Genomic DNA, 56753 nt, shown 5'->3' with positions numbered 1-56753 from the left:
TGCTGACGCTGCACCCGCGCGTCGGCCGCTGGCTGCAGCTCGGCGGGCACTGCGAACCGTCGGACCCTTCGCTGGCGGCCGCGGCCCTGCGGGAGGCGACGGAGGAGTCGGGCATTCCGGACCTGACGATCGGTTCCGCGCCCGTCCACCTGGACGTCCACCCGATCACGTGCTCGCTGGGCGTGCCCACCCGCCACTTCGACGTGCGCTACGCGGTCTCCGCACCGGCCGGCGCCACCCCCGTCCGCAGCGCGGAGTCCGACGACCTGCGCTGGTGGCCGATCGACGCCCTCCCCGCCGGCTCCGAAGATCTGGCCGATCTGATCACGGCGGCCACTTCATCCCGTTAGGGTGGCGGGCGTGTTCCCCCAACGCCCGCACCTGCACCTCGGCGACGGCGGCTTCGTGAGCGGCTGGGTCGTCGCCGCCGGATTCGCGCTCGCGTTCGCGCTGGTCGTCGTGGGCGTGGTGGTGAGCCTGCGCCGGAAGCGCCGCCGCAAGTGACCTCTGGAGGTTCCCGGTGACCGTCAGCTACGACAGCGCCTCCCCCGTGCCCCCGTACGAACAGGTCCGCTCGTCCATCGCGGCGCAGATCAACGACGGCACGCTCGCGGTCGGGGCGAAGCTCCCGACGGTCCGCGCGCTCGCCGCCGAACTGGGCGTCGCGCCGAACACCGTCGCGCGCGCCTACCGCGAACTCGAGGAGGCGGGGCTGCTCGAAACCCGCGGCCGGGCGGGCAGTTTCGTGGGCGCTTCGGGCGATGAGTCCCGTTCCCGCGCCCGCCGCGCCGCCGCCGACTACGCCTCCGTGACTCGGCAACTCGGGTTGCCCGCGGAGGAAGCGCTGGCCATCGTCGAGGCCGCCCTCCGCTGACGCCGGGCGCGCTCCGCTCCGTCCCCCTACGATGACTGACAGTCCGGGGAGGGAGCTTCGCTGTGAACGCCTTCCAGCCTTGGCACGTGCTCGTCCTGCTGCTCCTGGCGGGCCTCGTGGTGGCGTTCGTGGTGGCGGTGCAGGCGTCGAACAAGCGGACGCAACCGCCGGTTCCACCACCGTGGCAAGGGATGCAGCCGCCGGGGTATCCGCCTGGGTATGCGCACCAAGGGTTTCCGCCGGGTCAGCAACCGCCGGGGTATCCGCAGCAGCCTGGGTATCCGCCGCAGGGATTTCCGCCGGGCCAGCCCTACGGCGCCGGGCAGCAGATGGCGAAAGGTCCGTACCCGTCGCACCAGTACGGGCAGTACTCGCCACCACAACAGCCGCAGCCTGGTGAGCAACAGCCGATGTAGCCGGGTCAGGATCCGCCGCAACCGCCGGCGCGGGGCTGACCGCGGAGGACGCCGAGAGGAACAATCGTGAGCTTTACCAACCTGATCATCCCGATCTTGCTGATCGTCGTGCTGGTGGTGATCCTCGTGCTGAAGTTCACCGTGGGACGGAAGCCGAAGGAGCCACAGCAGCAATTCCCGGCGCAGCAGCAGTTTCCGCCGCAGCAGCAGTACCCGGGGATGCAGCAGCCTGGGCAATACCCGCAGCAGCAGGCGGCGCAGGGGTGGCAGCCGCACCCGCCACAGCAGCCGCAGGTGGGGCAGCAGTACCCGTCGCAGTGGGAACAGCCCGGCCAGCAGTTCTCACAACAAGAGCAGGTGGGGCAAAGTCCGGAGCAGCCGCAGGGCCATCAATACCCGCCAGGGCAGCAGCAGTGGGGAACGCAGCAACCCGGCCAGAACCCGCAGCAGCAGCCGATGCCGTCCGGGCAGAACCCGCAACAGCCGCAGGCACAGAATCCACAACAACAGAACCCGCAGCAGCAGCCGGGCCAGGATCTGCCGCAGCCGCCGGCGCAGAGCCAGCAGCAATCGCAGCCGGGGCAGCAGTACCCGCAAACGCCGCAGCAACAAGGGCAGCTGCAGCCGCGCCAAGATACGCAACAGCAGCAGCCGCAGTACCCGCAGCAGCCGGGCCAGGAGCCGCAGCCGCCGGCGCCGGGGCAGCAGCCGCCGAAGTAGGGGTTACATCGCGCGGTAGTCGCGGAGTTCGATGCGGGGCCCGAATCGAGGCGCCCGTGCGCCGCACGATGCGAGGTAGCGCACGGCGCGTTGGCGTTGCGGCGCGTAGGGCGCGAGCAGCTCCGCCATCTGCTCGTCGTCGATGCGGCGGCCCAGGAGGGTGTGGCCGACCATGTTCGGGATGTTGTAGTCGCCGAAGCTGACGGCGTCCGGGTCGCCCCAGGCGCGCTGGGCGATTTCCGCCGCGGTCCAGACGCCGATGCCCGAGACCTTGCGCAGCTGCGCGCGTCCGGCAGCGCCCCGCAGGGCCACGGCTTCCTCGAGCCGGGGCGCGACGCGGGCGGCGTTGATCAGGGCCGTCCGGCGTTTGAGGTCGACGCCGATGCGGTGCCAGTTCCAGTCCACAATGGAGCGAATCGCCGTGGGTGACGGTGGCACGCGCAGGGAAGCCGGCCCCGGGCCGGGCGCCGGAGTGCCGAACCACCGGCACAGCTCCGCCCACGAGCGGATCGCCTCCTTGCCGGACACCTTTTGCTCCAGCACGGCCAGCACGAGCGAGTCCCACACGCGCCGCGTCGAGCCGAGGCGCAGGCCGGGGGCCGAGCGGCGCGCCGTGGCGACCGCGGAGTGGTGGGCGACAAAACCGGCGTCGTCGTCTTCGGCGCCCAGCAGCGCGGGCACGCCGTCGAGCAGGAACTCGGCGCCGGCGCCCCACGCGTCCGCCTCGACGACCCCGTCGGGACGGCGCAGTAGCGCCAAGGTCCCGGTCCCGGAAGGGGTGTTGGCGGCCAGCCACCAGACGCCGCGCTCGCCGCGGAAGTTCAGCGAGCCGCGGCCACGGCTGAGCGGACTCAGCACGGCGGCCAAGTCCAGCGCGAAGGGCGGGCGCCACTCGATCATGCGTCGCTCGAGTACCGGATGGCGCCGTCGGCCAGGGTGACGCCGGGCCAGACGCGGGCGCCGTCGAGGAGTTCGCAGCCGGCGCCGACGGACGCGCCGTCGCCGATCACCACGCCGCGCAGCACCGCGCCGGCGCCGACGCGCGCGCCGCGGCCCAGCACCGAACGCTCCACAATGGCCCCGGCGTCGACCACGGCTTCGTCGAACACGACCGAGCCGTCGACCGTTGCGCCCTCGCCGATCACGGCCTTCGCGCCGACCGTCGTACCACCCGACAACACCGCCGAGGACGCGACGGAAGCACCGTCCAGCACCAGGGACGAGCCGGTCGGGCCCGCCAGCGCGGACGTCGGCGCGATCCCGCGCACCAGGTCCGCGCTCCCCCGCACGAACGCTTCGGGCGTGCCGACGTCGAGCCAGTACGAGGAGTCCACGAACCCGTGCAGGTGCGCGCCGTCGGCGAGGAGCCCGGGAAACGTCTCGCGCTCGACCGACACGCGCCGGCCCGTCGGAATGGTCTCGACCACCGAGCGGCGGAAGACGTAGCAGCCGGCGTTGATCTGGTCGGTCGGCGGGTTCGGCGTCTTCTCCAGGAACGCCTGCACGCGCCCGTTCTCGTCAGTGGGCACGGATCCGAAGCGGCTCGGGTCGGCCACGCGCTGCAGGTGCAGGGTGACGTCGGCGCCGGAGTCCACATGGGTCCGCAGCTGTTCGCGCAGGTCAGCGCCGGAGAGGATGTCGCCGTTGAAGACGATCACGTGCTCGGCGCGCAGCTTGTCGTAGACGTTGCGGATCGCTCCACCCGTGTCGAGCGGTTCGTCCTCCACCACGTACTCGAGTTCGAGCCCGTGGGCCGAACCGTCGCCGAAGTACTCCTCGAACACCTCCGCGCGGTACGACGTACCGAGCACCACGTGGCGGATCCCGGCCGCGCGGATCCGCGAGAACAGGTGGCTCAAGTACGGCGTGCCGGCCGTCGGCAGCATCGGCTTCGGCGCGGACAGGGTGAGCGGCCGCAGCCGGGTGCCCTTGCCCCCGACCAGCACGACGGCGTCAACCTCGAGCTCGGACGTCACGGAAACTCCTCAAAATTCTGTTGTATCACGCACCGCTGGGCGACAAGCCGCGGGAAACGTGGGCGGCGAAGCCCCCGAGGGCCTACCCTAGACACGAAACAGGCGGGCCTTTCCCCAGAGGCCCCGGGTCAGTCGGGAGGCCGAGGGGAAATGGACCCCCGCGATCGCGCGGACGCTTTGCTCGCACGCGCTCGTTCCCGCGGCGCCTTCGTGGTGACGCCGGACAACATGACGTCGCCGATGGACGCCTCCAACACGCAGCAGATCCCGAGAGCCGTGGTCAAGGAGCTCGACCAGCAAGATCCCGACACGACCACGCAGCTGCCGGCGTCGCTGATCGAGGAGAACGACGAGCACCCGCTGGCGAAGCAGACGTCGACGCAGCCGCTCGAGGTTCCCGCTCCGCAGGTGACCACGCCGCTCGTGCCGCGTCCGAAGGCGGCTCCGGTGGCGAGCCCGCTCAAGGATCCGGCCGAGGAGGAGCTGACCGGGTTGGTCCCGACGATCAAGCAGACCAGCGGCCGGTCGAACCTCTCCCGCCGGCTCGACGGGCTGTGATCAAGCGCCTTCGAGCTTGACGCGCACGGCAAGACCGAGCTTCACCGCCGCGAGCACGGGCTTCCACAGCAAGCCCGGGTGCCGATCGGCGAGGTAGCGGTAGGCACTGGCGTGGTGCGCGCGCAGCATCTTCTTCGACACGCGCGCCGTCGACACGCCGCCGATGTGCATGACGCTCGACGAGGGCGCGTAGACGTTGAGCCAGCCGGCCTTGCCCAGGCGGTCGCCGAGGTCGACGTCTTCGAAATACATGAAGTAGCGCGTGTCGAAGCCGCCGACCGAGTCGAACGCCTCGCGGCGGAACAGCTGGCACGAGCCGGACAGCCACTCCGACGTGCGCTCGACCGGCGTCGCGTTCTCCTGGCGGTACTGGCGCGTCCACGGGTTTCCCGGCCAGACCTTCGCGAACACGGCGTGGCCGATCCCGCGCCCGAACGACGGCAGCAGCCGCGCGGACGGGTAGACGGTGCCGTCGAGGTCGTGGATCAGCGGCCCGAACGCGCCCCCGCGCGGCCACCGCTTCGCGACCTCCAGCAGCGCGTCGAGCGACCCCGGCTCCCACTCGAGATCGGGGTTGACCACCACGACCCAGCCGTAGCTGTCGTCGAGCGCCGCGACGCCCCGGTTGGCGGCCGTCCCGTACCCCACGTTTTCGCCGATGCTGACCAGCTGCACGTTCTCCCGCCCGGCCGCCTTCTCCGGCGCGCCGTCCGTGGACGCGTTGTCGGCGACCACCACGCGGACGTCCCGGTCGGTCGCCTTGTCGAGCGTGTCGAGGAACTTCTCGAGCGTCTCGCCGGCGAAGTACGTCACGGTCACGACGGCCAGGTTGTCGCCGTAGCTGCGGGGCTCAGTCACCGCGCCATTGTCCCCCGCTCACCCACGGCAACGGAGACCGATCGACCCTGTCACCGAGGGTGACGCACGTGCCGCGAGAATGATCAGATGTCAGTGCACGCCTTCGTCGACGAATCGGGCCGCAACCGATGCCTGCGCCGCGTTTGCCGAGGACTTGCCCGATGTCGGCGCGCACCGGCTGGTGCTGGACAGTCGTGATCATCGAGGTGGACACGATCACCGAAGGGCTCTGGCAAACCTTGGGATCCCGGCCGTCGGAAACCGAACTGACCTACGAGCACCTCGACTCGACGATGGAACCCATCCTTGTGGATCTCCGACGCCGTGGCCTGGTGCTTCGGAGCGGGCTGCTGGACACAAGCGCCGCGCGGCTGGCGGAAGCACATATCAAGCTCTTACAGGCGAAGAGCCTGCGAGACGACCGTCCGGACGCATCACAGGCTCTCATACTCAGTCCTACGGGACCTCGCATGATCATTTTAGCACGAGGTGTTAACAAACCGGGCCCGTCAGCGGGTGTGGCGGTGGCGGTCCCAGGCTTTCGCGTACGCCTCGCGGTGGCGTTCCGCCGTGGTGGCCCACGAGAACTCCTTCGCGCGCTCCTGGGCGGCCGCCGAGAGGAACGCGCGGCGGGTGGGGTCGGCGAGGAGTTCGGTGATCGCGGCGGCCACGTCGCCGGCGCCGACGCCGCAGTAGGCGACGGCGTCGCCGCCGACTTCGGGCAGGGAGAGGCGGCGGGTGGTCAGCACGGCGGCGCCGCAGGCCATGGCCTCGAGCACGGGCAGGCCGAAGCCCTCGCCCAGGGACGGGTAGGCCACCAGCTCGGCCCCGCCCAGGAAACCCGCCAGGGTGCCGAAGGGCAGGTAACCCGCGCGGATCACGCGCAGCCGGTGCGGCACCGCGTCCAGGGCGCGCTCCACCTGCGTGTCCCAGCCCGGTTGGCCGGCCAGCACCAGCGCCGGCGCTTCACGCCAGCCGGCGACGGCCCGGGCGAAGCCGCGGATCAGCGCCGGCACGTTCTTGCGCGGCTCGAGCGCGCCGAGGAACGCGAGGTACGGCGTCCCCCCGATGCCGACGGCCGCGCGGGCCGCGGCGATCTCCTCCGGGGACGGCGGGTGAAAACGTTCCGTGTCGACGCCGTGGTGGATGATTTCCAGATCCGCGTGCCGCAGCGGGCTCACGCGGGCCAGCTCCTCGGCCGTCGCCTGGCTCGGGACGACGCAGAGCGTCGCGCGGCGCAGCGCGGCCACCGTCCACGCGCGGAAGAAGCGGGCCTTCACCGACGAGTGCAGCACAGGGTCGGTGAAGAACGTCGCGTCGTGCAGCGTCACGACCGAAGCGGCGCCGCTCGCGAGCGGCATCGTGTAGTGCGGCGAGTGCACGACGTCGGCGGCGAGCTTGCGCACCAGGCGCGGCAGCGTCGCTTGTTCCCAGGTCAGGCGGGCTGTCCGCGTCGACGTCGCGGGCGACGCGGGCACCACCCGGGCCCCCGGCGCGAGCCGGTCGTAGAGCGACAGGTCCCGCGGCTGGCACACCACCGTCAGCCGCGCACCGTCCTGGTCGAGCGCCGCAACGAGCGAATCCACGTACCGGCCGACGCCACCCCGGTCCGCGGGCACCGCGGTCGCGTCGATCAGCACACGGGGATCACCGGTCACGTGAGCAGAGTACGGCGATCACCCAGAGCGCAGGTGAGGAACTCTCCAATTTCTGCCTCGGGTTGGTATTTCTGGCTGTGTCATCTGCCCTCGCTCTGTGTTATGAGCCTCGGCTCTGTTGTCTGCCTCGGCTCTGTGTTGTCTGCCTCGGCTCCGCCGAGGCGGCGAGATCGCTTCGACCCGGCTTCTTCCCTCCCGATTCCCTCGGCCCCGGGGGCCGAGGGAATCGCTCAGTCCAGAAGCCGGCGCGATCTCGCAGGTGGCGCAGGTTCGCCGGCCCCGCTCAGGCGATTTTGGGAGGCAGAGTCACCTTCAGGTCCGCCGACGGTGGGCGGCCGACACGGCCTCCGTCGAGGAGACGCGAGCGCTTCGAGCCGGCGAGTTGGCGGCGCGCCCCAACGGCGAAGCCGGCGCCCGGGCCGAGCCCTCGAGCGCGCAGCTCGCATCGGGCCGTTGCCGGCACCAGGCCCGCCGACGGAGGCGGGCCACACGGCCTCCGCCGAGGAGGCGAGATCACCGCAAGCCAGGGCAAGAGCGGCGCCCCGGCCGAGCACTCCAACCCACGGCTCGCGCCGTGCCGTCGCCAGCATCAGGTCTGCCGCGGGACGCCGGCCACACGGCCTCCGCCGAGGAGGTGAGATCGCCGCAAACCGGCGAGATCACGGCACGCAAGGGCGCGGGCGCCGCCAGGGCCGAGCACTCGAACGCGCAGCTCACATCGGGCCGTTGCCGGCACCAGGTCCACCGACGGAAGCGAGCCACACGGCCTCCGCCGAGGAGGCGAGATCACCGCAAGCCAGCGAGATCACGGCACGCACGGGCGGCGGCGCCCGGGCCGCGCATCTAACGCGCAGCTCACATCGGGCCGTTGCCGGCACCAGGTCCACCGACGGAAGCGAGCCACACGGCGTCCGCCGAGGAGGCGAGATCACCGCAAGCCAGCGAGATCACGGCACGCACGGGCAAGAGCGGTGCCCCGGCCGAGCACTCCAAACCCACGCCGTCGCCGACATCAGGAGCGACCGGACGCGGGCCGCGAGGCCGAGGGCGGCGCCCCCGAGCACCCCAGCTCTCGGCTCGCACGAGGCCGTCGCGGGGGTCAGGTGCGCCGGCGGTGGGCGGACCACACGGCGTCCGCGGCGGCGCGCCAGGTGAAGTCGCGCGCTCGGTCGCGGCCCAGGCGGATGAGCTCCGCCGAGCGGGCAGGCGAAGCGAGCACCTCGCGCAGCCCGGCCGCCAGCGCGGTCGCGTCGCCGCGGGGGACGACGACGCCCGCGCCGCCGGCGACTTCGATGAGGGCGGGGACGTCGGTGTGCACCACCGGCACGCCCGAGGCCATCGCCTCCAGCAGGGGCAGCCCGAAGCCCTCCGCGAGGCTCGGCACGGCCAGCACGCTCGCGCCCCGCAGTGCGGTCGCCAGCTCGGCGTCCGTGACCTTGCCCAGCACGTGCACGTCGGTCAGTCCGCGCGACGCGGCGAGCCGCACCGGGTCGATGCCGCCCCAGCCGGGCTGGCCGGCCAGGACGAGCGCCACGTCGCCGACCTCGGCGACGGCGTCGATCAGCACGTCGATGCCCTTGCGGGGCTCGATGGTCCCCACCGCGAGCACGTACTTCGACGGCAGGTCCAGCGGCGCGTCGCCCGTCGGCACGGTCACGCCGTGGGGCACGACGCGCACCGGCACCGTCACGTCCACCAGCACGGCCAGCTCGTCGGCCACTGCGCGCGTGGGCACGACCAGCCCGGACGCCCGGCGCGCGGCGCGCGCGATCATCGACCGGTGCCAGCTGACGCCGCGGGCCGTGAGGGTCTCCGGGTGGGTCCACGGCACGGTGTCGTGCACGGTCACGGTCAGCGTCTTGCCCGCGGGCGGGCGCGGCGGCGCGAACGGCGTGGGCGCGTGCACGGCGTCACCACCCGGCCACCACGGCAGGCCGAGCTGCCACAACCCCACGAGAACACGCGGCGGAAAGGGCAGCACGTGCGGCCCTTCGACGCCCTCCAGCTGCGCAGCGGACACGTCGCGGTGGCGCGCGACGGCGCTCGACACGGTCCACCCGGGCGGCGCGGTGCGCGCCAGCGCGGGCAGCAGCTCGGCGGTGTAGCGGCCCGTCCCACCGGGGACGGGGGCGAGCAGCTGCTCTGCGAGCACGACCAGTTGGGGCACGCCGCTATTCTCACCCAGGTGACCAGCGCGGAATCCGGCACCACCGTCGTCGTGGTCACCTGGCGTGGGGCAGCTCACGTCACGGCCTGCCTCGACGCCCTCGCCGCCCAGACCCGTCCACATCGGACGCTCGTCGTCGACAACGCCTCCGACGACGGCACAGCCGCCCTCCTCACCGCCCACCCGTCGCGGCCCGAAGTCGTGCGGCTGAGGCGGAACAAGGGTTACGCGGGCGCGATGGCCGAAGCCCTCCGCCGCGTCGAGACCCCGCTGATGGCCTGGCTCAACGACGACGCCGCCCCCGAACCGATGTGGCTCGCCGAGCTCGAGGACACGCTCGCCGAGCAGCCGCTCGCCGCCGCCGTGACCTCGCGCCTGGAGCTGGCCGACGGCACCACGCAGTCCACGGGCGTGCGCCTCACCGGCGACGGGCACGGCGCCGACCTCACCGAACCGGCCGACGAGGTGTTCGGCTTCTGCGGCGGTGCCGCCCTGCTGCGGACCGAGGCCGTGCGCGCCGTCGGCGGGGTGCCCGCGAGCTTCTTCTGCTACTACGAGGACACCGACACCGCGTGGCGGCTGCGGCTGGCCGGCTGGCACGTCGTGGCGGCGCCGAAGGCCCGCGTCCACCACCTCCACGGCGCCAGCACGAAGCCCGGCTCGCCGCTGTTCCACCGCTGGAACGAGCGCAACCGCCTCCTCATGCTCCTGCGGTGCGCGCCGGCCGTCGTCGCCGCGCGCGAGGTCCTGCGCTTCGCCGCGATCACGGCCCTGCTGCCGCTGCGCCCCCGCAAGCCCGCTGCCGCCAATTTCCGGGTCGGCCTCCGCGTCCGAGTGCTGGCCGAGGTGCTCACGCGGCTGCCGGCCACGCTGCGCGAGCGCAAGATCATCGACGAGGTCACAGCCCTGGGCCGAGGGGCGATCTGGGACGCGTGGGCGGGCCTTTAAGCTGGGCGAGGCCCGACATCACGGACAGGAGCTCGTCTTGGCTCAGGGGGAACCGCTGCCGCTCGTCTCGGTGATCGTCGTGAACTACCGCGGCGCCGAAGACACGATCACCTGCCTGCGGGCGCTGTCCTCCGACCTGGACTACGAGCACGTCGAGCTGATCTGCGTCGACAACGCGTCCGGCGGTGACGACGCGGAGCGCATCCGCGCCGCCGTGCCGGGCGCGACCGTGCTCGAGTCGCCGGTCAACAGCGGCTTCGCGGGCGGGTGCAACTTCGGCGCGCGGCACGCGAACGGCACAGTGCTCGCCTTCCTCAACAACGACGCCCGCCCGGCGCCCGCGTGGATCTCCGCGGCCGTCGCCGAGCTGCGGGCGCAGCCGACCGTCGCCGCGGTGGCGAGCAAGGTCGTCGACTGGGAGGGCACCGGCACCGACTTCGTCGACGCCGGCCTGACCTGGTTCGGCATGGGCTACAAGCGCCACGCGGGCAGTCCGCTGGCCGACGTGCCCGAGGCCGAGCGCGACGTGGCCAAGGACGTGCTCTTCGGCACCGGCTCGGCGATGTTCGTGCGCGCGTCGGTGTTCGCCGAGCTCGGCGGGTTCGACGAGCGCTTCTTCATGTTCTACGAGGACGTCGACCTCGGCTGGCGGCTGAACCTGCGCGGCTGGCGCGTGCGGTACGTGCCCGAGTCGCTCGCCTACCACCGCCACCACGGCACGATGTCGGCCGTCGACGCCCCGGAGACCGGCCGCGAGACCTTCCTGCTCGAACGCAACGCGCTGGCCGCGTTGTACAAGAACCTCTCCGACGAATCGCTCGCCAAAGCGCTGCCCGCGGCGCTCGCGCTGGCCGTCCGGCGGGCCACCGCGCGCGGCGGGCTGGACCCCGAGCGGCTCAACCTCGAAAAGGGCGTCGGGCCGGTGGAGACGGACGACGTCGCGGTGCCGCGCACGACGCTCGCGGGCGTGCTGGCGATCGACCGGTTCGTGGAGCTGATGCCGTCGCTGGCCGAGTCGCGCGCCGTCGAACAGGCGGCGCGCACCCGATCGGACGCCGACCTGCTTCCGTTGCTGCGCAAGGCTTTGGAGCCCGCATACCCGCTGCCGGACTACCTGCGGGCCCACGAGATCCTCGTCGAGGCGTTCGGCATCGAGGAGGTGTTCGGCCAGCGGCGCCGGATCCTCGTGCTCACCGGCGACTCGATCACCGAGCGCATGGCCGGCCCGGCGATCCGCGCGTGGAACATCGCCGCGACGCTCGCCGCCGAGCACGACGTGCACCTGATCACCACGAACCCGCTGCTGTCGGCGCCGCCCGCGGCGTTCAAGGTCAGCTCGGGCAAGTTCCGCGACCTCGAAGGGCCCGTCGAGTGGGCCGACGTCGTGATCCTGCAGGGCCACGTGCTGGAGCTCGCGCCGACGCTGAAGCGCCAGCACGCGAACAAGATCGTGGTCGCCGACGTCTACGACCCCATGCACCTGGAGCTGCTCGAACAGGGCAAGGGCGTGGCCGACGACCAGCGCGCGCTCGACCTCGCGGGCGTCACGAAGGTGCTCGACGCGCAGCTGGAGCGCGCCGACTTCTTCCTCTGCGCGTCGGAGCGGCAGCGCCACTTCTGGCTCGGGCACCTCGCGGCGCTGGGCCGGCTGTCGCCTCGCCTGTACGACGCGGACCCGACCACGCAGTCGCTGCTCGCGGTGGTGCCGTTCGGGTTGTCGCCGCAGGCGCCCGTCCGCACCGGTCCCGGTCTGCGGTCCTCGCTGGGTCTCGGCGAGTCGGACAAGGTCGTGCTGTGGGCCGGCGGCGTGTACAGCTGGTTCGATCCGCTGACCCTGATCCGCGCCATGGATCTCGTGCGCCGGAACCGCGACGACGCGCGGCTCGTGTTCCTGGGCATGAAGCACCCGAACCCCGAGGTCGCCGAGATGGACATCGGCGCCCGCACCATCCGGCTGGCGGATTCCCTCGGGCTCACCGACAAGCACGTGTTCTTCAACGAGCAGTGGGTGCCCTACGGCGAGCGCCAGAACTGGCTGCTCGACGCCGACTGCGGCGTGACCACGCACTACGAGCACGTCGAGACCACGTTCGCGTTCCGCACGCGCGTGCTCGACTACCTGTGGGCGGGCCTGCCGATCGTCACCACGGACGGCGACGCGTTCGCCGACCTCGTGCGCACGGAGCGGCTCGGGGTCGTCGTGCCGGCCGAGAACGCCGAGGCGCTGGCGGCCGCGCTGGAGAAGGCGCTCTACGACGAGGAGTTCGCGGCGGGCTGCGTCGAGCGGATCGCGGAGGTCGCGCGCCGGTTCGCGTGGCCGGAGGCGCTGAAGCCGCTGGTGGAGTTCTGCCGCAACCCGCGCCCGGCCGCCGACCGGCTGCCCGGCGGCGCGGACCTCACCACCACGGCCCCGGTGCGCGGCGGCGCGCTCGTGCGCCGCGACCTGGACCTCGTGCGCGAGTACCTCGCGCAGGGCGGTCCGGGCGAGCTCGCGCGGCGCGTCGGCGGGCGGGTCGTCAAGGTCGCGCGGAACCGGCTGAACCGTGGCTGACCGACCGCTTCGCGTGCTGCTCGACGGCACCCCGCTCCTCGGCTCCCGCACGGGCATCGGCCGCTACACGGCCGCGCTGAGCGAAGAGCTCGCGTCGATGTCCGAAGTGGACCCCCGCGCGGTCGCGTTCACCTTGCGCGGCTGGCGAAAGCTGCGGGGCGTGCTCCCGCACGGCGCGCGGGCCCGCGGCATGCCCGTGCCCGCGCGGCTGCTGCGCCGGGCGTGGCTGCGTTCGCAGCTGCCGCCGGTCGAGCTGTTCGCCGGCCCCACCGACGTCGTCCACGGCACCAACTTCGTGCTGCCCGGCCGGTTCCGCGCCGCCGGCGTGCTGACGATCCACGACCTGGCCTTCCTGGACGCACCCGAGGAACTCGCGCCGTCCGACCGCTCCCTGCCGGACCTGGTCCGCCGCGGCGCCCACCGCGCCGACGTCATCTGCACCCCGACGGCCGCCGTCGCCGACTCCGTGGCCGGCCGCCTCGACGTCCCCCGCGACAAGATCGTGGTGACCCCCCTGGGCGTCAACCCGGCGTGGTTCACCGCCCGCCCCCCGGACGACGGCCAGCGCGCCAAGCTCCGCCTGCCCGGCAAGTACCTGCTCTTCGCCGGCGCCGCCGGCCCGCGCAAGGGCCTCGACTGGCTCGCCCGCACCCACGCCTCCGCGCCCGACCTGCCGCCCCTGGTCTTCGCCGGCCCCGGCCCGTTCCCCCGCCTGCCCCGCTCGGGCCAGACCGGTTATCTGTCCGATGTGGACCTCCGCACGGTCGTCGCCGGCGCCGCCGCCCTGGTCCTGCCCTCCCGCGACGAAGGCTTCGGCCTGCCCGTCCTCGAAGCCATGGCCTCCGACGTCCCCGTGGTGTGCACCGACATCCCCGCCCTGCGCGAAGTCGCCGGCCCCTGCGCCACCCTCGTCCCCTACGACGACGTCGACGCCCTCGCCGCCGCCCTCCGCCAGGCCGTCGAAGACCCCCACGCCACCGCCACCTCGACCGCCCGCCGCACCCACGCTTCGGGCTTCACCTGGCGCCGCTGCGCCACCCTGACCGTCGAGGCCTACCACCGCGCCGCCAACCGCTAACCGCACTTCACTGCACTGCACTGCACTGCACAACACGGCTACCGCACCACCCCACCACGGCTACCGCAGCACTCTCCCCGGCGAGGGAACCACCCAGCCCCCTCCCTGCACCTCGATCCCCGCCCTCCACACGGCACGGAACCCCTTGTCAAGGTACGCTTTCCCGCCTTGACAAGGGGTTCCGTGCCGTAGTGACAATCAAAGATCGGGGTGTGTTCCCCAGCCCCCAGCGCAACGTCGCGCGCCAGCGCGACGAGCCGCCCGCGACCACCAAAATCGCCCGCGACCACGTAAATACGCCTACGCCCGAAAGTACTCCGCCAACGCCTCCCGCCAATTCCTCAACGGCGTCAACCCAGCCTCTCGCCAAGAAGCATTCGACAGCACCGAATACCCCGGCCTGGGCGCCGGGCGAGGAAACTCGTCCGTCGTACAAGCCCGAACCCGCTCCGGATCCGCCCCGATCTCCTCGAAAATCGCCCGGGCAAACCCCCACCACGAAGTCTCCCCACCCCCAGTGCAGTGCAACACCCGAGACTCCGGCCCCTCCCCGGCAGCGATCCGCCGGGACAGCTCCACCAACCCACCGGCCAAATCAGCAGCCCACGTAGGCGACCCCACCTGATCGTCCACAACGGTCAGCTGCTCCCGCTCACCCTCCAGCCGCTGAATCGTCTTGACGAAATTCGCCCTGTGCTTCCCGTAAACCCAACTGGTCCGCACCACCCACGCCGACGCCCCCGACCCCAGCACCGCGTCTTCCCCGGCCGCCTTGGTCCGCCCGTAGGCACCCAACGGCTTCAGCGCGTCCGTGACCTCGTACGGCGAAGAACCATCCCCGGGAAACACGTAATCCGTCGACACGTGCACCAACGGCACCCGCCGCGACGAACACACCGCGGCCAGCACCCGCGGCCCGTCCGCGTTCACCGCGAACGCACGCACCTCATCCGCCTCAGCAGCATCAACCGAGGTGTACGCCGACGCGTTCACCACGACCGGCACAGCGCCGGAGTCAGCCGCGCGCGAAACCAGCGCGTCCACCCCGGCCACGACGGACCCGGCCGACCGCACATCCAGCTCCGCCGAGCCCGGCGCGACCACCTCCAGCTCGGGACCCGCGAGCGCTGCCAGGTCCCGGCCGAGCTGGCCGGAACCCCCGGGTACGAGCAGAGCCAGCCGCACCGCCGTCACCTCCACGTGAAAAGACTTCAGGACGTCCCGAGCGAGGCGCGGCCCTTCAGCGGCTCCCACCACGCGCGGTTGTCCGCGTACCAGCGCACCGTACCCGCCAGACCGTCCTCGAAGGACACCCGCGGAGCGTAACCGAGTTCGCCGCTGATCTTGGTGATGTCGACGGAGTAGCGCCGGTCGTGGCCCTTGCGGTCGGTCACGGGCTCCACGCGCTCCCAGCCGACCCCGACGGCCTCCAGCAGCCGGCCGGTCAGCTCGCGGTTGGTGAGCTCCGTGCCGCCGCCGATGTTGTAGATCTCGCCGGGCCTGCCGCCGTCGGCGACGAGCTGGATGCCGTGGCAGTGGTCGTCGACGTGGAGCCAGTCGCGCACGTTCAGGCCGTCGCCGTAGAGCGGCACCTTCAGGCCGTCGAGGAGGTTGCTGACGAACAGCGGGATCACCTTCTCCGGGAACTGGTACGGCCCGTAGTTGTTCGAGCACCGCGTGACGCACACGGGCATCCCGTGCGTGCGGAAGTACGAGCGCGCGATCAGGTCGGACGACGCCTTCGACGCCGAGTACGGCGAGTTCGGCTCCAGCACGTGGTCCTCCGACCACGAACCGTCCTCGATGGACCCGTAGACCTCGTCGGTGGACACGTGCACGAACTTGCCGACGCCCGCCTCCAGCGCGGCCTGCAGCAGCGTCTGGGTGCCCAGCACGTTGGTGAGCACGAAATCGGCCGACCCGAGGATCGAACGGTCCACATGCGACTCGGCGGCGAAGTGCACGACCAGGTCCACCCCGCGCACGAGGTCGGTGACCAGCGGGGCGTCGCAGACGTCGCCGCGCACGAAGCGCAGGCGGGGGCTGCCGGCGACCGGCGCGAGGTTGGCCTCGTTGCCCGCGTACGTGAGCTTGTCGAGCACCACCACCTCGGCGTCACCCAGCGTCGGGAACGCACCCGAAAGCACCTGCCGGACGTAGTGCGATCCGATGAACCCCGCACCGCCCGTGACCAGGACCCGCATCCTCTTCCACCTTCCTGCCCGTCTCCCGTGCCCGACCGGGCAATCAGACCACCAGCCTACGGATGGCTCACACGAGAGTCGGTAGAGTCTCCAGCAGGCACGCTGGTGCCCAGCGGGCATGGTTGGGGAGGAACGCGTGACCGAGTGGCCCGGGTCACCGATACCTGCTTCCCGCCGCCGCGTCGCGGTCGTCGCGCTGCGCCGCGGTGGCAAGGTCTTCCTGTCCCTGGTGTCGATCGTCGTCCTCGCGCTCACGTGGTACGGCTGGCAGTTCATCGGCGACCCGCAGCACGGGTTCTCGACCACCGAGATCTTCGACCAGCCGCAGCTGCACGCGAAGCCGCTCGACGGGGCCGTCGACATCCTCCTGGTCGGCCAGGACAGCCGCACCGACGCGCAGGGCAACCCGCTGCCGCGCGAGGTGCTCGACATGCTCCACGCCGGCATCGCCGACGGGGAGAAGCAGACGGACACGATGATCCTGGTGCACATCCCGCAGAACGGGGAGCACGCGATCGCGATCTCGTTCCCGCGCGACTCCTACGTCGAGATCACCGGCGGGTTCGGCAAGCACAAGCTCAACAGCGCGTACGTGTACGCGTACAACGACACGTCCAAGACGCTGCAGAACCGCGGCGACACCGATCTCAAGGACGTCGACGAGAAGTCGAAGGTGGCCGGTCGCAAGAACCTCGTGGCCACGCTCGAGAAGTTCATCGGCAAGCCGGGCATGATCGACCGCTACGCGGAGGTGAACCTCGCGAGCTTCTACGAGATCACCAAGGCCATCGGCGGCGTCGACGTGTGCCTCAAGGCGCCGGTGCAGGAGAAGAAGTCCGGCGTGAACCTGCCGGCGGGCCGGCAGACGATCCAGGGTGTGCAGGCGCTCGCGTTCGTGCGCCAGCGCTACGGCCTGCAGGGCGGCGACCTCGACCGCATCGCGCGCCAGCAGGCGTTCCTGTCGGGCCTGGCCCGCAAGGTGCTCTCGAGCGACGTGCTGGCCGACCCGGTCAAGATCGCGCAACTGGTCGCCGCCGTGAAGAAGTCCGTGGTGCTGTCGGCGGGCTGGGACCTCACCGAGTTCGCGGAGCAGATGCGCGGGCTCACGGGCGGCAACGTCGAGTTCCACACCATCCCCACGCAAGGCGACGCGGTGATCGGGGGCGCGGACGTGCTGCGCGTCGACCCGGCGCAGGTGCAGGCCGAGGTGGGCCGGCTGACCTCCGACGGCGGGGCGCCCGCCGCGTCCGCCACGCCCACCGCCTCGACGCTGCCGGGCGCGAACGCCGTGACGGTGGAACTGTTCGACGGCAGCGGCACGGGTGCCGCGGCGCAGATGCGCACCCTGTTGCAGGGCAAGGGTTTCACGCTCACGAACGACACGCGGCTGTCCACGCGCTCGGCCACGGTGCTGCGATACAACCCGGCCGACGAAAGCGCGCTCGCGCTCGTGCGCCAGGCCCTCGGCGGCGACCCGCAGGCCGAGCCGGACTCCGACGTCGCGGCCGGGCACGTGCGGGTGCTGCTGGGCAAGGACCGCGCCGGGACGAACGCCGGCGCGGGCTCGGCGGTCACGACGACGCCGAGCGCGCCGGTTTCCCAGCCGGTCTCGCCGCCGCCGTCGACGGCTCCGCCGATCACGGCCGGCGGAGTGCCCTGCGTCAACTAGAGTCGGGCACTCAGCGTGGTGGCCGGGGGCGGCCTCTAGGCTGGGCATGGGGAGGTACGTGGGGTGGCAGAGCACAGCGACGAGCACGAGGACCAGCCGGAATCGGAAGCCGGGAGCCCGGAGCCGACGGCGGAACCCGAGGTCGGCGAGGCGGCCGGCGAGGCCGAGCCGGTCGACCGCGAACCGGCCGACGACGAAGGTCCGGCCGACGACGAGTCCACCCCGGAACCGGACACAGACGGTGACGAAACGGGCGGGTGGAAGCCGTCGCCCTACCCCCGGATGGACCTGCCGCAGCCGACTCCGCGCACCACGGGTGCGCACCGCCGCCCCGGCCGCGCCGGGCGCATCACCCGCCGGATCGCCGTCGGGCTCGTTTCGGTGCTCGCGCTGGGCGTCACCGGCTACGCGTGGGCGACGAAGGACCAGCTGCAGAGCAAGGTCCCGACGACGGACGTCCTGGTCCCTCGCGCGGGTGAACCACCCGCACCGCCCGCCGACGACGGCGCCACCGACATCCTGCTCGTCGGCAGCGACGCGCGCACCGACGCGCAGGGCAACCCGCTGCCGACGAGCGTGCTGAAGTCGCTGCGCACCGAGGAGAAGGCGGGCATCAACACCGACACGATCATCCTGCTGCGCTTCCCGAAGGACGGCGGCAAACCGTCGGGCGTCTCGATCCCTCGCGACAGCTGGGTCACCATTCCCGGCCGCGGCCAGGCGAAGATCAACTCGGCGTACGGCGTGGCGAAGGCCCAGTTCGCGGACGCCGAACGCGCCAAGGGCGAGCACGATCAGGCCAAGATCGAGCGCGACTCCGACGCCGAGGGCCGGCGCGTACTGGTCCAGACCGTGCAGGACCTCACGCAGGTCCGCGTGGACCACTACGCCGAGATCAACCTGCTGGGCTTCTACCTGCTCACGGAAGCGCTCGGCGGCGTTCAGGTGTGCCTGAACCACGCGACGTCGGACAAGGACTCGGGCGCCGACTTCCGCCGTGGCGTGCAGAAGGTGTCAGGCGGGGAGGCGCTGTCGTTCGTGCGCCAGCGCAAGAACCTGCCGCACGGCGACCTGGACCGGATCGTGCGGCAGCAGGCTTTCCTGTCCTCGGCGCTGCACCAGGTGCTCTCGGCGGGCACCCTGACCAGCCCGGGGACCGTGGGCAACCTGATGGACGCGGTGCACCGCTCGATCGTGCTCGACGACGGGCTCGACGTGCTCGACTTCGCGCAGCAGGTGAAGGGCGTCGCGTCGGGCGACCTGACCTTCTCGACGGTCCCGGTGATCACCGCGAACGGCCGCAGCGCCGACGGGCAGAGCATCGTCGAGCTCGACCCCGCCGCGGTGCGCAAGTTCGTGGCCGGCCTGGCCGGGCGCGCGCCGGCGGGTGGCGGTGGGGCCGCCGCGGGGGCGCCGGTGCTGCAGCTGCAGTCGGGCATCCCCGGTGTGCCGTGCGTCAACTGAACTAGCCTGGGCGCCATGAGGGAGCTTGCGACCGAATCATCCAACACAGCGTCCTCGGCGCACGGCGCACCGAGCGTCAGCGAGGTGGGCGCATGAGCTTGGCCGAAGAGCTGGTGCGGCCGCTGCTGGCTTCACCCGCGAAACCGCTGATCACGCACTACGACGACCGGGTCGGCAGCCGGGTCGAACTGTCGGTGGCGACCACGCTGAACTGGGCCGCGAAAACGGCCAACTGGCTCGTCGACGAGTTCGACGTCGAGCCGGGAGACGACGTCGCCGTGCGGCTGCCCGCGCACTGGCAGACCGCCGGCGTCCTGCTCGGCGCCTGGTGGGCCGGCGCGCGCGTGGTCCCGGACCACGGCGGCGCCCGCGTGGTCTTCATCGGCCCGGACGATTCGGTCGACGCGCCCGCCGTCGCCGTCGTCTCGCTCGACCCCATGGGCCGCGGTCTCTCGACGCCGCCACCCGGCGGCGCACTGGACTACCTCACCGAGGCCCGCACGTCGGGCGACCAGTTCACGCCCCTGTCCCCCATCCCCGGCGACACCCCTGCACTGGGTTCGTCCACAGTGGACGAGGTGCTGGCCGAAGCGCGGTCGCGCGCCGAGAAGCTCGGCCTGACCGCCGCGGACCGCGTGCTGTCCACCCTGGACTGGAGCGTGCCGGACGGGGTGCTCGACGGGCTGTTGGTGCCGCTCGCCGCGAGCGCCCACCTGGTGCAGGTCACGCACGCGGACCCGGAGAAGCTCGCCCGCAAGCGCGAAGCCGAACGCACCACCGCCGACCTGGCGTAGCCGCGCGCGGCGGGCTCGCCCCGAGCCCGCCGCCGCGCCGTGCTCAGACCGTTTCCAGGTCCCCCACCTGCGCCTGCCGGTGCTCGCGCTTGCGCCAGAACAACACGTGGTCGAGCGAGAGGCGGCCGCCGTTGAAGCCGAGGGCGAGGGCGGCGAGGCCGAGCACCAGGACGAGTTCGTACCCGCCCGTGCCGGTGAGGCCGTGCGGCGCGTGGACCGAGATCAGGGCGCCCGCCATGTCCACGACGTAGCCGAGCGCGACGAGCGGCAGCAGGAAGCCGGCGACGAACGCGACGGAGCCGAGCACCTCCAGCACGATCACGAAGACCGCCGCGACGCTGGGCAGCGGCACGCCCACCTGGCTGAAGAAGTCCGCGGTGGCGCCGACGCCGCTGTTCCACTTCTGCACGCCGTGGGCGAAGAACACCACGGCCACGCCGAGGCGGCCCAGCAGCAGCGCGACGTCCTTGGTTCGAGCGAACATACAGGTCAGAGCTCCCAGTAGGGGAAAGATCAACTGTCTCGGCCCAAGGTAGGGCAGGCAGCAGCCGCGACGCCCGCTCCGGCGGGTGATCGACAGGAAGCCGACAGGAACCCGGAAATACTCGCTGTACGCGTCCGGTCCCGATGGGTATGGTCCCGAAAACCACGACGGTGAGGAGACCCCGATGCGCCGACAGACCGATCGACCCCAGTTCGGCCTGTCCCCCGCACCGATGAGGACCTCACCCGCGCATGCACACCCTGACCATCGGCATCCTCGCTCACGTCGACGCCGGTAAGACCAGCCTGACCGAGCGCCTGCTCTTCGAGACCGGCGTGATCGGTCACCTCGGCAGCGTCGACGGCGGCGACACGCAGACCGATTCGCTGGACCTCGAACGCCGCCGCGGCATCACCATCAAGTCCGCCGTGGTCGCCGTGACCACGGGCGAGCACCGCCTCACGCTCGTGGACACCCCCGGCCACGACGACTTCATCGCCGAGGTCGAACGCGCCCTCGGCGTGCTCGACGGCGCCGTGCTCGTCGTGTCCGCAGTGGACGGTGTCCAGGCGCAGACGCGCGTGCTGATGCGCACGCTCAGGCGGCTGGACATTCCCGTGCTCGTGTTCGTGAACAAGATCGACCGCGTCGGCGCCCAAGAGGTGACGCTGCTCGACGCGTTGCGCACCCGGCTCTCACCGCGCTGCGTCGCGCTCGACACGGTGACCGGACTCGGCACGCCGCAGGCAAAACCCGTGCCCCTGCCACCCGGCCCGGCGCTCGCCGACGCGCTGGCGGACGACGACGAGTTCCTGACTTCCTATGTGGACGGTGGTGAGCCCGACCACCACGCCGCCCTGGTTCGGCAAGTCGCGCGCGGCGCCGTGCACCCGGTGGTCTTCGGCTCCGCGATCACGGGCGCCGGCGTCGCTTCGCTGGTTTCCCGCGTGCGGGAGCTGTTCCCCGCGCGGGAACGAACCGGCGCCGGTCCCTTGTCCTCCACCGTGTTCAAGATCGAACGCGGCCGCGCGGGCGAGAAGATCGCGTACGTCCGGGTGCGGTCGGGCTCGCTGGCCGCGCGGCGACCACTCCCGGTCCACCGCCGCACGGTCGACGGGACGGTCGAGCTGACCGGCCGCGCGTCGGCCGTGCGCGTTTACGAACACGGCGCGCAGCCGGTGGACGGCGTCGCGTGCGCGGGCGACGTCGCGCGCGTGTGGGGGCTGAAGGACGTCCGCATCGGCGATCACCTCGGTGCGCCGCCGGACTCGGCGGGTCCGGGGTTCTTCGCGCCGCCCAGCCTGGAAACCCTGGTGCGCCCGGAACACCCGGACGACGGTGGCGCCCTGTACGCGGCGCTGGAACGACTGTCCGAACAGGACCCGCTGATCAGCGTCCGCCGGCACGAACACGACGTGTCCGTGCAGCTCTACGGCGAAGTGCAGAAGGAGGTCCTGCGCTCGACGCTCGACGAGGAGTTCGGACTGCGGGCGGTGTTCGAGGAATCCCGCATCCTGCTGGCCGATCGCCTGCGCGGCTCCGGCCACGCCGTGCGCCACCCGGCGCCGGACGAACGCGTGTTCTTCTGGGCGACGGTCGGCCTGCGCGTCGAGCCCGGCCCGCCCGGCTCCGGCGTCGGCTACCGCCTGGAGGTCGAACTGGGTTCGCTGCCGCTGGCGTTCCACAAGGCCATCGAGGACACCGTCCGCGAGGTGCTGCGCGACGGTCCCGGCGGCCGCCCGGTGATCGACTGCGTGGTCACCCTCACCGACGCCGCGTTCTACCCGCCCCTGTCCACCGCGGCCGACTTCCGCGGCATGACCCCGCTCGTGCTGCGCGCCGCTCTGCGCCGCGCCGGCACCCGCGTGCACGAACCCGTGCACCGCTTCGAGGTCGACGCCCCGGCCGGCGCGCTGAGCGGCCTGCTCCGCAAACTCGCCGACCTGCGCGCCATCCCCGACGAGCCCACGGTGACGCCCGCGTCCTGCACCCTCACGGGCACGATCCCCGCCGCCTCCGTGCCCGCGTTCGAGCAGGCGCTGCCCGCGTTGTCCCAGGGTGAGGGGGTGTTCTTCAGCGAATTCGCCGAGTACCGCCCGAAATGAGGTTCACCGCCGGTGCGCCCACGCGGCCCCGCCGCAGTACCCGCCGAACGCGGCCAGCCCCAGCGCGACGACCGTCAGCACCACCGGTCCGAGCGGCTGGTCCGCCAAGGTGCGCAGCGCTTTGTCGAGGCCGCCGGCCTCGTGGGCGTCCGAGCGCAGGCCCGAGTACGCGAGCAGCGCGGCCACCACCGCGAACACCACGCCTTTCGCGAGGTAGCCGCCGGTGCCGAGGCGCGTCACCCAGCGCCGCGTCGCCGGCGGCAGCTCGGCGGTGTTCAAGTCCTCGCGGAACGTCCGCCGCACGCCCTTGACCCCGCACGCGACGGCCACCACGGCGACGCAGCTCGCGACGACCACCACGATCGCCGGGCCGGCCGGCAGCGCGAGGAGCCTCGCCGTGACTTCTTGCTGCTTCTGGTTCCCGTCGGCAGTTCCGGCCCCGAGCGCGATGCGGATCGCGCTGTACGCGAGCGCGAACACCACGATCGCGCGGCCGGCCGAGCCGAGGCGCTTGCGCACCCGCTCGCCACCGCGGGTCCACTCGTACCCCGTCGCGGCCATGAGCACCTGCCACATCCCGAACGCGATCAGCCCGAGCGCGAGCACCCACAGCACCACGCGGCCGAACGACGTCGAGCCGACTTCCTGCAGGGCGCCGGTCTGGTCGGCGGGCGCGCCGCTGCCGCCGAACGCGATGCGCAGCGCGAGGTAGGCGACGACCAGGTGCACCAGGCCGTAGCAGACCAGCCCGGCGCGCCCGAGCGCTTGCGCCACCTCGCTGCGCCGAGGGTTCTCGACGCGGGGTCTGTCGACGCGGGGTCTCTCAGTGCGGGGTCGGTCAGCGGGGCCGGCCTGGGGAGCGGGCGAGTTCATCGGGCACCTCCGTGCCCCCGCGCTTACCCGCCCGCACCGGGGGTTATCCGCGCGCGGCGGCGAACTGGGCCGTTCGGCGCAACCCGCTCAGGCCGGTCGGCGGCGCACCGAATCCAGCGCCGCCCAGCCGCCGTGGGTGGCGAGCAGCGTGAGCACCTGCTCGGCGTGGGAGGCGAAGCGCTGCAGGTCCTCGTGGAGTTTCGTCGCGCGGTCGGGGTCCAGGGGTGCGTAGTCGTCCCACCAGAGGCCGATCACGGCGCTCGCGCAGAGCACCAGCCCCTGGATGACGTGCACGAACTCCTCCACCGGCTCGGCGCAGGACTGGCGGTAGCAAGTCTCGATGTCGTCGCAGGCTTCGAGGAGGTCCCGCAGCTGGTTGACGGCGTCGGCGGGCGTGCCGTCCCACGCGGCGGTCGGCCAGGCGCGGTCGCTCAGCTCGAGCCACAGGCGCCAGCCGGCAACCAGCTCGGCGTCGTCGCGCGGCTTCCAGGTGTCAGGGACCGGCCAGAACATGCCGACGACTGTGACACTCGCCGAGCAGCCTGCACAACCGGAATGGCCCAACGGGTCGAAAAGACTTCGCGTTCGTACCCTGTTTCCGCGATCCTCGAAGCGTGCTCATCCGCGACGCGACGGGCGAAGACTGGCCCGCCATCTGGCCGTTCCTGCACGACATCGTCGCCGCCGGCGAGACCTACACCTTGCCGCGCGACCTGCGCGAACAGGACGCGAGAGCCCTCTGGTACCAGAAACCGCCCGGCCGGACCGTGGTCGCCGTGGACGAATCGGGAACCGTGCTGGGCTCGGCGAAGGTGTGCCCGAACCAGCAGGGTCCCGGCGCGCACGTCGCCAACGCCAGCTTCATGGTCGACCCGGCGCGGTCCGGGCGGGGCGTCGGGCGGGCCCTCGGCGCTCACGTGCTCGAGTGGGCCCGCGCCACGGGCTACCGCGCGATGCAGTTCAACTCCGTGGTCGAAACCAACACCCACGCGGTGGCCCTGTGGAAGTCACTCGGCTTCACCGTGCTCGGCACGGTGCCCGAGGCGTTCCACCACCCGGTGCACGGCTACGTCGGCTTGCACGTGATGCACCAGGCCCTGTGACGCCCGGTGCCCGCGATCAGCTGAGCACCGGCGGCACGAACACGCACTTCGGTGTCCGCGCGTGCCCGGGGTCGAGCGCGTTGAGCACTTCGCGCTGCGCGATCGGGTCGTACGGGATGCCGAGGTGGTCGGTGAAATCCCGCGCGCAGACGTCCTGGAGCACGATGTTCTTCACGTTCGGCGCCGGCTTGAGGAACGCGTTGGTGTAGGGCGTGACGACGTCGTCGAACTTCGTCTGGATCACGGTGTAGTCGATGCCGGGCACGGTGTCGCCACCCGCGTTGAGGTCGGTGAGGAACGCCGAGCCCGTGGACTGCTCGTTGCAGGACGCGCACGCGACACCCACGAGGTCGCGCGCCGGCGGGATCGCCTGGATGGTGCTGAGCAGGCCGAACAGGCTCGTGCCGTAGTTCGACGGCGAGAGCCCGATGAGCTTGTCGATCTTCGTGGCGCCGCCCAGGTACTTGATCCAGTACCGCGGGTTCATGCCGCCCTGCGAGTGCCCGACGACGTCGAGCTTCGCCGCGCCGGTCGCCGCGAGGACCTTGTCGCCGAACTGAGCGAGCTGCGCCGCCGTGCCCGCGACCGGCCCGACCGTCTGGAGGAAGCTGCCCGGCGAACCGCCGAAGTTGCCGGCGAACACGCAATAGCCCTCGTCGGCGAGGACCTGCGAGAGGTTCGCCCAGTTCTCGTACGCGTTGGCGGTGGTGCCGTTGGACAGCAGCACGGGGTAGGGGTGGTCCGCGGTGGGTTTGCAGTCCCAATCGTTGGCGCCGGGTGGCGCGACGGTCGGCTGGGCGACCGAGTAGATCGCCGCCGAGATGATGTTCGGCTGGACGGGACCCGTGGGTTCCTCCCCCGCCGCGTTGGCAGTGCCGGTCCCCAGAGCCACCGTCCCGAGAGCCACCGCTCCGAGTGCCGCCGCGAAGACCACCAGCCGTCGTCCGAACGCGCGCACGCCCATCCCGCTCCACCTCTCTGTGGGAACCCGATGATCGTTCAACGGGTCAGCGGGGCAACGGAAACTCGCCCGAGTGGGTTACTTTCCGGCGGCGTGCGCTTCGAGGAACTTCTTCAGGTGCGGGTTCACGTCCGCGGCGTGCGAAAGGCTGAGGAAGTGCGCGCCGCTCACGACCGTGACCAGCGGTTCGGCGTTGGGCAGCGCGGCCACGAGCGTTTCGGCCCTGGCCATCGGGTACTCGCTGTCGCCGCTGCCGTGCAGCACGAGCACCGGCGCCTGGATCTCGCCGACCCGTTCGAGCACGCTGTCGCGGCTGATGAGGGTCTCCATGATCCGCTTGAAGTGCTCGCCCGAAACCCCGAGCCACTTCTGCTTCCACGCGGACGCGTCGTAGTCGCCGAGGCAGAACACGGCCACGCCGTCGACCAGCGGCTCCGGCCCGGCCTCCAGCCAGGCCGCGATCAGGTGCCGGTAAACCGTGCCGGACCCTTCGGCCTCCGCCTCGGCGGACGTGCCCAGCACTGCCATGGCGGTCACGCGGCCGGGCTCGAGCAACGCCATCCGCAGCGCGATGAAGCCGCCCTGGCTCGTGCCCACGACGGCGGCCCGCTCGATGCCGAGGTGGTCCAGCACGCCGAACGCGTCGCGGGCCACGTCCCAGTAGTCGAAATCCGCGTCGGCGGGCGTGCCGCCGTGGCCGCGTTCGTCGACCGCGATCAGCCGGAAGTCGGCGCCGAACGCCTCGACCTGCGGCTCCCACATGTCGATGTCCATCAGGAAGCTGTGCAGGAGCACGACAGCCGGACCGTCACCGCCGTAGTCGACGAAGTGGACCTGTTGCCCACCGTCCACGGTCACCGTAGCCATCCGCACCTCCGCGTCGCGCCTCGACCGGCATTTTCTCGCACGGGGGGCACGCTTTGGCAAGGGCCGCGAGGCCGGGGTTACCTCCCGGCGACGTGCGCGGCGAGGAACCCCTTGAGGTGCGAGTTGACCTGTGCCGCGTGGGTGAGGCTGAGGAAGTGGGCGCCGTCCTCGACCGTCACGAGCGGTTCGGCGTGCGGCAGGCCCGCGACGAGCGCTTCGGCCTGTGCCACCGCGTACGCGCGATCGGCGGTGCCGTGCAGGACCAGCGTGGGCGTCTGGATCTCGCCGAGCCGGTCGGCCAGGCTGTCGCGGCCGGTCAGGACGTGGATGAGCAGGCGGGCGTGGTCGCCCCGCACGCGTTCGCGCCACCGGGCCTTCCAGGGGCCGGCGCCGGCAAACCCGTCGCCGAAGCAGATCGCGGCGACGCCTTCGATCACGTCGTCGGCTCCGCCCTGCGCGAAGACCTCGCCGATCTGGCGGTAGACGGCGGCGTACTCCGGGGTTTCGGCGTCGGCGGAGGTGCCCAGCACGGCGAGCGCCGTGATCCGCTCCGGTGCCAGCAGCGCCATGCGCAGGCCGATGAACCCGCCCTGACTGGTGCCGATCACGGCGGTGCGCTCGACGCCGAGGTGGTCGAGCACCGCGAAAGCGTCGCGGGCGACGTCCCAGTAGTCGAACGGCCGCTCGGCCGGGGTTTCGCCGTGGCCGCGCTCGTCGAGCGCGATCACGCGGTAGTCGGCGCCGAAGTCCTCGATCTGCGGCTGCCACATCCCGTGGTCCATCAGGAAGCTGTGCAACATCAAGACCGCCGGGCCGTCGCCGCCGTGGTCGACGTAGTGCACCTGTTGTCCGCCCGGCACCGTCACCGAAGTCATGCACACCTCCACCTGAGACAGACAAAGAATTTGTCTCACGTCCGGCGTGGTTTGGCAAGCACCGTCCGCTGTCAGCCACAATGCCCGGATGAGCGGCTCGCCCTCCACCGACGACGTCGTCCGCGCGGCGACCGAGGCGTACCTGCGCGGTGAGTCGATCGACATGTCGGCACTGGCCGCCGAGCTCGGCCTGAGCCGCGCGACGCTGTACCGGCGCGTCGGCAACCACGAGCAGCTGCTCGGGCGCGTGCTGGCCGACAGCACCGAACGGACCTACCGCGCGGTCGAGGCCGCCGTGACCGGTCCCCCGGGCCTCGCGACGACGCTGGTGGTCGTCGAGCGCTTCATGCACACGGTGGTCACCCTGACCCCGCTGCGGCAGCTCGCGACCCACGACCCCGCGCTGTTCGCGAAGGTGATCATGGCACCGGGTGAGGTCGAGGCCCGGGCGACGCAGCTGTTCACCGAGCTGCTCGACCGCAACGGCCTGCGCTTCGACGTGCCGACCACCGCCGTCGCGCAGGCTGTGATCCGCATCGGCGACTCGTTCATGTACTCCCAGCTCCTCGGCGGCGAACCGCGGCTCGACGACGCCGTGCGGGTCATCGGGCTGCTGCTCGCCACCGCGAAGTGATCAGCGGCGGCGCAAGCGCTTGTCGAGGATCGCCGGCGTGGGGCTGATGTAGAAGTCGCCCGAGTGCACGTCGACCCCCGGGGCGACGATCTCGTCGATGCGGTCGAGCACGGCCTCGTCCAGCACGACGTCGGCACCGGCCAGGAGGTCGGCCAGCTGCTCGGGCCGGCGCGGGCCGATGAGCACCGACGTGACGGCCGGGTGGGCGCGGACGAACGCGATCGCCAGGTGCGGCAGCGAGATCCCCGCGTCGGCGGCGACCCGGGTGAGCTGCTCGACCGCGGCGGCCTTGGCCTGCACGCCGGGCCGGGAGAGGTCGAACATCTGGGCGCCGCGGCCGGCGTTGCGGTGCCCGGTGGTGGGGTCGGCACGGCCGGAGAGCCAGCCGGAGTTGAGCGGGCCGAAGGTCAGCACGCCCATCCCGTAGCGCTGGGCCGTGGGCAGCACGCGCTGCTCGACGCCGCGGGTGAGGATCGAGTACGGCGGCTGCTCGGTGCGGAAGCGGTGGTGACCGCGGCGCTCGGCCGCCCACTGCGCTTCGACGGTCTCCTCCGGCGAGAAGAACGAGCTGCCGATCGCACGGACCTTGCCCGCGCGCACGAGGTCGGACAGCGCGCCGAGCGTCTCGTCGATGTCCGTCGCGGGGTCGGGACGGTGCAGCTGGTAGAGGTCGACGTAGTCCGTGCCGAGGCGGCGGAGGCTGTCCTCGAGCGCGCGCTTGACCCACCTCGGTGAGGCCCCGCGGTGGTTCGGGTCCTCCCCCATCGGCAGGCCGAACTTGGTCGCGAGCACGACGTCGTCGCGCCGGCCGGCGATCGCCTTGCCGACGATGACCTCCGATTCGCCGCCGGAGTAGACGTCGGCCGTGTCGAGGAAGTCGACGCCCGCGTCGAGCGCCGTGTGGATCATGCGGACCGACTCGTCGTGGTCGGTGTTGCCCATGGCGCCGAACATCATGGTGCCGAGCGCGTATCCGCTCACCGAGATGCCGGTGCCGCCGAGAGTTCTGCGTTCCATGACTTCCAGGAGAACACCGCGGCGGCGGGGACCGAGAGGACCGGTCGTACCGGGGGTCTGGCAGAACCCCTCTCACGGGCGTGATCCGCTTTAGGCTGGACGCATGAGCGAGCAACTCCGGGAGTTCCTGCGCTCGCGGCGGGCGAAGATCACGCCCGCGGAAGCGGGTCTCACACCGCACCCCGGCCCGCGGCGCGTGCCGGGCCTGCGCCGCGAGGAGGTGGCGCAGCTGGCGGGGGTGAGCGTGGACTACTACGTGCGCCTGGAGCGGGGGCGCAACCTCAGCGTCTCCGAAGCGGTGCTCGACGCCGTCGCGCGGGCCCTGCGGCTGACCGACCTGGAGCGGACGCACCTGTTCACGCTGGCCAAGCCCACGCGGTCGAAACCGCGCGCGCTGCCGCCCCAGCGCGTGCGCCCGGGGCTGCAGCTGGCGCTGGAGAGCCTGACGCACGTGCCGGCGCTGGTGCTCGGGCGGAAGATGGACGTGCTCGGGTGGAACCACCTGGCGTGCGTGCTCTACACCGACTTCGCCGCGCTGCCGGCGCGTTCGCGCAACATGGCGCGGCTGATCTTCCTGGACGAGACCGTGCGCTCGCTCTACGTCGACTGGGAAGGCGCGGCCCGCGGGATCGTCGCTTCGCTGCACCTCTACGCCGGGCGCCACCCGCACGACCCGGCGCTCGCGGAGCTCATCGGCGAGCTTTCGGTGCGCGACCAGGACTTCCGCCGCTGGTGGGCCGACCACGACGTGTTCGAACGCACCCACGGCGTGAAGCACTACCGCCACCCGCTCGCCGGCGAGCTGATCCTCGGCTACGAAGCCCTCACCCCGGCCGACGATCCCGACCAGACGCTGGGTATCTCCACAGTGGAACCGGGCTCCCCGTCGGAGGAACGCCTGCGGCTACTGGCGAGCTGGACGGCACCGGCCACTTCGGACAGTCAGGGTTCCGCGTAGTGCGTGTCGAACCCGGGCTGTCCGAGCGTGGCGATCAGGCGGGTCCGCAGTGCTGCTGCTTCCGCGGCGTCGTCCGGGTCGAGGACTTCGCCGCGGGCGCGCAGGGCCGTCTCCGCGTGGCCGAGCAGGCGCGCGGCCTCGGCGGGCTTCCCGTCGGTCTCGGCCAAGACCGCTTCGGCGAGCGCGGCGTACGCCCGCAGGTCCCCCAGGTCGTGCTCGGCCGCGCAGGTCCGCACGACGCGGAACAGCTCGCGGGCTTTCTCCGGGTGGCCCGTCCGCAGTTCGAGGTGGCCGAGGTTGAGCTGCTCCCAGACCACGGCCTCGGTCAGGCCCAGCTCTTGGCGCAGCGCGATGCTCTCCAGGTACCCGGCCCGCGCCGTCTGTAAGTCGCCCGCCATGCGCGCAACGCCCGCGAGGATGTGCACCGGCGACTTCCGCAGCGCCCGGTCGCCGGTACCTCGGGCCAGGTCGAGGGCCTCAGTGGCGAGCGCCCTGCACCGCGCGAAGTCACCACCCCGCACGGCGACGCGCGCCAGCATGCACAACGCCCCGACCTGCCCGGGGACGTCACCGGCCTCCCGCGCGCGGACGAGCTCGGCCCGACTCAGCCGGCCCACGAGCTCCGTCTCCCCACGCCGGAAGGCGGCGAACGCCTCGTCTTCGAACGTGGGCAACCTCAGCCCTTGAGCAGTGCCCGGGCCATGACCATCCGCTGGATCTGGTTCGTGCCTTCGTAGATCTGGGTGATCTTCGCGTCGCGCATCATGCGTTCGACCGGGAAGTCGCGGGTGTAGCCGGCGCCGCCGAAGAGTTGGACAGCGTCGGTGGTCACGGACATCGCGATGTCGGAGGCGTAGGTCTTCGCAGCGGACGCCATGAAGCCGGCGCGCTTGTCGCCGCGTTCGGAGGCGGCGGCGGAGGCGTAGACGAGGTGGCGGGCGGCCTCGATCTTGGTGCCCATGTCGGCGAGCATGAACTGCACGCCCTGGAATTCGGCGATGGCCTTGCCGAACTGCTTGCGGTCCTTGACGTAGGCCACGGCTGCGTCCAACGCGCCCTGCGCGATGCCCAGGGCCTGCGCACCGATGGTCGGGCGCGTGTGGTCCAGCGTCGCCAGCGCCGTCTTGAGGCCGGTGCCCGGCTCGCCGATGATCCGGTCCGCGGGGATGGTGCAGTTCTCGAAGTAGATCTCCCGCGTCGGGGAGCCCTTGATGCCGAGCTTGCGCTCCTTCGGGCCCACGGAGAAGCCCGGGTCGTCCTTGTGCACGACGAACGCGGAGATCCCGTTGGACTTCTTCTCCGCCTCCGGGTCGGACACGGCCATCACCGTGTACCAGGTGGATTCACCCGCGTTGGTGATCCACGCCTTGGTGCCGTTGAGCACCCAGTGGTCCCCGTCGAGCTTCGCGCGGGTGCGCATCGACGCGGTGTCCGAACCGGCCTCCCGCTCCGAGAGCGCGTAGGAAGCCATCGCCTCACCCGTCGCGATCGACGGGAGCACCAGCTTCTTCACGTCCTCGGACCCGGACAGGATGATCGGCTGCGTGCCCAGCTTGTTCACCGCCGGGATCAGCGACGCCGACGCGTCGACCCGGGCGACCTCCTCGATCACGATGCACGCGCCCACCGCGTCGGCGCCCTGGCCGTCGTAGGCCTCGGCGATGTGCACCGCGTTGAACCCGGACTTGTTCAGCGCCTCCAGCGCCTCGACCGGGAACCGCTCCTGCTCGTCGACCTCCCCCGAGTACGGGGCGATCTCCTTCTCGGCCAGAGCCCGGACCGCGGCCCGCAGCTCCTCGTGCTCCTCGGCAAGCTGGTACAGGCCCTCGGCCACTTCCGTCACCTCTTCTGCAGCAATGGGGAGAGTTCCGTCGATGTTAGCGCTCGTTCACGCCGGGCGCGTCAGTCGTTCTTGTGTCGTTGACCGCACTCTTCGTAAGGTCGGGTGATGGCCATCACCGCGTCGACGCCGCCGCCCGGATTGCCCGCTTCCCTCGACTACCCCGATGTCCCGGTGGGTTCGATACTCGCCGGATCCGCAGCCCGCTTCGGCGACCGCACGGCGTTCGCCATGGGCGACGACACTCTCACCTGCACTGAAACCTACGCAGGTGCCCGCAAGTTCGCCAACGCGCTGCTCGCCCGCGGCATCGGCAAGGGCGACGTGGTCGCCGTGCACCTGCCCAACTGCCTCGCCTACCCCGTCGCCTACTACGGGATCCTGCTGGCCGGGGCCACCTTCAGCCCCACGAACCCCCTGCTCCCGCCCGACGACCTCGCCTTCCAGCTGACGGACTGCGAAGCCGCCGCCGTGATCACGTTCGGGCCGGTGGCGGGCGCCGTCGCGGCGGTCGCGGACCGCATCCCGGCCCGGCTGACGATCGTGGTGGCACCCGGCGAGGTCACCGTCCCGGGCTCGGTCGAGTTCCGCGAGTTCTTCGCCGACGCACCCACCACCCGTCCGGATGTCGACATCGATGTCACCACCGACCTGGCCCACCTCGCGTACACGGGCGGCACGACCGGCCGGTCGAAGGGCGTCGAGCTCACGCACCGCAACATCGTCACCAACACCCTGCAGGCCGCCTGCTGGAGCAGCGGCTCCGTCCCCGCGCTCGACGCGAACGGCGACGTCGTCCTCGACCAGATCGGCAGCGAGCAGGAGTGGCCCGGCCGCCTCGGCACCGGCACCGCGATCAACCTGACCCCTTGGTTCCACGCGATGGGCGTGATCGCCGGCCTCAACGCGGCGCTGCTCACCGGCACCACGACCGTGCTGCACCCCCGCTTCGACCCCGCCGCGTACGTCGCCGACGCGGAACGCCTCCAGGTCACCTCACTCGGCGGCGCGCCCGCACTGTTCGCCGCGCTGCTCGCGACCCCGGCTTTTCACACGGCCGACCTGTCGTCGGTCCGCAGCATCGGGTCCGGTGCCGCGCCGATGAACCACGAGATGATCCGGGCCCTGCATTCGCGGTTCCCCGGGGTGGTGATCAGCGAGGGGTACGGGCTGACGGAGATGACGATGGGGGCGGTGATCGCACCGTCGTATCGGTCTGGGCTGCGGAAGGCCGGGTCGGTGGGCGGGCCGATCTTCGACACGGAGGTGAAGATCGTCGGGGAGGGGTCTGAGGAGCCGCTCGGCGCCGGCGTCGAGGGAGAGGTGTGCCTGCGGGGGCCGCAGATGATGCGGGGGTATCGGAACCGGGCTGAGGAGACTGCTGCGGCGTTGGTGGACGGGTGGTTGCACACCGGGGACATCGGGGTGCTGGATGAAGATGGCTATCTGTCTATTGTGGATCGCAAGAAGGACATGCTGTTGTACAAGGGGTACAACGTGTTTCCCCGGGAGTTGGAAGAGTTGTTGATCGCGCTTCCCGGGGTGTTGAGTGCTGCTGTGGTGGGGCGGGCTCGGGATGATGTCGGGGAGTTGCCGGTGGCGTTCGTGGTGCGGGAGCCCGGAGCGTCGGTGGAGGCTGAGGGGTTGATTTCGGCGGTGAATGAGAAGGTGCTGCCGTATAAGCGGATTCGGGAATTGTATTTTGTGGATGAGATTCCGGTTTCGGCGGCTGGGAAGGTGTTGAAGAGGGAGTTGAGGAGGAGGTTGCCGGAGAGCGCCTGATGCCTTCGGCTCGTCGCGCTGGCGCGCAACATCGCCGGGCATAGGTTGCGAGGGGCACCCCGATCTTTGAGTGTCACCACGGTCCGGACCACGTGTCAAGGCGGGAAAGAGTACCTTGACACGTGGTCCAGACCGCGGAGAAGGCGGGGATCGAGGTGCAGGGCCAGGGCTGGGTGCATGGGTGAGTGGCGTAGCTAGGTGGCGGTTTTCGAGCGTGGGGAAGCTTGGGTTTGCACCTCACCTGGAATTGGAATGACTACCGCACCCGGCAACGCCGCCAGACAACCCCGCAACCCACCCGCCGTACGAAATGGCCACCGATACGCCCGACAAGACCTGCACCCAGACTCCGCCCCGCACCTCGATCCGAAGCCTCCACGCGGTCTGGATCACCTTGTCAAGGCACGCTTTCCAGCCTTGACAAGGTGATCCAGACCGTCGTTACCATCATCGGCTTCGGGGTGCAGGACGAGTCCCGGGCGCAACGTCGCGCGCTAGCGCGACGAGCCGCCCGTACGAAACAACCACCCCGCTACGCCACCACGCAGCCTACGCAACGACCCGGCACGAAAAGGTCTCCAGCACGAGAAGGACCGCACCACAAACCGAGCCGCAATGCAAAACCGACCCAAGCCAGCGCGAATCCGGCCCTACTCCCCAGCCTTCTCCCTCAACGCAGCATCCTTCTCCAAAACCATCTCCTGCAACCCCTGCTGGAACTCCTCCAGCTTCGACTGCAACTGCAGATCCGAAGCCGCCAACATCCGCACCGCCAGCAGCCCGGCATTCCGCGCCCCGCCAACCGAAACCGTCGCCACCGGAATCCCCGCCGGCATCTGCACGATGGACAGCAGCGAGTCCAGCCCGTCCAGGTACTTCAACGGCACCGGCACCCCGATCACCGGCAGCACCGTCGCCGAAGCGACCATGCCCGGCAGGTGCGCCGCTCCCCCGGCGCCGGCGATGATGGCGCGGAGGCCGCGGGAGGCGGCGGACGTCGCGTAATCCAGCATGCGTTGGGGGGTGCGGTGGGCGGAGTAGACGCCGACCTCGTATTCGACGCCGAATTCCTTCAGGGCGAGGGCTGCGGCCTCCATGACGGGCCAGTCGGAGTCGCTGCCCATGATCACGCCGACCTGCGGTGCCATGTGTTCCCCTTCAGTGGATCTCGTAGCCGTCGAGCCAGACGGCGTGGGACAGCCAGTGCGCGGCCAGCAGCGCGCGGTTGCGCAGGTCGTCCATGCGGTCGCCGATGAAGTTGACGTGGCCGAGCTTGCGGCCGGGCCGGTCTTCCTTGCCGTAGAGGTGGATCTTGACCTCCGGGAAGCGCGCGAAGAGGTGGTGCACGCGCTCGTCGGGGCTCATCTGCGGGGCGAGGTCGGCGCCGAGGACGTTGGCCATCACGCACGCGGGCGCGATCAGGTCCGTGCGGCCCAGCGGGTAGTCGAGCACGCCGCGCAGGTGCTGCTCGAACTGCGATGTGCGGGAGCCGTCCATCGTCCAGTGGCCGGAGTTGTGCGGGCGCATGGCGAGCTCGTTCACGAGCAGGCCGGTCTCCGTCTCGAACAGCTCGACGGCCAGCAGACCGGTGACGTCGAGCGTCGAGGCGATGCGCAGCGCCAGGTCCTGTGCCTCGTGCACACGCGACTCGGGCAGGCCGGGCGCGGGTGCGAGGACCTCGGTGTTGATGCCGCCGGTCTGCACGGTCTCGACGACGGGGTACGCGGCCCCCTGGCCGAACGGCGAGCGGGCGACCAGCGCCGCCAGCTCGCGCTTCATCGTCACCTTCTCCTCGACCAACAGCGCCGTGCCCGCCTCGAGCAGCTCAGGCACCGTCTCGCGCGCCTGCTGCGCCGTGTCGAGCATCCAGACGCCGCGGCCGTCGTAGCCGCCGCTGGACGCCTTGAGCACCACGGGCCAGCCGTGCTCGCCGCCGAAGGCGACCACGTCGTCCACAGTGGACACCTCGGCGAACGCGGGCCCGGGCACGCCCATGCCGGCCATCATCTCGCGCATCACGAGCTTGTTCTGCGCGAACCCGAGCGCCGTCGGCGCCGGCCGCACCACGACGCCCTCCATCACGAGCGTCAGCAGGTGCTCGCCGGGCACGTGCTCGTGGTCGAACGTGAGCACGTCGACGCCTTTCGCGAACGACCGCAGCGCCTCGAGGTCCGTGTGGTGCCCGATGACCACGTCGGACGCCACGAGCGCCGCCGAATCGTCCGCGTTCGCCGAGAGGATCTTCAGCGACTGCCCGAGCGAGATCGCCGCCTGGTGCGTCATGCGGGCCAGCTGCCCACCACCCACCACGCCGACGACGGGAAGACCTGTTCGTTTGTCCATAGCGCCGCTCAGGTTACTTGGCCAGGCCCGCACGACCTGCGGGTACCGGCCACCAAGCCGCGCTCAGTGAGCTGCGCCACCGGCCCCCGCGCCCAGCCGCGCCCGTCCGGTCCGCGCGGCGGTCCCCGGCCCGGCCCGGGACATCAGGTGCTTCGCGACGTACTCGGCGTCACGCCCCGCCCCGCCGACGAGCATCGACGAGAAGGCCCACTGGAACGACAGCCCGACGAAGTACAGGCCGGGCGACGTGGTCGCCACGCCGTGCTGCTCGCGCGGCCAGCCCGTGTCGTCCGTGACCGGTGGGTCGATCCACGAGAAGTCCTGGCGGAACCCGGTGCACCACACCACGTTGGCGACGTCGAGGACCCGGCCGTCGGCCAGGACGGGAGCACCGGCGCGGACCCCGGTCGTGCGGTCGGCGACGAGCTCGACGCCCTCGCGGACGAGATCGGCGCGCTTGACCCGGATGAGCGGTCCGCCGTGCGTCCGGACCTCGGACCGCAGTGCGCGGCCCATCGGAGTCCGCAGCGTGAGGACGTGTTGGGCCGCGAAGAACAGCACCGGGAAGATGACCCGCGCCGGGCGCCGGTCGATGTCGAACGGGAACTCACCGCGCACGGGTCCGCTGAGCAGCGTCGGGTGCCCCGCCCGGGCTGTTTCGTAGGCGATGTCGCCGCCGGAGTGCGACGCGCCGACGACCAGCACCGGGCCGGGCTTCAGCTGCGCCGGGTTGCGGTACTCGCTCGAGTGCAACTGCCGGATGCGGGCGTCGAGCCCGCCGGCGAACTCCGGGACGCGCGGCGTGCGGCCGAAGGTCCCCGTCGCGACCACCACGTTGTCGCAGGTGAAGGTCGTCGTCGCGGTGGTCACCACGTACCCGGCCCCGGTGCGCGCGACGGAGACCACGCGCTGCCCACCCCGCACGGGCAGCGCGAACTTGCGCGCGTACGACTCGAGGTAGTCGGCCATCTCGTCCTTGGTCATGTAGTGCATCCGCGGGCCCGGGTACGGCATCCCGGGCAGCCCGGCCGCCAGAGCCGGCGTGAACAACCGCAGCGTGTCCCAGTGGCAACGCCAGTTGTCCCCGATGCGGTCGTTGCCGTCGAGGACCACGAAGTCGCGGCCCCGCCGCGCGAGGTGGTAGCCGGCCGACAGGCCCGCTTGCCCCGCCCCGATGATCACCGTTTCGGTGTGCTCGGCGCCGTCGTACTCGTTCATCAGCCCTACCTCCCGGCTCCAGCCCCTGGGGACGACGCTAGGAGCGGGCGGCGGGCGTCGCATCGCACAGCCGTACCACTTCGGGCGGGAACGCCGTGGTCCGTCCGTACCACAGGCGGCTCAGATGAGGTGGTGCTGCACCGCGTGGGTCGCCGCGGCGGCGCGCGAGGGCACGTCGAGCTTCGCGTACACGTTCTGCAAGTGCCGGCGCACGGTGTGTTCGCTGATTCCCAGCTCCGCCGCGATCTGCCGGTTCGACAGGCCTTCGGCCACCAGCGCCAGCACCTGCACCTCCCGCTCGGTCAACGAGGTCTCCAGGGCGCCCTCAGTGGCGGCGCCGAGCCGTGCGAGGACCGCGCGAGCGGCCGCGAAGTCCACCTCCGCCGCGTCGTCGTCCCCCGTCAGCTGCCGGGCCCGGCCGATGAGCAGCCGCGAGCGGGCACCTTCGTACGGGGCGGCCAGCTCGGCCCAGCCCTCGCACGCGGCGCGCAACTCGCCGAGCGCGGCCGATGGATCCCCTTCGGCCAGCAGGACCGCGCCGCGCGCGTGCGCCGCCGTCGCCCGCAGCAGCGGCATCCCGATCTCCGCGGCGATCGCCGACAGCTCGTCGGCGGCGCCCCGGGCGACCCCGAATTCACCGGCGGCCAGCACGATTTCCACCTGCGCCGCCAGCATGCGCGCCCGCACGAGGTGGTCGTCCGCCGCCTCGGTCACGGCGTGGCCGATCGCCGTGACGGCGGCGGCCGTCCGGCCCTGGGCCAGGCGCAGCAGCGCGCAGCCGGGCTGCGTCGGGTGCCCGTATTCACTCGCGCGCCGGTAACCGTCTTCGGCCGCCGCGAACTCCCCGCGCAGCCGGTGCAGCTCGGCCTCCTGGTAGAGCGCCATGCCGAGCGCCGGCTGGCGGCGCGGCCCGGAGAGCCGTTCGCCGGCCCGCCGGGCCTCCGCCAGCGCTTCCGGCCACGCGCCCAGCACCTGCAGCACCTGCGAACGGTGCACCAGGCACTGGCCGCGGAAGAGCACCAGGTCCGGCTGCGCCGCGCACCAGGCGCTCAGCGACGCCGTCCACTCCTGCGCGCGGGTGAGGTCGAAAACCTCGTGACAGCCTTCGATCGCGCTGCAGTAGACGACGCCCGCCGCGATCGGCGACACCTCGCCCGACGTCACCGCGACCATGGCCTCGTCCAGCAGAGCCAGGCCCTCCGAAGTCCGGTGCAGCTTGATCAGGGCGCGGCCCTGCGCGTGCCGGCCCAGCGCGAGCAGGTCCGCGTCGCCGAAGCGGGCGGCGAACTCGACGGCACCGGTGAACGCGGCGTGCGCGCCCCGGTTGTCCCCGCCCTGGATGCGCTGCAGGCCGACCGGCACCAGCAGGTAACCGCGTTCGACGCAGTCGAGCCCGTGCTCGTCGAGCAGCCGCCGCGCCCGCGCCAGCCAGCCGTTCGCCCGCGCCGGCTCACCACGCAGCAGCAACGGCATGGCCAGGAAGAACGCGCACCGGGCGGCTTGGGCCGGCCCACCGTCGCGCACGTACTCGCGGTAAGCGCGTTCGCGCGATTCGAAGCTTTCGTCGTCGTGCCCGAGCAGGTAGGCCGCCGTGGAAAGGCGCACGAGGTCGTCGGCGGTGAGCGACACCCGGCCCGCGGTGAGCCGCGTGTACACCTCCCGCCACGCCTGTCCGGCGTAGGCCCGCTCGACCGCCTCGCCGTTCACCACCGCCATGCACCTCCCTGGCAGTTGTCCCACTGTACGACGCGGATTCCGCGCTGGGGAGCCACGAACCGGTTCCCGGCCGGTAGGTTCGGGAGGTGACCGAGGGGACCGACCGCAGCGTCGGGGTGGACCGGATCCGGCGGCTGTTCCGGGTCTTCAGCGCAACGCAGGGCCAGGGCGGGTCCCCCGTGTACGCGGCACTCAGCGATGGCGTCGTGACCGACGACGGGCTGCTCGACCTGCTGCTGGCCGCGCCCGGTGAGCAGCGCCGGCCGAGCCTGCTGTTCGCCGCGGTGAACCTGCTGCTCGCGGCCGAACCCGGCGCACCACTGGCCGCCTACTACCCGATCCACGGCGGCTCCCGCGCGATCGACGACCGGCTCGTCCCCGCGTTCGCGGCCTTCTGCGACGGGCACCGCGACGAACTGCTGCGCCTGCTGCGCGAGCGGTCCACCCAGACCAACGACATCCGCCGGTGCGTCGCGCTGCGGCTCGGCCTCGACCACGTCCGCCGCCGGTGGCCGGGACCGCTGGCGCTGGTCGAGGTGGGTGCCAGCGCCGGGCTGAACCTCCGGTTCGACCGGTACCGCTACCGGCTCAACGGACACGAGACCGCCGGTCCGTCGCCGGTCGTCGTCTCGTGCGAAGTCCACGGCGAACTCCCGGCCGAGCCGCCGCCCGAGATCACCACGCGGCTCGGGCTCGACCTGAACCCGATCGACCTGACCGACCCCGACGCGCGGGCCTGGCTGGCCGCGTTCATCTGGCCCGAGCAGGTCGGCGAGCTCGCCACCCTGCGCGGAGCCATCGACGTGGCGCTGGCCCTGCCCGCGCCCGTGGTGCGGGGCAACGCCGTCACCGACACCGGCCAGACTCTCGCCGAACTGCCCGGCAGCGAGCCGGTTGTCGTATTCACCGCGTCGCTGCTGAGCTACCTCACCGCCGACGAGCGGACGGCGTTCGCCGACCAGCTGCGCGCGAGCCGGCGTCCGGTGGCGTGGGTCTTCGCCGAGGCGCCGGGCCTGCTGGCGGCGACCGGGCTGACCGTGCCCACCCCGCTCGCCCGGCGCACCACGAACTACGTGGTCGGGGCGAGCCTGCCGGACCACGACGAGCTACTCGCCCTGGCCGACCCCTACCTGCGCTGGCTCGCGCCGGCCCGGCACGCCGCGGACGACTTCACCTGGGTGTGACGGGCACGTCGAGTGCCCGGGCCAGGCCCAGCACGCTCTCGTCCACCCGCTGCAGGTGCCGCAGCGCGCGACGCGTCGCGTTGGCGTCCGCGGCGGGCACGCCGGGGCTGACCCGGACCAGCACGCCGGCGCTGCGCGTGACGGCCGTCTTCGAGCCGTCGAGGTGCGCCGCGAGGGCATCGAGGTTGTGGTCGATCCGCGTCCGCTCGGCCGCGAGGCGAGCGTCGGCGGGGACCAGGTCGGCCGTGGCGGCCAGGCTGCGGACGTGGAAGGCCGCCGTCTCGAGCAGCCCCAGCACCGCACGCGCGGTGCGTCGCCGCGAACGCAACGGCGTGACGGGGACGAGCAAGGGCTGCACCGAAAGCCGCAGGGCATCAAGGGCGGAATCGAGGGCGCGGGCGGACGCGACGAGGTCACCGTCGCCCTCGGCCGAGCCGGACAGCCGGGCCACCGACGCGGCCAGCGCCGAGCGCAGCCGGTCGAGGACCGTGCGCAGCTGCCGGTCCGTGCGGTCGCGGGTGCGCACCGGCAGCACGAGCACGGCGGCGACCAGCCCGGCCGCGATCCCGAGTGCCGTCTCCTCGATGCGGACCACCAGCACGCCCGGCGTGAGGACGTGCAGCAGCGTGTACAGCATCCCGATCATCGTCGTGACGAAGAAGGACATCAGCGTGTACGACACCGTCGTCGTGTAGTACATGCCGAAAACGCTGACGAGCGCGAGCACGAAGGCCGGCCACGGGTCGTTCCCGATCAGCGCCGCCAGCGCGAGGCCGGCGACGACACCGGCGACGGTGCCGAGCAGGCGCCGGTAGCCGCGGACCAGGATCTCGCCGGTCGACGTGGTGCTGATGAACACGACCCAGCACGTGAACACGGCCCAGTACCAGCGTTCCGGCGACAGCAGCTCGCCGCCGGCGATGGCGAGGGCGGAGCCGAGCGCCACCTGCAACGCGGTCCGCGTCGTGGGCCGGATGCGCGCGCGGTTCTCCTCGGCCTGCGCCCGCGCCGGCTCGAGCGGCTCTTCGGCGGCGCGCCGCAGGCCGAACAACGCGAAAGCGAAGTCGCCGAGGGAACGGAAGACGTCCTGCACCGCGGGCGACGCGTCGGGTAGATCCACGTCGTCGCGGTAGCCGAGGAGCCGGTCGCGCAGCCCGTCCGGCGGCGTCGAGCCGAGCGCCGAGCGCACGGCCCGCAGTTCCGCGATCAGGCGGGGCAATACCGCGGCGTCTCGTTCGTCGACGGCTTCGCGTGCGCGCACGGGCAGGTGCCGCGTCAGGGAGTCCACTTCGGACTGTCCCAGGCGCAGCACGAGCACCGCCAGCCGTTCCGCGGCCGTTTCGGCCTCCGCGACCCGCCGCTGGGTCACGGTGGCGTCCGCACCGGTGGCCCCCAGCCGGTGCTGGATCAGCAAAGCGCTCGCGTGCAGGCGGGCGGCGGCCCGGCGCACGCCGTCCGCGGACCCGCCCTCGGCCGCCACCACCAGCGCGTCGAGCACGAACACCAGCCGCACGCGGAACGCGCGCCGCAGCCGCGCCATCGTGCGGGCCGGCGGCGACCGCAGCACGACGAAGCGCGTCACCGCCGAACTCGCGAACGCCACCACCACGGCGGCGGACAACGCGGGCAGCTGCGCCACGCGCGTCCCGGTGAACTGCGTGACGAAGAACAACTGGAAGACGAAGATCCCGAGGGTGGTGGCCCGCGCGCCGAACCGTCTGAAGTGGATCGCACCGAAGATCAGCAGCACGAACACCGCGTCGGCCGCGATCCGGTACGGGGCCAGCGCACTGCCGAGCGCCATCGTGGCCAGCGCGACCGGTACGCCGGTGGCGAGCGTCAGCGCCTGGTCGCGTGGCCGGGGTTCGGTCACCGCGACCGTGGTGACCATGGCGGTGAGCGCGCCCGCGACGAGGATCGGGACGCCGGCGCGGACGGCGGCGAGGACGCCGAGCGTCAGCACCACCGCGAAAACCACGCTGAGCGCGGAACCCAGCCGGAGCAGTCCGGGGTCGGAGGCGATCAGCCGGTCCCGTACTTCCGGCAACCCCAGTCGGTAACGCATCGCGGTGGGTCAGGCGGCCGCGAGCTTCGGGAGCGAAGCGAGGAACTCGTCGACGCTGATCACGTTGTGGGAGATCATGTTCAGGCCGCGCATCATCGCCTGGTAGGTCACGAGCCCGCCGGGCGCGGCGATCGCGTCGGTGAAAGTGGTGACGTGGTACCCGCGCTCCATCGCGGTGCGCGCGGTCGACTCCACGGCCATGATCCCCGAGACACCCGCGATCGCGAGGTACTCCACGTTCTTCTGGCGCAGCTGGAACTCGAGGTCGGTGTGGGCGAAGACGTCGAGGCTCTTGTGCGGCGCGAGCACCACGTCGCCCGGTTTCGGCGCCAGGCCCGCGAAGAACTCGGCGTTCCACGTGCCGGCTTCGAACAGCCGCTTGTCGAACATCTGGCGGTGGATCCCGGACACGTGTTTCCACGACTGGTAGTCGGCGTCGGTGAACGCGGTGGAGGAGTAGAAGATCGGCACGTTCGCGTGCTCGCGGACGCCGTCGACCAGTCTCTTGAGGTTTTCGATGGTGCCGAGGCGCTCGTACTCGGGCGCGTAGGTGGCGTACGCCTTGCCGTCTTCGGAGAAGTTCTCGTTCACGAGGTCGATGAGCAGCAGTCCGACGCGACCGTGTTCGTAGCTGGTGTTCGCCATGGGGACCCTCCAGGAAGTTTCGTTACGTTCGTTGGCTGTAACGTATCGGATCGTGGCGGTAGTCCCCGGGAGCTGAGATCGTGTTCACAGACTTTCGTTGTGCGCCAACCGGTTTTTGATCTTCTCCGGCCGAGTGGTCCCGGTCAGCGGGAAGGGGTGCGAGTCAGGCGGACGTCGTGGCGCGGTCCGCGGACTCCCCCGAGGCGCGGTTGCGGGCGCGGCGCTGAAGCGCCCAGCGCACGATCAACGCGACGCCGAGCACCACCGGTGTGAGGATGTAGGCGTCGCCGAGGACGTTCTGCCACACCTTCCAGTGCAGTTCGACGTTGCGGCCGTTGGGCAGGATCAGCAGCACGCAGCTGACGAACACGAACGCGACGAGGCCCGTGCCGAGCCACCGCTTCCACGCCGTGGCCGGCGTCGTCTTCGGCAGCCGCGACACCAGCAGCACGATCAGCGGCGCGACCCACACCCAGTGGTGCGACCAGGAGATCGGGGACATCAGGAGCGTCCAGAACGCCGTGACCAGCAGCGCGGCGAGCGCCTGGCCGCGGCGGTGGAAGCGCAGGAGCAGCCACAGCGCCGGGATCGCGAGCAGCAGCCCGATCCCCATCGCGGCCTGCGACGCCCACGGCGCGAGGTCCGTGGCGCGGTTCATGAGCGCGGTGAGCGACTGGTTGCCCGCCCAGTGCACGGGCCCGATGCGGCCGGTGTCGGGCAGGGTCGCGGTCCAGTAGCGCCACGCGTCGTGGGCGTTGACCAGGAACATCAGGGCCTGCATGAGCACGAACGTCGCGAGGCCGCGCAGCGCGTCCTTGCGACGGCCCGTGATGAACAGGTGTCCGAGGAACACCAGCGGCGTGAGCTTGATCGCGGCCGCGACACCCACCAGCACGCCGCCCCACCGGCTGCCGCGCGCGCCGAGCACGAGCATGTCCAGCAGGATCATGGCCATCAGGATCAGGTTGATCTGACCCAGGAAGATCGTGCGCCACACCGGTTCCAGGCCGAGGAACACGACGAAGAACACGATCGTCGACCGCGCGGGCGACGCCCACCAGCGGGGACCGTCCTCGTCCGGCCGCGGCAGCGCGCCGATGGAGATCCGCACGGACAGCGCGAGCGCCCCCAGCGAGACGGCCGTGAGGAACCCCCACGCCACCTGCGTCGGCACGATCGCGAGCGGCACGAACAGCAGCGCCGCGGTCGGCGGGTACGTGAAGGGCAGCAGCGCCCACCACGGTTCGGTCTTGAGCGTGTTGGTGTCGTAGAGCGAGTCACCGTGCAGCAGCGTGAGGGCCCCACCGCGGTACACCGCGCTGTCGACCCCCAGGTTCCACTCGTGCGTCCACCCCCAGATCCCGACGGCGATCGCGATCAGCGGGATCACGGACAGGATCAGCATCGACCGCGGCCGCACGGACAACCGCGCGAGCGACCTGCGCAACGCCAACCTCGGCGGCGCCCCGCCCACCGGAGCATCGCCCTCGACAGCGGCGGGTACGGTCCTGGTCACCCCTCCAGGAAATCATGAACGGCACGGCAGGGGCCCGATGGGTCGGACGCGCTCACCGGAGGCCCTGTGGCTGCTGACGCGCGTTGGGCGCCGCCGTGCGACCCGCCGCGGCGCATCACCCGAGGTGAGGTTGGAGACACTCGCGGGTTCCGTCACCACCCGATCGAGAAGGCCGCGGAACCCGGCTTCAGCCCCGCCCCAGGTCAACCAGCAGGTCGCACGCTCGTTCGTGCGTGGTGGGCAGCCGGACGGCCGACACACGAGGCTGGTTGACCTCCCGCAGCTGCGCGTCGACCGAGAGCCGGTCGTTCAGGGCGCGGCGGAGGGCCACGCCGCGGGAGGCCAGGCGGTCGTCGCGGCGGCACAGGGCGGCCACCACCGAGGGCCCCAGCGTCGCGTAGCTCTCCCCGGTGTCGAAGACCGATCGGACCGCGTCCGCGACCAGGATCATCCCCGTCAGGCGCGGCCACCCGGACACCGTGGCGAGGTCCAGGCCCACCACCAGCAGCACGTGGTCGTCACCCGAGCCGCCGCGGTAGACCTCCCCCAGCCGCGTCCGCAGGTACGCGGCCGACGGCAGCCCGGTCAAGGGGTCCGTCACCTCCGTGTGCACCAGCTGGTCGGTCGCGACGTCGGCCCACGCCAGGGCAGTCACCCGGAGCAACCGGGCGGGCGTCGCGTCCACGTCGGGGGACACGAAGCCGTCGACGGAGTCCGGGTCGGCCAGCACGGCGTGCAGCGCCGCCAGATCGGACAACGTCTCGCCCAGTCCCGCGCCGGCGGCGGCGCGGGCGCGGCCGAGGCCCGCGAGGGCGGTTTCGGCGCCCGCGGGGCCGTGGCGCATGACCGCGGCGCACACGGCGTCCACTTCGGGCAGTGCCCAGTCGCTCGGGAAGCGCCACCCCGCGGCCAGGCTGGCGGTGCGCCAGCGGGCTCGCAGCGCGCGCAGGGAACCGTCTCGGGTGCGGGGCTCCTGCTCGCCGGCGGGACCGGACAGCGGCCCGGTCGCCGGTACGTCCACTGGTCACCGCTCCTTCCCGCGTCGTTGTCGATCTTGTCCTGCTCCACTCAGGGGACGTGAAGCGCCCGTCCGCGTGACGGCGTTCCAGCGGGTTTTTCCGGAACCGGTCCCACGGCGGCGGGTGAACTCGTTGGGCCGTCGGAGTCAACAGACCGACCACGAGGTGACGGGTATCTCCGCGTCCGTCACACTTGTGCTCGCGTTGGAGAGGTAGATCGTGGCTGGTCCGGTCACGTGTGCCAGAAGAAGGAGCCCCGTGTCCACCGTTCCCGCCGATCTGTCCGGTAAGAGCGATGCCGAGCTGATCACCGAGGTCCGCGCCGGGAACATCGCCAGCTACGGACCGCTGTACGAACGCCACAGCGGCGCGGCGCACAACCTCGCCCGCCAGCTCGCGCGCTCCAGCTCCGAGGCCGACGACCTCGTGTCGGAGGCGTTCTCGAAGGTCCTCGACACGCTGCGCGCCGGCAAGGGCCCCGACTCCGCGTTCCGCGCCTACCTCCTCACCGCGCTGCGCCACACCGCCTACGACAAGACGCGCCGCGACCGCCGCGTCGACCTCAACGAGGACATGAGCGACGTCGGCGGTTCCGTCGGCGAGGCGCTCACCGTGCCGTTCTCCGACACGGCCGTCGCGGGCCTCGAGCGGACGATGGCCGCGAAGGCGTTCGCGCGTCTGCCCGAACGCTGGCAGGCCGTGCTGTGGCACACCGAGATCGAGCAGCAGAGCCCGGCCGAGGTCGCGCCGCTGCTGGGCCTGACCGCCAACGGCGTGTCCGCGCTCGCCTACCGCGCCCGCGAGGGCCTGCGCCAGGCGTACCTCCAGGTCCACCTGCAGGAGAACGCCGCCGAGCGCTGCCGCGCGACGGCCGACCGGCTGGGCGCGTGGACGCGCGACGGGCTGTCCAAACGCGAACGCGCCCAGGTCGAGAGCCACCTCGACGAGTGCGAGAACTGCCGGGCGCTCGCCGCCGAGCTCGCCGACGTCAACGGCGGCCTGCGCGCGATCATCGCCCCGATCGTCCTGGGTGGTGCCGCGCTGGGTTACCTCGCGACGATCGGCGCCGCGAAGGCGAGCGCGGCCACGGCGGGTGCCGCGGCCGCCGGTGCCGGAGCGGCCGCCGCGGGCGGGGCGAAAGCGGGAGCGGCCGCCGCCGCGTCCGCGCCCCGGCAGTTCGTCGGTGTCGCCGCTTCGGGCGCCGCCATCGTGGCGGCGGTCGCGGTCGCGCTGGCCGCGGCCGGGTCCCCGCAGGAGATCCCGGTGGCGGCGCCGGTCCCGCCGCCCGCCGCGCCCGCGGCGCCGGCCAAACCCGCGCCGCCCGCTCCCCCGGCGCCGCCCGCGCCGCCGCAGGCCCCGCCGCCCGCGCAGCAGGCCCCGCCGCCCGTCCAGCCCCCGGCTCCGCCGCCCGCGGCTCCCCCGGCCCAGCCCGCGCCGCCGCAGATGTCGGCGACCACGCCGCCGAGCGGGCTCGAGCTGCAGCCCGGCGAAGGACCGGCGACGCTGCCCATCACAGTGCGCAACGACGGCGGCAGCCCGTCCGACCCCGTCCAGGTGGCGCTGAACCTGCCGCCGGGGGTGTCCGCTGTGCCCGCCGGCGGCGGTGGGGGCGCCGTGAGCGGCTTCGCCCGCGGAGAAGGCCCGCAGGCCGACGCGCAGGCCGCCAACGACCCGGTCACCGTCGACTGCCCCGGCGGCAGCGGCACCGTGACCTGCAAAACGGGCTCGGGCCTGCAACCCGGGCAGTCGGCCGTGCTCACCTTCCGGCTGCAGGCCGACGACTCGGCGCAGGGCGGCACCGTCACCGGATCCGTCACCGCGGGCGCGAAGATCAAGGTCGCGGTGCGCGTGAAGGTCACCGTGAAGGCGCCGCCGGACGCGCTCCTGCTGCAGGCCGACACCGACGGGCTGTCCGCGTTCCCGTGGACGCGCAACCCGCTCGTCTACGTCCGCGTGCGCAACACCGGCAAGACCACGAAGCCCGTGACGGTCACCTTCGACCACGCGCTCTACCAGTCGTGGAGCCTCAGCGGCTTCCCGTGCCACCCGACCGCGACGGGCGCCACCTGCACCACGCGCGGCGCGCTCGCGCCCGACCAGCACGTGAACCTGTGGGTGCGGCTCAAGGGCCGCCCGGCGCACAACGCCCCGGTCACCGTGGACGCGACACTTGGCCGGGCGGCGCAGCAGGCCAAGGTGACGTTCGGGTGCTGGATGGAGATCTGCGACGTGCCGTACCCGACGACCGGGGTGCCGTCGCCGCTGCCGACGACGTCGTCGTCCACTTCGGAGCCGTCGTCGGACGACCCGACGTCGAGCTCCAGCAGCTCGTCTCGCAAGCCCACGCGCAAGCACCCGACGCCGTCGGCCACGCCGCCGGCGAAGCCGACGGACCCGGTCACGACCACGTCGCCGAGCACGCCGTCGACGACCACGAGCGCGCCGCCGACGCCGGGATCGGGCGACTCGGGCAAACCCGATCCAAGCGCCCCGGCGCTCGAGCCCCGCGGCTTCTTCGACTGGCTGAGGGAGTAGCGTCCGGCGGGTGCGCGCGTTCCTGGCGAAGCATCGTGAGCTGCTGCGGTTCGCCGTGGTGGGCGGCGCGAGCTTCCTCATCACCACGGCTGTCACCTACGTCCTGAAGTTCACCGTGCTGCGGGAGAACCCGGTGACGGCGCTCATCGTGGGCGTGCTGGTCGCGACGATCTTCTCCTACGTCGCCAACCGCGAGTGGTCCTTCCGCACCCGCGGCGGGCGCGAACGGACCCACGAGGCCGCGCTGTTCTTCGTCATCAGCGGCATCGCGCTGGGGCTCAACGCGCTGCCGCAGTGGATCTCGCGCTACGTGCTCGACCTGCGCGAGCCGCACCTGAGCCTGTTCGGCCAGGAGGCGGCCGACTTCGTCAGCGGCATGATCATCGGGACGCTGCTCGGCACCCTGTTCCGCTGGTGGGCGTTCAAGAAGTGGGTGTTCCCTACGGAGGGTGCCCGCTTGCGCGCGGTGAAGACATCGGACGAACCGGATGTTTCGGGCCGCGAGGCCGCCTGAGACCTGCCGTGACCTCGGATTCTCTAGACTGGATTCCGTGACCGTCGTCGAGACCGTGCTGGCCCGCACACCGGAGCCGCTGCGCTCGGTGCTCATCAAGCACCGGGAGATGCTGAAGTTCGCGATCGTCGGCGGCACGACGTTCCTCGTGGACAACGGCGTCTGGTACTTCCTGAAACTCTCGGTGCTCGAGCAGAAGCCGACCACGGCCAAGGCGATCGCGATCATCGTCGCGACGATCGTGTCCTACGTCCTCAACCGCGAGTGGTCCTTCCGCACGCGCGGCGGGCGCGAACGGACCCACGAGGCCGCGCTGTTCTTCGTCATCAGCGGCGTGGCCGTGGTGGTGAACCTGGTCCCGCTGTACGTCTCGCGGTACGTGCTGCACCTCGAAGTGCCCTACGTCGCCCGCTTCGTGCAGGAGATCGCCGACTTCGCGAGCGGCTCCATCATCGGCATGCTGCTCGCCATGGTGTTCCGCTTCTGGGGCTTCAAGAAGTGGGTCTTCCCCGACGAACTCGGCCAGCGCCGCGAACGCCGCCGGGACACCACCGTCACGCGCCTGCCGCGCTAAAGTAGTTGCTCGTGGACATGTAGTTGTCTAGGGTCATGTTCGTCGTTGTCCTTCCTTGAGACGCCGCCCGGGTTCGACCGGGACCGGCGGGACGAATCCGAGGTGGTCGCCGAGCGCGAAGAGGACCGGGCCCTGCCGGGCGCCGGTTGAGCCCTTTTCCGTCTCGTGCCCGCGCACGTCCGGGGTTGAGTTCTCGACACCCCGCGTGCCGTTCTCGCCACCGCACGCCGGCCGCCGCCCGCGTGCGTACCCCTCGCGCACGTCCCGCGTGCGTTTTCGTCCTGCTCTCAAGGAGTTCTCGAGTGATCCTCGTTCTCGGCGCCACCGGCAAGGTCGGCCGCGCCCTCGTCCCCGCCCTGCTCGACGCCGGCGCGCCCGTGCGGGCCCTCACCCGCGACCCGGGCCGGCACGTCATCGACCCGCGCGCCGAGGTCGTGCGCGGCGACCTCGACGACACCGCGGCGCTGCCCCGCCTGCTCGACGGCGTCAGCCGCGTCTTCGTCCTCACTTCCGGCCACGGCGGCGACGGCGCGGCCCAGGAGACCGCGCTCGCGCGCGCCGCCGCGCCCGCCGGCGTGCGCCACCTCGTCAAGCTGTCCACCACCGGCGTCCACTTCGGACAGACCGATCCCATCACGCGCGCCCACGCGCGCGCCGAGGAGGCGATCCGCGCCGCCGGTCCCGCGTGGACGATCCTGCGGCCCGGCGCGTTCATGGACAACCGCCGCGCGTGGCTGCAATCCGCGCGAGCCGTCGGCGCCGTGTACGTGCCCGAAGGCGATCCGGCGTCCGCGCTGATCCACGCGCGCGACATCGCCGCCGTCGCCACGCTCGTGCTCACCACACCCGGGCACGAGGGGGCGACCTACCCGCTCACCGGCGGCGAGGCGCTCACCGCCGCCCGGCAGGTCGCCATCCTCGGCGACGCGCTGGGCCGCCGGCTCCGGTACGTCGAGGAACCCGAAGCCGCCGCCCGCGCGCGGATGCGCGCGCAGGGCTGGCCCGCCGAGGCGATCGACGGGGCCTTCGAGCTGAAACGCCAGTCCGCCGGCCGCGAAGACGTCGTCTTCGACACGGTGGCGCGCCTGCTCGGCCGCGAGCCGCTCACGTTCGCCGACTGGGCCCGCGAACTCGGCTAACGCGGCACCGGCTCCGCGGGCCAGCGGACCTCACCCACGTCGTCCGGACGCGGGACCTTGAGGAACAGGCTGAAGATCGCCGGGCGTTTGTTGGACAGTTCGAGGCGGCCGCCGTCGGCTTCGACGAGGGCGCGGGCCAGTGCGAGGCCGACGCCGGTGGAGCCGCCGCCGGAGAAACCGCGTTCGAAGATGTGCGGGGCGATCTCGTCGGGCACCCCGGAGCCGGTGTCGCCGACCTCGATGACCACCGTGGCGTCGGATTCGCCGCGGCGGGCGGCCAGCGTCACGGTGCCGGCGCCGTGGCGCAGGGCGTTGTCCAGCAGCACGCCGACGACCTCGCGCAGCCGCGCCGGGGTCGCGCGGGCCATGAGCCCGTCGGCGATCTTCAGCCTCAGGTTGCGGCCCTCGACGCGCAGCAGCTGCCGCCACTCCTCGGCGATCTCGGGCAGCGTCGCGGGCAGGTCCACGGGCTCGGCGTCCACCTCGCGCGCCGCGCGGGCCGCGGCGAGCAGTTCGTCCAGCGCCTCGGCCAGGCGGTCGGCCTGCTCCTGCGCGGCGCGCGACTCCTCGACGACGTCGGGATCCCCGTGCACGGTCAGCGGTTCCAGCCGCAGCTGCAGCGCGGTGAGCCGGCTGCGCAACTGGTGCGAGACGTCGCCGACGAGCTGGCGCTCCCGCTGCACGAGCTGCGCCAGCGCCGAAGCCGACGTGTCCAGCGCCTCGGCGACCATGTCGAGCTCGGCCACGCGGTAGCGGCCCGGATCGGGCCGGAAGTCACCGCCGCCGAGGCGCGACGCGCGGTCGGCGACGTGCCGCAGCGGCTTCGCGAGCCGCCGCGCGGTCACCGTCGCGACCACCGCGCCGGTGCCGACGGACAGCACCACCAGCAGCACGACGAGCAGCGTCACCTGGGTCTGCTTGGTCCGGACCGGACCGCTCGGGATCGCCAGCACGACCTCGCCGCGCCGGGCCGTCGGCACGCGCTCGACGACGGGGTCGGGACCCGGGTCGACGCCGAGGTGCTTCTCGATCAGGCCGTCGCCGCGGACCTCCAGGAAAGCGCCGTGCGGCACGCCGACGCGGAACTGGTCGATGTCGATCTGCTGGCCATTGGCCACCTCGGTGTCGACGGTCGCGGCGATGCTGCGCGCGCGTTCGGCGAGGCTTTCGCGGTTGAGGTTCTCCACCAGCCGCCACGCCGTGACGCCCAGCGGGATGCCGAGCACCGCCGCCGTGACCAGCACGGCCAGCAGGATCGCCATCAGAATGCGGCGGCGCATGCTCATCGGACGCGCGTCACTCGACGTTGAAGCGGAACCCGACGCCGCGGACGGTCGCGATGCGCCGTTCGCCGTCGGAGTGCGTGGACTTCGCCGGCCGCCCGGCGGCTTCGTCGGCCGCGACGGCGAGTTTGCGGCGCAGCCACGACATGTGCATGTCGAGCGTCTTCGAGGTCTTCGACTCCAGCTCGTTCCACACCTCGGCGAGGATCTCGTCGCGGCTCACGACCTGGCCCGCGCGGCTCATCAGCACGCGCAGGAGCTCGAACTCCTTGTTCGCCAGCTGCACCTCGTGCAGGTCGACGGTCACGAGCCGCGCGCCGAGGTCCATGCGCACGCCGCCGGCCTCGAGCACCTCCGGCACCCGCCGGCGCAGCAGCGCGCGGATGCGGGCGAGCAGCTCCGCCAACCGGAACGGCTTGGCGACGTAGTCGTCGGCCCCCGCGTCGAGCCCGACGACGAAGTCGACCTCGTCGGTGCGGGCCGTGAGCATGAGCACCGGCAGCTCCGTGCCGCCGGCCCGCAGGCGGCGGCACACCTCGAGCCCGTCCATGCCGGGCAGCCCGAGATCGAGCACGAGCAGGTCGACGCGGTGGGCGGCCGTCGCGTCCATGACCGCGGGGCCGTCGGTGACGACCTCCACCTCGTACCCCTCTCGCTGCAGCGCCCGGGACAGCGGCTCGGCGATGGTGGGGTCGTCTTCGGCAAGTAGGACCATGCTCACCTGAGCAACCTTACGGCGAACACCCGTGAAACCATCGTGACCGTGCCTGGCTACGAGGATGATCTGACCCTTGCCACCCGGCTGGCTGACGCCGCCGACGCGATCACGACGGCGCGGTTCCGCGCGCTCGACCTCTCGGTGTCCCGCAAACCGGACCGCACCCCCGTGACCGACGCCGACACCGCCGTCGAGGACGCGATCCGTGCGATCCTCGCCACAGAGCGTCCCGGCGACGCCGTCGCGGGCGAAGAACGCGGCGGAACGGCCGGGGCGACCGGCCGCGCGTGGGTGCTCGACCCGATCGACGGCACCAAGAACTTCCTGCGCGGCGTCCCGGTCTGGGCCACGCTGATCGCGCTGGTCGCGGACGGCACGCCGGTCGTCGGCATGATCAGCGCACCCCTGCTCGGCCGCCGCTGGTGGGCGGCGAAGGGCGACGGCGCGCACAGCAGCGACAGCGCCGGCACCCGCGAACTCGCGGTGTCGTCGGTGGCTTCGCTGGCCGACGCGTACCTGTCCACGACGGACTTGACCACCTGGACCGAGTACCACTCCCGCGAGAAGTACCTCGCGCTCACCGAGGCCTGCTGGGAATCCCGTGCCTTCGGGGACTTCTGGCAGCACTGCCTCGTCGCGGAAGGCGCGCTCGACCTCGCCGCGGAGTGCATCGTCAACCCGTGGGACGTCGCGGCGGCGCAGGTGATCGTCACCGAAGCCGGCGGACGCTTCAGCGACCTGTCCGGGGCGGCGACCTACGAAGGCGGCTCGGCGTTGTCCAGCAACGGCTTGGTGCACGACGCCGCGCTGGCGGTGCTCAAGCGCTAGGCAGGTGCTCCTCGGCCCAGTCCGACAGCTGGGCCAGCACGGGCAGCAGCGCCCGCCCGGACTCGGTGAGCCGGTAGGACACGGCCACCGGGGGACCTTCGAACACCGTGCGCTGCACCAGACCCGCGTCGACGAGGGTGGTCAGCCGCTCGGACAGCACCGAGTCGCTGACTTTCCCGATGGCGCGCGAAAGCTGCCGGAACCCCGACGCGCCGCGGCCGAGCTGGCCGATCAGCAACCCCGTCCAGCGCATGCCCAGGATCGCGAAGGCGCGAGTCAGCGCAGCGTCGCCACGTACGCAGTCCTCATCCGCCACCCGCGGGATCTTACTCGGCGGGAGTTGCTTCGATTTTCGAAGTCGATACTCTTGCCGTAGTCATCCACATCGGAGGTGTTCGTGAAGATCGGTTTCACGCTGCCGCAGACCGGCGCGGTCACCAAGCAAGCCAGGCAGGTGGCGCGGTACGCGCGCGAAGCGGAGCAGCTGGGGGCCGCCAGCCTGTGGGTCATCGACCGCGCGCTGGCCCCGGTCGAGCCGAAGGTCGGCTACAACGGCGCCGACACGTTCCCGCCGGAGTTCGACGCGATCCTCGACCCGTTCGCGCTGCTGGCGGTCGCCGCGAGCGCGACCGAACGGGTCGCCATCGGGTCCAACATCCTCAACACGCCGTGGTACTCACCGGTTCTGCTCGCCCGGACGCTGACGACGCTCGACTTGCTCTCCGGCGGCCGGCTCATCCCGGGCCTGGGCGTCGGCTGGTCGCCGGACGAGTTCGAGGCGATCGGCGTGCCGATGACCGAACGCGGCGCGCGGTTCGACGAGATCCTCGACGTGCTCGACGAACTGTGGACCGCCGATCCGGCGTCGCACTCCGGGAAGTTCTGGCAGATCCCCGAAACGCGCTCGGCGCTGAAGCCGGTGCGCAAGCCCCCGGTCTACTTGGCGGGGTTCTCGCCGTCGGCGATGCGCCGGGTCGCGCGCCGCGCCGCGGGCTGGCTGCCCGCCGTCGTCCCGCCGCACGTGACCGACCTCGACGCCGCCGTCACCAAGCCATTGGCCACGATCCGCGAGATGGCCGCCGAAGCCGGACGCGACCCGGCCGAGCTCGACGCGATCCTGCGGATCTACCCGACGGAACGCAGCAGCGAGGTCGTCGGCCTGGTCGCCGACACGATCAAGCGCGTCGAGCAGGAGACCGAGGTGCGCCACGTGCTCGTCGACCTGATGTACCAAGCCGACGACGTCGACGACCTGCTCGGGCTCGTCGAAGGCGTGCTGAAAGCTAGTTAGCGCCCGGGAGCACGCCGACCGCACCGCGCGCGACCTGGGACCACGCGAGGCGTCCGAACAGGTAGTGACAAGCGACCTGTTCGGACGTGAAGCGGGCCCAGTCGTAGCGGTTGCCCTGCTCGCGCCAAAAGACCTCCCAGCCCTCGTCGGCGGCGGGCATGAGGCACCAGGCGTTGTCGGTTTCGGCGCCGACGGAAACGACTTCCGCGGGGACGCCCAGGCGGTCGAGCCAGCGGCGGATCGACTGGGTGTTCAACGCGCCTCCTGCGTGACGTCGGCCAGGAACCCGAGGGTGACCAGCTCGTCGGCGGCCAGGACGGCACGGTACCGGACGCCGCCGCCGGGTTGACCGAACCACTCCGGCGCGGCCGAACGCCACATCGGCACGGGTTTCACCACGCGGTAGCGCCGGTACCCGGCGTGGCGCGCGGACTCCGGCAGCGAGCGCCGAGCGAACGGCGTGCCGTCGGCGGCGAAGACGCGGCCGTGTTCGTCGCCGAAGCGGTCGAGCAGCTCGCCGTCAGGCAGGACCACGGGTTCCTCTTCACCCGCCGGCGGCCAGCCCTCCCCGGCGTTTCCCGGTTCGTAGCCCTCGAACAGCGCGGCCGGCGGCGTCGGGTCGGCGGGCGGCGTGGGCGTGCGCCGGAGGCCTCGGGAGACGTAGTCGAGCGTTTCGGTGTCGTCGAGCAGCGCCGCCTGCGGGTGGTCGAACGGCCCCCGCGCCGGCACGGGCCGCTGCAGGGCCGGCCGGTCCGCGGCGACGGGCAGGTGGCCGATCGGGAACATGTGCACCAGGAACAGCGCCAGCACGCTCTCGCGCTCGGTCCGCGGCGCCCCCATGGGTGGCACCGGCGGCGCCGGCCGGTGCGGAGGCGACCCGTAACCGGGGAAAACCGGCCTCGCCGGCCCGGGGTTCGCGGGCGCGCGGTGCGGAGGTCCGCCGGCGCCCGGGGTGACCCGCGTGCCGGTCGGCGGCGTGGGGACGTCGTCGAACCCGCGGTCGAGGAGGCCACCGTATTGAACCGGGACGCGGATGGGTCCCGTCGCGGTGTCGACGGCTGGGTCGGAGCCGACCGGATCGGCCTGTTCGAACACGGGCACCCTCTTCTCGGTCGCTCCGTCGTCAGGGAGAGACGTCCGCCGCGCCTCCCGGTTCCGCACAATTCCCCGAAAGGGCGAATTCCACACGGCACCGGACAAGCTGGTGATTCCACCTTATCGGGCGGGAGCGATCTCCCGCCGCACCAACGCCCGCGCGGCCCCGCGCCGTTCGACGACCGCGAAACCCGCGCCCGTGAACAGGCCCAGCGTCCCGTGGTAGAGGTCGGCGGGCGACCGGTCCTCGGTCGTCACGGGGTAACCCTCGACGGCGACGGCGTCGTGGTCCGCGGCGTAGGCCACCGCCGCTCCCAGCAACGCGGCCGCCAGCCCCTGCCGACGGCCGCGGCGGTCGACGTAGAAGCACGTCACCGACCACACGTTCCCGGAAATCTCCGACGCCGCGACCGGAGACCGCGCCAGCCGCGGGTTGTCCGCGCGCGGCGACACCGCGACCCAGCCGAGCGGCTCGCCGTCGACGACCCCCAGCAAGCCCAGCGGACGGCCCGCCCGGGCTTCGTCGCGCGTGTGCTGCTTGCGTCCCTCGCGCCCCGCGGCCTTGAACTCCGGTCCGGTGAGCCGGAAGAACGAGCACCAGCACCCGCCCTGCACCCCGCCCGGGCCGAAGAGCCGCTCGAACAGCGGCCACGACCCGGAATCGAGCGGGACGAACTCAGCCGGCAAGGGCGTTGACCACCCGCGACGGCGACGGCCGCCCGAGCTGCCCGGCCATCCACACGCTCGTCTCGACGAGCTTGCCGAGGTCCACGCCGTGCTCGACGCCCAGGCCTTCCAGCAGCCACACCAGGTCTTCGGTCGCGAGGTTGCCCGTCGCCGACTCCGCGTACGGGCAGCCGCCGAGCCCACCCGCCGAGGAGTCCACAATGGACACCCCGGCGCGCAGCGCGGCTTCGGTGTTGGCGAGCGCCTGCCCGTAGGTGTCGTGGAAGTGCACGGCCAGCGCCGGGACGTCCACACCGGACTGCCCGAACGCCTCGACCAGGCGCGTGACCTGGCCGGTGGTCGCGACGCCGATCGTGTCGCCCAGCGACAGCTGCGAACAGCCGAAGTCCAGCAGCCGCTTGCCCGCGCGCACGACCTGTTCGGCGGGCACGACGCCCTCCCACGGGTCGCCGAAGCACATCGACAGGTAGCCGCGCACCTCCAGCCCCTCGGCGCGGGCGCGCGTGACGACCGGTTCGAACATCGCGAACTGCTCGTCGAGCGTCGAGTTGAGGTTGCGCTTCGCGAACGTTTCGGTCGCGCTGGCGAAGATCGCGATGTGCGCCACGCCGGCGTCGAGCGCGCGGTTGAGGCCGCGTTCGTTGGGCACCAGCACCGGGTAGCGGACGCCGTCGTGGCGGTCGAGCCCGGCCAGCAGCTGCTCGGCGTCGGCCAGCTGCGGCACCCACTTCGGGTGCACGAAGCTCGTCGCCTCGAGCGTCGTGAGGCCGGCGCCGGCGAGGCGGTCGAGGAACTCCAGCTTCACCTCGACGGGCACGACCGACTTCTCGTTCTGCAGGCCGTCGCGCGGCCCGACCTCCCAGATCGTCACGCGCTCCGGCAGGCCGGGGGCGGGGACTCGTTCGGGCAGGCCGACTTCGCGGGCGCCCACGTCAGCGCCGCCGTCCGC

Annotated in this window: 56 protein-coding genes (2 of these 56 only partly in view); 24 read left to right on the top strand and 32 right to left on the bottom strand. The window is 72.0% G+C overall.

Annotated features, from left to right (window positions below; genetic code table 11):
* From ACIA77_RS04030 to ACIA77_RS04010, 5 genes are all read left to right on the top strand, one after another.
* Positions 1-350, top strand: the 3' portion of a protein-coding gene (locus ACIA77_RS04030; RefSeq protein WP_395884251.1) for an NUDIX hydrolase. 187 nt of this gene lie to the left of the window's left edge; only the last 350 of its 537 coding nucleotides appear in the window; its start codon lies off the left edge, out of view; the stop codon is at positions 348-350.
* Between the two features lie 10 nt (positions 351-360).
* Positions 361-504, top strand: a complete 144-nt coding sequence (locus ACIA77_RS04025; protein ID WP_395884250.1) for a hypothetical protein — start codon at positions 361-363, stop codon at positions 502-504.
* Between the two features lie 16 nt (positions 505-520).
* On the top strand, positions 521-874 hold the full coding sequence (locus ACIA77_RS04020; RefSeq protein WP_395884249.1) for a GntR family transcriptional regulator: 354 nt from the start codon (positions 521-523) through the stop codon (positions 872-874).
* A 62-nt stretch (positions 875-936) separates the two neighbouring features.
* The gene (locus tag ACIA77_RS04015) at positions 937-1290 is read left to right on the top strand and encodes a hypothetical protein (RefSeq protein WP_395884248.1); all 354 of its coding nucleotides are present in this window, start codon (positions 937-939) and stop codon (positions 1288-1290) included.
* Between the two features lie 66 nt (positions 1291-1356).
* Positions 1357-2010 carry a hypothetical protein gene (locus ACIA77_RS04010; RefSeq protein ID WP_395884247.1) on the top strand — a complete coding sequence of 218 codons (654 nt, stop codon included), beginning with the start codon at positions 1357-1359 and terminating at the stop codon, positions 2008-2010.
* Positions 2011-2013: 3 nt separating this feature from the next.
* Here ACIA77_RS04010 and ACIA77_RS04005 read toward each other — a convergent pair whose 3' ends face one another.
* Both ACIA77_RS04005 and ACIA77_RS04000 read right to left on the bottom strand, forming a co-directional pair.
* Entirely contained in the window at positions 2014-2907 is an 894-nt protein-coding gene (locus ACIA77_RS04005; RefSeq protein ID WP_395884334.1) for a DNA-3-methyladenine glycosylase family protein, read from the bottom strand.
* Positions 2907-3986 carry a sugar phosphate nucleotidyltransferase gene (locus ACIA77_RS04000; RefSeq protein ID WP_395884246.1) on the bottom strand — a complete coding sequence of 360 codons (1080 nt, stop codon included), beginning with the start codon at positions 3984-3986 and terminating at the stop codon, positions 2907-2909. The genes ACIA77_RS04005 and ACIA77_RS04000 overlap by 1 nt, the downstream gene beginning before the upstream one ends.
* Before the next feature lie 150 nt (positions 3987-4136).
* On the opposite strand from ACIA77_RS04000, the gene ACIA77_RS03995 reads away from it, so the two are divergent.
* The gene (locus ACIA77_RS03995; RefSeq protein WP_395884245.1) at positions 4137-4544 is read left to right on the top strand and encodes a hypothetical protein; all 408 of its coding nucleotides are present in this window, start codon (positions 4137-4139) and stop codon (positions 4542-4544) included.
* On the opposite strand, the gene ACIA77_RS03990 is transcribed toward ACIA77_RS03995, so the two are convergent.
* The 3 genes from ACIA77_RS03990 to ACIA77_RS03980 form a co-directional block, all read right to left on the bottom strand.
* Entirely contained in the window at positions 4545-5402 is an 858-nt protein-coding gene (locus ACIA77_RS03990) for a glycosyltransferase family 2 protein (protein ID WP_395884244.1), read from the bottom strand.
* Positions 5403-5911: 509 nt separating this feature from the next.
* Positions 5912-7042 carry a glycosyltransferase family 4 protein gene (locus ACIA77_RS03985; RefSeq protein ID WP_395884333.1) on the bottom strand — a complete coding sequence of 377 codons (1131 nt, stop codon included), beginning with the start codon at positions 7040-7042 and terminating at the stop codon, positions 5912-5914.
* 1117 nt (positions 7043-8159) lie between these two features.
* Entirely contained in the window at positions 8160-9227 is a 1068-nt protein-coding gene (locus ACIA77_RS03980; protein ID WP_395884243.1) for a glycosyltransferase family 4 protein, read from the bottom strand.
* Between the two features lie 18 nt (positions 9228-9245).
* On the opposite strand from ACIA77_RS03980, the gene ACIA77_RS03975 reads away from it, so the two are divergent.
* Genes ACIA77_RS03975 through ACIA77_RS03965 form a run of 3 tightly spaced genes read left to right on the top strand, consistent with a single transcriptional unit; the run spans position 9246 to position 13804 of the window.
* Entirely contained in the window at positions 9246-10175 is a 930-nt protein-coding gene (locus ACIA77_RS03975; RefSeq protein WP_395884242.1) for a glycosyltransferase family 2 protein, read from the top strand.
* A gap of 37 nt (positions 10176-10212) precedes the next feature.
* Positions 10213-12726 (top strand): glycosyltransferase, encoded by a 2514-nt coding sequence (locus ACIA77_RS03970; RefSeq protein ID WP_395884241.1) that lies wholly within the window; start codon positions 10213-10215, stop codon positions 12724-12726.
* A complete protein-coding gene (locus ACIA77_RS03965; protein ID WP_395884240.1) occupies positions 12719-13804 on the top strand; it encodes a glycosyltransferase family 4 protein in 1086 nt (361 codons plus the stop codon). Before ACIA77_RS03970 ends, ACIA77_RS03965 begins: the two co-directional genes overlap by 8 nt.
* Positions 13805-14104: 300 nt before the next feature.
* Here ACIA77_RS03965 and rfbD read toward each other — a convergent pair whose 3' ends face one another.
* Both rfbD and rfbB read right to left on the bottom strand, forming a co-directional pair.
* Positions 14105-14989, bottom strand: coding sequence for a dTDP-4-dehydrorhamnose reductase (gene rfbD, locus ACIA77_RS03960; protein ID WP_395884332.1), 885 nt, complete (start codon positions 14987-14989; stop codon positions 14105-14107).
* 26 nt (positions 14990-15015) lie between these two features.
* Positions 15016-16008, bottom strand: coding sequence for a dTDP-glucose 4,6-dehydratase (gene rfbB / locus ACIA77_RS03955; RefSeq protein ID WP_395884239.1), 993 nt, complete (start codon positions 16006-16008; stop codon positions 15016-15018).
* A gap of 136 nt (positions 16009-16144) precedes the next feature.
* On the opposite strand from rfbB, the gene ACIA77_RS03950 reads away from it, so the two are divergent.
* The 3 genes from ACIA77_RS03950 to ACIA77_RS03940 all read left to right on the top strand — a co-directional run bounded on the left by ACIA77_RS03950 (position 16145) and on the right by ACIA77_RS03940 (position 19935).
* The gene (locus ACIA77_RS03950) at positions 16145-17677 is read left to right on the top strand and encodes an LCP family protein (RefSeq protein ID WP_395884238.1); all 1533 of its coding nucleotides are present in this window, start codon (positions 16145-16147) and stop codon (positions 17675-17677) included.
* Positions 17678-17959: 282 nt separating this feature from the next.
* Entirely contained in the window at positions 17960-19141 is a 1182-nt protein-coding gene (locus ACIA77_RS03945) for an LCP family protein (RefSeq protein ID WP_395884331.1), read from the top strand.
* A gap of 92 nt (positions 19142-19233) precedes the next feature.
* Positions 19234-19935 carry a TIGR03089 family protein gene (locus ACIA77_RS03940; RefSeq protein ID WP_395884237.1) on the top strand — a complete coding sequence of 234 codons (702 nt, stop codon included), beginning with the start codon at positions 19234-19236 and terminating at the stop codon, positions 19933-19935.
* Between the two features lie 43 nt (positions 19936-19978).
* Here ACIA77_RS03940 and ACIA77_RS03935 read toward each other — a convergent pair whose 3' ends face one another.
* Positions 19979-20419 carry a DoxX family protein gene (locus ACIA77_RS03935; RefSeq protein ID WP_395884236.1) on the bottom strand — a complete coding sequence of 147 codons (441 nt, stop codon included), beginning with the start codon at positions 20417-20419 and terminating at the stop codon, positions 19979-19981.
* 251 nt (positions 20420-20670) lie between these two features.
* On the opposite strand from ACIA77_RS03935, the gene ACIA77_RS03930 reads away from it, so the two are divergent.
* Positions 20671-22524 (top strand): GTP-binding protein, encoded by a 1854-nt coding sequence (locus tag ACIA77_RS03930; protein WP_395884235.1) that lies wholly within the window; start codon positions 20671-20673, stop codon positions 22522-22524.
* A 3-nt stretch (positions 22525-22527) separates the two neighbouring features.
* Here ACIA77_RS03930 and ACIA77_RS03925 read toward each other — a convergent pair whose 3' ends face one another.
* On the bottom strand, positions 22528-23298 hold the full coding sequence (locus ACIA77_RS03925) for a DUF1206 domain-containing protein (RefSeq protein ID WP_395884234.1): 771 nt from the start codon (positions 23296-23298) through the stop codon (positions 22528-22530).
* 186 nt (positions 23299-23484) lie between these two features.
* Positions 23485-23910 carry a hypothetical protein gene (locus tag ACIA77_RS03920; RefSeq protein ID WP_395884233.1) on the bottom strand — a complete coding sequence of 142 codons (426 nt, stop codon included), beginning with the start codon at positions 23908-23910 and terminating at the stop codon, positions 23485-23487.
* A gap of 101 nt (positions 23911-24011) precedes the next feature.
* On the opposite strand from ACIA77_RS03920, the gene ACIA77_RS03915 reads away from it, so the two are divergent.
* Positions 24012-24500, top strand: coding sequence for a GNAT family N-acetyltransferase (locus ACIA77_RS03915; protein ID WP_395884232.1), 489 nt, complete (start codon positions 24012-24014; stop codon positions 24498-24500).
* 16 nt (positions 24501-24516) lie between these two features.
* On the opposite strand, the gene ACIA77_RS03910 is transcribed toward ACIA77_RS03915, so the two are convergent.
* From ACIA77_RS03910 to ACIA77_RS03900, 3 genes are all read right to left on the bottom strand, one after another.
* Positions 24517-25464, bottom strand: coding sequence for an esterase/lipase family protein (locus ACIA77_RS03910; protein WP_395884231.1), 948 nt, complete (start codon positions 25462-25464; stop codon positions 24517-24519).
* A gap of 75 nt (positions 25465-25539) precedes the next feature.
* A complete protein-coding gene (locus ACIA77_RS03905; protein WP_395884230.1) occupies positions 25540-26328 on the bottom strand; it encodes an alpha/beta fold hydrolase in 789 nt (262 codons plus the stop codon).
* Between the two features lie 77 nt (positions 26329-26405).
* The gene (locus ACIA77_RS03900; RefSeq protein WP_395884229.1) at positions 26406-27203 is read right to left on the bottom strand and encodes an alpha/beta fold hydrolase; all 798 of its coding nucleotides are present in this window, start codon (positions 27201-27203) and stop codon (positions 26406-26408) included.
* Between the two features lie 88 nt (positions 27204-27291).
* On the opposite strand from ACIA77_RS03900, the gene ACIA77_RS03895 reads away from it, so the two are divergent.
* Positions 27292-27837, top strand: coding sequence for a QsdR family transcriptional regulator (locus ACIA77_RS03895; RefSeq protein WP_395884228.1), 546 nt, complete (start codon positions 27292-27294; stop codon positions 27835-27837).
* On the opposite strand, the gene ACIA77_RS03890 is transcribed toward ACIA77_RS03895, so the two are convergent.
* Positions 27838-28854 (bottom strand): aldo/keto reductase, encoded by a 1017-nt coding sequence (locus ACIA77_RS03890; RefSeq protein ID WP_395884227.1) that lies wholly within the window; start codon positions 28852-28854, stop codon positions 27838-27840.
* Positions 28855-28957: 103 nt separating this feature from the next.
* On the opposite strand from ACIA77_RS03890, the gene ACIA77_RS03885 reads away from it, so the two are divergent.
* The gene (locus ACIA77_RS03885) at positions 28958-29812 is read left to right on the top strand and encodes a helix-turn-helix transcriptional regulator (protein WP_395884226.1); all 855 of its coding nucleotides are present in this window, start codon (positions 28958-28960) and stop codon (positions 29810-29812) included.
* On the opposite strand, the gene ACIA77_RS03880 is transcribed toward ACIA77_RS03885, so the two are convergent.
* Complete coding sequence (locus tag ACIA77_RS03880) at positions 29797-30486, bottom strand: hypothetical protein (protein WP_395884225.1); 690 nt, start codon at positions 30484-30486, stop codon at positions 29797-29799. The genes ACIA77_RS03885 and ACIA77_RS03880 overlap by 16 nt on opposite strands.
* A gap of 2 nt (positions 30487-30488) precedes the next feature.
* Positions 30489-31646: an acyl-CoA dehydrogenase family protein gene (locus ACIA77_RS03875; RefSeq protein ID WP_395884224.1), complete on the bottom strand. Its 1158-nt coding sequence runs from the start codon at positions 31644-31646 to the stop codon at positions 30489-30491.
* 114 nt (positions 31647-31760) lie between these two features.
* Between ACIA77_RS03875 and ACIA77_RS03870 the strand changes: the two genes are divergently transcribed.
* Positions 31761-33434: a class I adenylate-forming enzyme family protein gene (locus tag ACIA77_RS03870; RefSeq protein ID WP_395884223.1), complete on the top strand. Its 1674-nt coding sequence runs from the start codon at positions 31761-31763 to the stop codon at positions 33432-33434.
* A 650-nt stretch (positions 33435-34084) separates the two neighbouring features.
* On the opposite strand, the gene purE is transcribed toward ACIA77_RS03870, so the two are convergent.
* The 4 genes from purE to ACIA77_RS03850 form a co-directional block, all read right to left on the bottom strand.
* Positions 34085-34582 (bottom strand): 5-(carboxyamino)imidazole ribonucleotide mutase, encoded by a 498-nt coding sequence (purE, locus tag ACIA77_RS03865; RefSeq protein WP_395884222.1) that lies wholly within the window; start codon positions 34580-34582, stop codon positions 34085-34087.
* Between the two features lie 10 nt (positions 34583-34592).
* Positions 34593-35777: a 5-(carboxyamino)imidazole ribonucleotide synthase gene (locus ACIA77_RS03860; protein ID WP_395884221.1), complete on the bottom strand. Its 1185-nt coding sequence runs from the start codon at positions 35775-35777 to the stop codon at positions 34593-34595.
* 63 nt (positions 35778-35840) lie between these two features.
* The gene (locus tag ACIA77_RS03855; RefSeq protein ID WP_395884220.1) at positions 35841-36995 is read right to left on the bottom strand and encodes a flavin-containing monooxygenase; all 1155 of its coding nucleotides are present in this window, start codon (positions 36993-36995) and stop codon (positions 35841-35843) included.
* 120 nt (positions 36996-37115) lie between these two features.
* The gene (locus ACIA77_RS03850) at positions 37116-38711 is read right to left on the bottom strand and encodes a LuxR C-terminal-related transcriptional regulator (protein ID WP_395884219.1); all 1596 of its coding nucleotides are present in this window, start codon (positions 38709-38711) and stop codon (positions 37116-37118) included.
* Positions 38712-38797: 86 nt separating this feature from the next.
* On the opposite strand from ACIA77_RS03850, the gene ACIA77_RS03845 reads away from it, so the two are divergent.
* The gene (locus tag ACIA77_RS03845) at positions 38798-39895 is read left to right on the top strand and encodes a DUF2332 domain-containing protein (protein ID WP_395884218.1); all 1098 of its coding nucleotides are present in this window, start codon (positions 38798-38800) and stop codon (positions 39893-39895) included.
* Here the strand turns inward: ACIA77_RS03845 and ACIA77_RS03840 are convergent.
* The 4 genes from ACIA77_RS03840 to ACIA77_RS03825 form a co-directional block, all read right to left on the bottom strand.
* Positions 39882-41960: an FUSC family protein gene (locus tag ACIA77_RS03840; RefSeq protein ID WP_395884217.1), complete on the bottom strand. Its 2079-nt coding sequence runs from the start codon at positions 41958-41960 to the stop codon at positions 39882-39884. The two genes, ACIA77_RS03845 and ACIA77_RS03840, sit on opposite strands and share 14 nt — an antisense overlap.
* Before the next feature lie 9 nt (positions 41961-41969).
* Positions 41970-42605: a cysteine hydrolase family protein gene (locus ACIA77_RS03835; protein ID WP_395884216.1), complete on the bottom strand. Its 636-nt coding sequence runs from the start codon at positions 42603-42605 to the stop codon at positions 41970-41972.
* A gap of 163 nt (positions 42606-42768) precedes the next feature.
* Positions 42769-44121 carry a glycosyltransferase 87 family protein gene (locus ACIA77_RS03830; RefSeq protein ID WP_395884215.1) on the bottom strand — a complete coding sequence of 451 codons (1353 nt, stop codon included), beginning with the start codon at positions 44119-44121 and terminating at the stop codon, positions 42769-42771.
* 187 nt (positions 44122-44308) lie between these two features.
* Positions 44309-45142: a GGDEF domain-containing protein gene (locus tag ACIA77_RS03825; RefSeq protein WP_395884214.1), complete on the bottom strand. Its 834-nt coding sequence runs from the start codon at positions 45140-45142 to the stop codon at positions 44309-44311.
* Positions 45143-45398: 256 nt separating this feature from the next.
* Between ACIA77_RS03825 and ACIA77_RS03820 the strand changes: the two genes are divergently transcribed.
* From ACIA77_RS03820 to ACIA77_RS03805, 4 genes are all read left to right on the top strand, one after another.
* The gene (locus tag ACIA77_RS03820; protein ID WP_395884213.1) at positions 45399-47675 is read left to right on the top strand and encodes a sigma-70 family RNA polymerase sigma factor; all 2277 of its coding nucleotides are present in this window, start codon (positions 45399-45401) and stop codon (positions 47673-47675) included.
* A 10-nt stretch (positions 47676-47685) separates the two neighbouring features.
* Entirely contained in the window at positions 47686-48189 is a 504-nt protein-coding gene (locus tag ACIA77_RS03815) for a GtrA family protein (protein ID WP_395884212.1), read from the top strand.
* A 37-nt stretch (positions 48190-48226) separates the two neighbouring features.
* Positions 48227-48763 carry a GtrA family protein gene (locus ACIA77_RS03810; RefSeq protein WP_395884211.1) on the top strand — a complete coding sequence of 179 codons (537 nt, stop codon included), beginning with the start codon at positions 48227-48229 and terminating at the stop codon, positions 48761-48763.
* 302 nt (positions 48764-49065) lie between these two features.
* Positions 49066-49902 carry an NAD(P)H-binding protein gene (locus ACIA77_RS03805; RefSeq protein WP_395884210.1) on the top strand — a complete coding sequence of 279 codons (837 nt, stop codon included), beginning with the start codon at positions 49066-49068 and terminating at the stop codon, positions 49900-49902.
* On the opposite strand, the gene ACIA77_RS03800 is transcribed toward ACIA77_RS03805, so the two are convergent.
* Together ACIA77_RS03800 and ACIA77_RS03795 are read right to left on the bottom strand one after the other, a co-directional pair.
* Positions 49899-51182, bottom strand: a complete 1284-nt coding sequence (locus tag ACIA77_RS03800) for an ATP-binding protein (protein WP_395884330.1) — start codon at positions 51180-51182, stop codon at positions 49899-49901. The two genes, ACIA77_RS03805 and ACIA77_RS03800, sit on opposite strands and share 4 nt — an antisense overlap.
* A 16-nt stretch (positions 51183-51198) precedes the next feature.
* The gene (locus tag ACIA77_RS03795) at positions 51199-51900 is read right to left on the bottom strand and encodes a response regulator transcription factor (protein ID WP_395884329.1); all 702 of its coding nucleotides are present in this window, start codon (positions 51898-51900) and stop codon (positions 51199-51201) included.
* 42 nt (positions 51901-51942) lie between these two features.
* Between ACIA77_RS03795 and hisN the strand changes: the two genes are divergently transcribed.
* On the top strand, positions 51943-52731 hold the full coding sequence (gene hisN / locus ACIA77_RS03790; RefSeq protein ID WP_395884209.1) for a histidinol-phosphatase: 789 nt from the start codon (positions 51943-51945) through the stop codon (positions 52729-52731).
* Here the strand turns inward: hisN and ACIA77_RS03785 are convergent.
* Positions 52721-53047 carry a winged helix-turn-helix transcriptional regulator gene (locus tag ACIA77_RS03785; protein WP_395884208.1) on the bottom strand — a complete coding sequence of 109 codons (327 nt, stop codon included), beginning with the start codon at positions 53045-53047 and terminating at the stop codon, positions 52721-52723. The two genes, hisN and ACIA77_RS03785, sit on opposite strands and share 11 nt — an antisense overlap.
* An 81-nt stretch (positions 53048-53128) precedes the next feature.
* Between ACIA77_RS03785 and ACIA77_RS03780 the strand changes: the two genes are divergently transcribed.
* The gene (locus tag ACIA77_RS03780) at positions 53129-54022 is read left to right on the top strand and encodes a TIGR03619 family F420-dependent LLM class oxidoreductase (protein ID WP_395884207.1); all 894 of its coding nucleotides are present in this window, start codon (positions 53129-53131) and stop codon (positions 54020-54022) included.
* Here ACIA77_RS03780 and ACIA77_RS03775 read toward each other — a convergent pair.
* The 5 genes from ACIA77_RS03775 to ACIA77_RS03755 all read right to left on the bottom strand — a co-directional run.
* Positions 54015-54278, bottom strand: a complete 264-nt coding sequence (locus tag ACIA77_RS03775) for a hypothetical protein (RefSeq protein WP_395884206.1) — start codon at positions 54276-54278, stop codon at positions 54015-54017. The genes ACIA77_RS03780 and ACIA77_RS03775 overlap by 8 nt on opposite strands.
* Positions 54275-54862, bottom strand: coding sequence for a TNT domain-containing protein (locus tag ACIA77_RS03770; RefSeq protein WP_395884205.1), 588 nt, complete (start codon positions 54860-54862; stop codon positions 54275-54277). Before ACIA77_RS03770 ends, ACIA77_RS03775 begins: the two co-directional genes overlap by 4 nt.
* Positions 54863-55237: 375 nt before the next feature.
* The gene (locus tag ACIA77_RS03765) at positions 55238-55804 is read right to left on the bottom strand and encodes a GNAT family N-acetyltransferase (RefSeq protein WP_395884204.1); all 567 of its coding nucleotides are present in this window, start codon (positions 55802-55804) and stop codon (positions 55238-55240) included.
* Positions 55794-56735 carry a hydroxymethylglutaryl-CoA lyase gene (locus ACIA77_RS03760; RefSeq protein WP_395884203.1) on the bottom strand — a complete coding sequence of 314 codons (942 nt, stop codon included), beginning with the start codon at positions 56733-56735 and terminating at the stop codon, positions 55794-55796. The genes ACIA77_RS03765 and ACIA77_RS03760 overlap by 11 nt, the downstream gene beginning before the upstream one ends.
* A gap of 1 nt (position 56736) precedes the next feature.
* Positions 56737-56753, bottom strand: the final stretch of a protein-coding gene (locus ACIA77_RS03755) for a PH domain-containing protein (protein WP_395884202.1). 571 nt of this gene lie beyond the right edge of the window; the window shows 17 of its 588 coding nt (coding positions 572-588); its start codon lies off the right edge, out of view — the gene reads right to left on this strand; the stop codon is at positions 56737-56739.

The sequence above is a fragment of the Amycolatopsis sp. NPDC051903 genome, assembly GCF_044452505.1.
Classification (GTDB): domain Bacteria; phylum Actinomycetota; class Actinomycetes; order Mycobacteriales; family Pseudonocardiaceae; genus Amycolatopsis.
The sequence above is the reverse complement of the archived record's forward strand: the minus strand, read 5'-3'. Positions and strand labels throughout refer to the sequence as shown.

Excerpts from the sequence above, each read along its gene's own strand:
- rfbB (WP_395884239.1), bottom strand. The coding sequence starts at position 16,008 with ATGCGGGTCCTGGTCACGGGCGGTGCGGGGTTCATCGGATCGCACTAC.
- ACIA77_RS03910 (WP_395884231.1), bottom strand. The coding sequence starts at position 25,464 with ATGGGCGTGCGCGCGTTCGGACGACGGCTGGTGGTCTTCGCGGCGGCA.
- ACIA77_RS03900 (WP_395884229.1), bottom strand. The coding sequence starts at position 27,203 with ATGACTTCGGTGACGGTGCCGGGCGGACAACAGGTGCACTACGTCGAC.
- ACIA77_RS03935 (WP_395884236.1), bottom strand. The coding sequence starts at position 20,419 with ATGTTCGCTCGAACCAAGGACGTCGCGCTGCTGCTGGGCCGCCTCGGC.
- ACIA77_RS03795 (WP_395884329.1), bottom strand. The coding sequence starts at position 51,900 with ATGGTCCTACTTGCCGAAGACGACCCCACCATCGCCGAGCCGCTGTCC.
- ACIA77_RS03850 (WP_395884219.1), bottom strand. The coding sequence starts at position 38,711 with ATGGCGGTGGTGAACGGCGAGGCGGTCGAGCGGGCCTACGCCGGACAG.
- ACIA77_RS03905 (WP_395884230.1), bottom strand. The coding sequence starts at position 26,328 with ATGGCTACGGTGACCGTGGACGGTGGGCAACAGGTCCACTTCGTCGAC.
- ACIA77_RS03930 (WP_395884235.1), top strand. The coding sequence starts at position 20,671 with ATGCACACCCTGACCATCGGCATCCTCGCTCACGTCGACGCCGGTAAG.
- ACIA77_RS03895 (WP_395884228.1), top strand. The coding sequence starts at position 27,292 with ATGAGCGGCTCGCCCTCCACCGACGACGTCGTCCGCGCGGCGACCGAG.
- ACIA77_RS03800 (WP_395884330.1), bottom strand. The coding sequence starts at position 51,182 with ATGCGCCGCCGCATTCTGATGGCGATCCTGCTGGCCGTGCTGGTCACG.
- ACIA77_RS03770 (WP_395884205.1), bottom strand. The coding sequence starts at position 54,862 with ATGGGGGCGCCGCGGACCGAGCGCGAGAGCGTGCTGGCGCTGTTCCTG.
- ACIA77_RS03940 (WP_395884237.1), top strand. The coding sequence starts at position 19,234 with ATGAGCTTGGCCGAAGAGCTGGTGCGGCCGCTGCTGGCTTCACCCGCG.
- purE (WP_395884222.1), bottom strand. The coding sequence starts at position 34,582 with ATGGCACCGCAGGTCGGCGTGATCATGGGCAGCGACTCCGACTGGCCC.
- ACIA77_RS03945 (WP_395884331.1), top strand. The coding sequence starts at position 17,960 with ATGGACCTGCCGCAGCCGACTCCGCGCACCACGGGTGCGCACCGCCGC.
- ACIA77_RS03855 (WP_395884220.1), bottom strand. The coding sequence starts at position 36,995 with ATGAACGAGTACGACGGCGCCGAGCACACCGAAACGGTGATCATCGGG.
- ACIA77_RS03840 (WP_395884217.1), bottom strand. The coding sequence starts at position 41,960 with ATGCGTTACCGACTGGGGTTGCCGGAAGTACGGGACCGGCTGATCGCC.
- ACIA77_RS03860 (WP_395884221.1), bottom strand. The coding sequence starts at position 35,777 with ATGGACAAACGAACAGGTCTTCCCGTCGTCGGCGTGGTGGGTGGTGGG.
- ACIA77_RS03995 (WP_395884245.1), top strand. The coding sequence starts at position 4,137 with ATGGACCCCCGCGATCGCGCGGACGCTTTGCTCGCACGCGCTCGTTCC.
- ACIA77_RS03890 (WP_395884227.1), bottom strand. The coding sequence starts at position 28,854 with ATGGAACGCAGAACTCTCGGCGGCACCGGCATCTCGGTGAGCGGATAC.
- ACIA77_RS03835 (WP_395884216.1), bottom strand. The coding sequence starts at position 42,605 with ATGGCGAACACCAGCTACGAACACGGTCGCGTCGGACTGCTGCTCATC.
- ACIA77_RS03920 (WP_395884233.1), bottom strand. The coding sequence starts at position 23,910 with ATGTTCTGGCCGGTCCCTGACACCTGGAAGCCGCGCGACGACGCCGAG.
- ACIA77_RS03870 (WP_395884223.1), top strand. The coding sequence starts at position 31,761 with ATGGCCATCACCGCGTCGACGCCGCCGCCCGGATTGCCCGCTTCCCTC.
- ACIA77_RS03885 (WP_395884226.1), top strand. The coding sequence starts at position 28,958 with ATGAGCGAGCAACTCCGGGAGTTCCTGCGCTCGCGGCGGGCGAAGATC.